Below are 56528 nucleotides of genomic sequence, written 5' to 3'. Positions count from 1 at the left end.
ACATTGATGGGTGCGAAGAGGAAGTTCATGGACTCTTACGCACACATCTTTACTTGTACATACAAGCATATGCAAGGTTGTTGCCAACTCGACGTGTCTTTAAACAGAGAGGCCTGTAAGGCGCTGAAACACTTGAGTTGCGCGGCCAGCCCTCCGCGAGCCCATCGCGCGAATCAACCTTGGCGAGGAACTTGCGCACGGTATTGAGGCACAAAGTAACAATCTGCCAGAAGCTGGTGCGCGCACGAGTAACATCCCACGGCATTGACCCGCGCGCGTGCACCTGTGGTCACAACCCGTTACTGTCGACCCTGGAAGATCCGGCCCGCGGCGAAAACACGCACTCAAGGCTTTTGAGATTTTCGTGCCAAACCACGGTTTTTCGTACCCAGCCCAGAAATTTGAGAGAAAATGCAAACCCAGCACACGGTCCGTTGTCATTTGCCCCATGCGTAAACTTCTTGGCTTCACCCTCATCATGGCCCTGGTCGCCGCCGTTTCCGCCTATCTGGTCTGGACCCAGGAGCGCCCCGTGGGCCATTACCTGTCCGACCTGCGGATCAACCTGGCCGTCGACCAGGGCGTGCCCGCCGACCGCGGCAACCTGTTGGGCATCCAGCCGGAACTGTTTCCCGCCGACTACCAGAGCCTGGAACGCCTGCACCTCAAGCTGGCGGCCTATCTGCAAAACGCCCGTGACCAGGGCCTGATCAACGACAAGACCATCGTGGTACTGCCGGAACATATCGGCACCTGGCTGATGGTCAGCGGCGAAAAGAACGAGCTGTACCAGGCCACCAACCTCAAGGAAGCGATGAACTGGTTGTCGGCGAGCAACCCGCTGCTGTTCCTGCGGGCCTTGATCAGCGCCAAGGGTGACGACCGCATCGACGACGCCTACCTGCGCATGAAGGCCCCGGCCATGGCCCGCGACTATCAAGTGCTGTTCGGTGGCCTGGCCAAGGAATTCGGCGTGACCCTGGTGGCCGGCTCCATTGCCCTGCCCAACCCGAGCGTCAGCCAGGGCCAGCTGCAGATCGGCCATGGCGCGCTGTACAACACCAGTGTGGTCTTCGACCGCGATGGCTTGCCGCTGGGCCAGCCGCAACGCCAGCTGTATCCGATTTTTGACGAGCGCGGCTTTATTGAGCCGGGCGATGAAAACAGCGTCAGCGTGGTCGATACCCCGGCCGGGCGCCTGGGCATCCTGATCGGCAGCGACAGCTGGTACCCGGACAACTACCGCAAGCTCAACGAGCAAGGCGCCCAGTTGGTGGCGGTGCCGGCCTTCGTGATTGGCCGCGAGACCTGGGACAAGCCGTGGCGCGGCTTCAAAAGCGTGTCGACGCCAGCCGAGATCAGCCTCAAGCCCGAAGAGCTCAGCGAAGGCGAAGCCTGGCACCGCCTGACCCTGATCAGCCAGCAACCCATCAGCCAGGCCACCGCCGGCATGAGCGTGTTCCTGCGCGGGCAGTTCTTTGACATGGGCAGCGCCGGGCAAAGCTTCCTCAGCAGCAACGGCCAGGTGTTCGCCGACGGCAATGCCCGTGGCGCGCGCCTGCTGAACGTGTGGCTGTAACTCAATGAAGCCGGTGCGGCTTGGGGATTTGTCGGTGGGCTTCGTCCACACCTTGGCCGATGCGATCCACAGCCATGGCCTGGACCCGCAACCGTTGCTGCTGCAATACGGCCTTGACCCGGCACGCCTGGCCGAGGCGGGTGCACGCTTGTCGATCCCGCGCTATATGCGCCTGGGCTTTGCGGCCATCCAGTTGACCGGCGACGCCAGCCTGGGCCTGCGCATGGGCCAGCTCAGCCGCCTGAGCCAGGCCGGGCTCGCCGGGGTCACCGCCGCCCAGGCGCCCACCGTGCGCGAAGCCGCCCGTACCCTGACGCGCTTCGAAGCCTTGTACGGCTCCAACTATCGCGGCCAGTCGAGCTTTCACGAGGATGCGGACGGTGCGTGGCTGCGCTTCTACTCCATCAGCCCGTACAACGCCTATAACCGCTTTGTGGTGGACTCGATCATCGCCGGCTGGCTGCATCAGTTGTCGAGTCTGAGTGCGCAACCGGTGCAGGCGCAGCGGATCGAAATCGAGTTCCAGACCCCCGACTACAGCGAGCGCTACAGCGTGCTTGGGGACTGCCCGATCCAGTTTGGCGCCGAGCACAATCAGTTGCGCCTTAGCCAGCAAACCCTGGCCCTGCGCAACCCGGAACACTGCCCGAGTACCTGGCAATTACTGGTGCAGTTGTGCGAACGGGAACTGGAGCAGTTGACGCGCACCCGCAGCCTGCGCGAGCGCATTACCCGCTTGCTCGGGCCGATGCTCAATGGTGGCCGGGAACCCGACCTGGAAGAAGTGGCGTCACGCTTGAAACTGCCGACCTGGACCCTGCGGCGCAAGCTGGCGGAAGAAGGGACTCAGTTCCGGGCGATTCTCAACGACACTCGCCGCGACCTGGCCATGACCTACATTCGCGATACCGAACTGGCGTTCGGTGAAATTGCCTATTTGCTCGGTTTTGCTTCAGCGGAAGCCTTTCAACGGGCGTTCAAGCGCTGGAACAGCCAGACCCCAGGGGAATTTCGCCGCAGTCAGCGGCATTCCGCCTGACGTCTGTCTTACAGCTCGGTGGCATCATCGGCCGGATCCAGCGGATCCAGTTCAAAGGCGTGGTACTCGAGCAATTCTTCCTGGTAATCGTCCATGGTTGACTCCTTGTTTTATGAAAAGGGGTTGCTTAGTGACCTGCACAACCAGCCTAAAGTGCCGTCATGACGAAAAAATGTCCGTGGCATGACGTTCCTGCACTTCAGGATTAAACGTAGCAGGATTGCCTTGATTTAGCCGGATGAATTTTAGATGCAACTGCAATCATTGCAATTGCAATCGTAAGCCGAATTCCTTTAGGGTATGGGCACCCGTTGCCAAGCGACCCTGCTCATGACTGCCAGCACCGAACGCTCTGCCCTGATCTGCATCGACGCCCTGAATGCAACGCAGCAGCCCCGCTGCTCGCCCCTGTATAGCGTAATGACCATGGCCAACACCCTGGAGTCCAGCCGGCAGGCGTGGGTGATTCGCGGCCAGTCGCGCTCACGCCGAGTGGTGAGCTGGCCCACCTGGTTCGCGCGCAATACCGGGGAAAAACCCATGCTGTACCTGCACACGGCCGCGTCATCGGCGCAGTTGCGCGCGCTGTCCGGCGAGACCCGTCAGCGGGGCATCCTGTGCAACGACAATGCAACCCAGCCCTCCCCTTCACTGCCCTTATGGCTGGCCAGCAATCCTCACTGCACACCTTATGACCCGGCCTCCGGCGAGGAAGCCCGGGCGATTGTGCTGGCGGGTTTGCAGGCGCTGTATGTCGACGGCGAGCCGGGGTTCTACTACCTGGCACTGCACGATCAACACGAAGGGCCAGGGCTGAGCCCGCAGGATAGTGACCATGCGCTCAGGGGCATGTACCGGGTCCGGCGCTCATACACCAGTGAATTGAGGGTGCGGTTGCTGGGTGCGGGTCGAGCATTTGAAGAAGTCGTGCACGCCGCGCAGTTGCTCGAGACGGATTGGAACGTCGAGGCGCAACTGTGGAGTTGCCCCAGCTATACACGGCTGGCCCGCGAAGCGGATGCAGCGCAACGCTGGAACCGCCTGCACCCGTTGGAACCGAAGCGCAGTTGTCATCTAAGGGATTGCCTGGCTGGGGATGGCGCGCCGGTGGTCGCAGTCACCGGGTATCCGCAGCCTATCGTTGACCAGTTGGCAGGGCATGTGGATGCGCGTTTTGTAGCATTGGGTGCGGGCTCCGTGGAAACGTCAGCACCCAGTCGATATTGGGTAGCGGTGCTGGCATTGAAGGCGTTGGCGGATGACGGCTGGATCGAAGCAGAACAGGTGGAGACCGCCCTGAATCGATATCACCTGAAATGACGATCTGCAATCCATCGCAGATCAAATGTGGGAGCGGGCTTGCTCGCGAAGACGGTGTGCCTGTTGATATTACTGTTGCTGACACACCGCTTTCGCAAGCAAGCCCGCTCCCACACGGAATCCGCGTCGCCTGGAATATTTGCTTCAGGTCTTACGCCGCCCGCGGGTCTGCACGCCCGCCTCCATCGCCAGCCCCGCGGTACGTTCCAATGCCTCGGCAAAAACCCGGCGTTGCTCGCTGTCGAGCTGCGACAAAAACAATTCATCCACGCTGCTTTCGTAGATTTTCCACATCTTTTTACGCAATACCCGGCCCGCGTCGGTGATCGAGACAAAGGCAGCACGCCCGTCACCGTCGGAGCGCGAACGCACCACCAGGCCGTCCTTTTCCAGGCGGTCGACCAGGCGCGTCAGGTTGTAGCGTTCGATGGCCAGCACATCGGCCAATTCGTGCATGCGCCGGGTGCCATCGGGGCCACTTTCCAGGCCCCACAAAGCGTCGTACCAGGCATACGGCGGCAGACCGGCATCGGCCAGGCGCCGTTCGATTTCACGGATGACCGTCCTGTGGGCCCGAACAAAACGGAACCAGACATCAGGCTCTTTCGACGACATGCAACACCATCCGGGGAATTTCAAGAAGGTTGCAATAGTAGCTCATCCCGCGCTAGATTCAGCCATGTAGTTGCAATTGCAACTACATTCGCAAAGCTCCCACAAGGAGCCCACACGCTGAAACCCGTCCACCCTGGAGCCTGACATGACCCCGAACACTGCAGTACGCCTCGACGACGATCCACAGGAAACCCGCGAATGGCTGGAGTCCATCGAATCGGTGCTGTCCACCGAAGGCCGCCCGCGCGCGCATTACCTGATTGATCAGTTGCTGGATTTCGACGTGGCGCGGCATGGCGACTTCTACGGGCGGGTGACCACGCCGTACGTCAACACCATCCCGGTAGACCGCCAGCTGCCCTACCCCGGCAACTTGGCCACCGAGCGCCGGCTGAATGCGTTTATTCGCTGGAACGCCATGGCCATGGTGCTGCGCGCGGGCAAACATTCCGGCGTGGGCGGGCATATCGCAACCTATGCGTCGGCTGCGGTGCTGTATGACGTAGGCTTCGACCATTTCTTCCGTGGCCGAACTGAAAGCTTCGATGGCGACCTGGTGTACATCCAGGGCCATTCCGCGCCGGGCATTTACGGGCGGGCGTACCTCGAAGGCCGGATCAGCGAAGCGCAGCTGGACAACTTCCGCCGGGAAGCCGGTGGCGACGGTTTGTCATCCTATCCGCACCCTCGCCTGATGCCGGACTTCTGGCAGTTTCCTACGGTTTCCATGGGCCTCGGACCGATTACCGCCGCGTATCAGGCGCGCTTCATGCGCTACCTGGAGTTCCGCGACCTCAAGCAGCACCAGGGCCGCAAGGTGTGGGCGTTCCTCGGTGATGGCGAGATGGATCAGCCGGAATCCCTGGCAGCCATTTCCCTGGCCGGGCGCGAGAAGCTCGACAACCTGATCTTCGTGGTCAACTGCAACCTGCAACGCCTGGATGGGCCGGTGCGCGGCAATGCCAAGGTGATCCAGGAATTCGAAAGCCTGTACCGCGCCGCCGGCTGGAACGTGATCAAGGTAATCTGGGGCGGCGGTTGGGATGCGCTGCTGGAAAAGGATAAAAGCGGCTTGCTGCGCCAGCGCATGATGGAGTGCGTGGACGGCGACTATCAAAACTACAAATCACAAAACGGCGCCTACGTGCGGGAACACTTCTTCGGCAAATACCCGGAGTTGCTGGCGCTGGTGGCAGACATGTCCGACGACGACATCTGGAAACTCTCACGGGGCGGCCATGACCCGGACAAGGTCTACAACGCCTATGCCGCCGCCGTGCGTCACAGCGGCCAGCCGACGGTGATCCTGGCGAAAACCGTCAAGGGCTTCGGCATGGGCGAGGCCGGCGAAGGCCAGAACATCAACCACCAGCTGAAAAAGATGGGCGCTGAAGCCGTCAAAGCCTTCCGCGATCGCTTCGGGCTGGAAGTGGCCGACGACCAACTGGCTGAAATCCCGTATCTCAAACCGGCCGCTGACAGCGAAGAGGCCCGCTATTTCGCCGCCCGCCGCCAGTCACTGGGTGGCTACGTGCCGGCTCGCCATAGCGCGGTCGAGTCGCTGAAGATCCCGGAACTGGATGCCTTCGCCACCCAGCTCAAGGACACCGGCGAGCGCGCGATCTCCACCACCATGGCCTTTGTGCGCATCCTCGGCACCCTGCTCAAGGATCCGAACCTGGGCAAACTGATCGTGCCCATCGTGCCAGACGAGTCCCGCACCTTTGGCATGGAAAGCCTGTTCCGCCAGATCGGCATTCACTCCGCTGTCGGCCAGCTCTACACCCCACAGGATGCGGGCCAGCTGTCCTACTACAAAGAGAGCAAGGACGGACAGATCATGCAGGAAGGCCTGAATGAATCCGGCGCCATTTCCTCGTGGATCGCAGCGAGTACGTCCTACGCCAACCACGGCTTGATGACCGTGCCGTTCTACATTTTCTATTCGATGTTCGGCTTCCAGCGGGTTGGCGACCTGGCCTGGGCCGCGGGCGATGCACGGGCGCGGGGCTTCCTGCTGGGGGCGACGGCCGGGCGCACCACGCTGATGGGCGAAGGCCTGCAGCATGACGATGGCCACAGCCATGTGCTGTCGTCGGTGATCCCGTGCTGCATTTCCTACGATCCGACGTTTGCCTTCGAGCTGGCGGTGATCATTCGCGAAGGCATGCGCCGGATGTACGTCGAGCAAGAGGACATCTACTACTACATCACCCTGCTCAACGAAAACTACCCGCACCCGGCGATGCCCGAAGGCGTCGAGGACGGGATTCTCAAGGGCATGTATCGGTTGAAGGCGGCTGAAGACACCAAGCAACCACGGGTACAGCTGATGGGCAGCGGTTCGATCCTGCGGGAAGTCATCGCCGCCGCGGACCTGCTGCGCGATGATTTTGCCGTGGCCAGCGATGTGTGGAGTGTCACCAGCCTGACCGAGCTGCGCCGGGAAGGTCATGCCGTGGAGCGTTGGAACCTGCTGCATCCTGAAAGCGAACCGCGTACCAGCTATGTCGAGCAGTGCCTTGAGGGCCAGCCTGGGCCCGTGGTGGTCGCCACCGACTACATGAAAATCTTTGCCGATCAGATTCGCCCGTTTGTACCGGGCCGGCGCTTAGTGGCGCTGGGCACCGATGGCTTCGGGCAATCGGATACCCGCGAAACCTTGCGCCAGTTCTTCGAGGTGGACCGGTATTTCATTGCCCTGGCGGCCTTGAAGGCGCTGGCGGATGACGGCCTGATCAGCCGCGCCAGGGTGGCGGAGGCGATCAGCCGTTACGGGATCAACGTCGACAAGGCCAACCCCGTAGCGGTGTAGTTACTGCGCAGGCGTCGGCAGAGGCGGAATCGCTTCGGTCGGCGCCGGCAGCGCAGGAGTGGTGGCCTCTGGCGCAGGTGCCGGGGCTTCCTTTGGTGCAATCGGCGCAGGTTCCGCCGGTGGTACCACCGGCTCCGATGCCGCTGGCACTACCGCCGGCGTCACTGGGGCTGCCGGTGTGGCCGGCGCTTCTTTTGGCACTTCTTTCGGCGCTTCAACCTTATCGGCCTTATCGGCCGCCGGAGCTGCCTTAGGTTCCGGGATGCCCAGGTCAGCCTTGGGCTTCTCTGGAATATGCGCTGCCTTTTTCACTTCCTGGGGCAGGAAAACGTCCACCAGGGCGAAATAACGCTCATAAAATTTCGGCGCAGACACCGTCTCGCTGGCCACCTTGACCATGGAGTCGTCGGTGGAGCCAATCGGCATCGACACCGAACCCAACACACCCACACCGAGGCTGGCGGAGTTGTTGACCTTCTTCAAGGCGTAGCGATCCTGCAAGGCGTTGGCGAACATCGTCGAGTGATGATTGCCGCTGCCATCGTCGGCACACACCACGTTGAAGCTGATCTGCAGGTGAGTTTCGCCGGTCTGCTGGAAGCTCTTGTTACCCGCCACCAGCTTTGGATCGCTGCTGGTGATGATGTAACCCTGGCTCAACAGCGCACGCCGCGCCGCTTCGCAGGCCGCCGTGTCACTGACCGGGTAATCACGGGAAAACGTGCCGGAGTCGTCGAAGTTCTCATGTTCATAAATAGCGGTCTTGGGTGACGAGCAGCCCGCAGCGCCCGCCAGCACCAGCGCCAACCCGAGGCTACGCAAGTGAAATGATGTCGACATCGAAAATCCTGAGGAAAACAGTCAGGGCGGTATTGTGCAACAGAACGTGGCCTCGGCGCGCGAATTCCTGTCGGTAAAACGTCACAGCCTTACGGGACGGTGTCCGCAGGAAAAAGCCGCTCGCCCATATGGTCGATAAACACGCGCAATTTCGCCGAGGCATGGCGACTTGATGGCCAGAGCATCCAGAAGCTGCCGCTGTGCTCCAGGTAATAGTCCAGCACCCGTTGCAGCCGGCCCTGCTCCACCGATTCGCGGACCATGAAGTCTGGCAGGCAGGCAATCCCCAGGCCTTCATGGGCCACGTGCATCAGTGATTCGATGGTGGTGGAGACCAGCGGCGCACGCAGGGTCGGCTCCGGCAGGCCCGACTCCGGGCGCAGTGGCCAGGTTTCCAGCTTGCCGGTGGCGCAGAATTTGTGGCGCAGGCAGGCGTGGTCGCTCAAATCCCGGGGCTGGCGCGGCGTACCGTGCAGGCGCAGGTACTCCGGGGACGCCACCAGCACCAGGCGGTAATACCCGAGGTGGCGCGCCATCAAGCGTGAGTCCTCGGGTTTGCCGGTGCGGATCACCGCGTCGAAACCCTCCTCGATCACATCCACCATGCGGTCGGAGAAGTCCACGTCCAACTCGATCTCGGGATAGGCGCGCATGAAATCCGTCAGTACCGGCATCAACAAGCCGCGCACTTGCGGCAGGCTGACGCGCAACTTGCCTCTGGGGGTGGCGGATGCCTGGCTCAGTTCCTGTTCTGCGGCTTCGACTTCCGCCAGGATGCGCCGGGAGCGTTCGAGAAACAGCGCGCCCTCGCTGGTCAACGTGATACTGCGGGTGCTGCGATGGAACAGCCGCACCCCCAGGCGCTCTTCGATGCGCGCGATGCTTTTGCCAATCGCCGAGGACGACACCCCCAGCATGCGCCCGGCCTCGGTAAAGCTGCGGGTTTCGGCCACCTGCACAAACACTGAAATACTGCCCAGGCTGTCCATCGTCTCGCTCCCGAGGATTGCGGACATTGGCGTCCGATAAGTTCGGAACCTTAGCCTGTTTTTCTCCACCGTGCAGCACCCTACTCTGGCTCCCTGCCCTTTCGTCTGAAAACCGGAGCCAAAAAACATGAGCGACAGCGCCCTATCTTCCACGACCCCCACGGTGAGCCGTGAACGACTGCCTCTGGGCGGCCTGTTGGCATTAGCTACCGCCGGCTTCATCACCATCCTCACCGAAGCCATGCCGGCAGGCTTGCTCCCGCAAATGGGCGCCGGCCTCGGGGTGTCCGAAGCGTTGGTGGGCCAGTTGGTGACCCTGTACGCCCTGGGCTCGCTGTTGGCCGCGATTCCCCTGACCATCGCCACCCGGGGCTGGCGCCGGCGGCCATTGCTGATGATTGCCATCGGCGGGTTTGCCTTGGTCAACAGTGTGACGGCGTTTTCCAGCGATTACCTGCTGACCCTGGTGGCCAGGTTCTTCGCCGGGGTGTTCGCGGGATTGCTCTGGGCGCTGCTGGCCGGTTATGCCAGCCGCATGGTTGCGCCTCACCTGCAAGGCAGGGCCATTGCCGTGGCCATGCTCGGCGCGCCATTGGCGCTGTCACTGGGTGTACCGGCCGGGACATTCCTGGGCACCACGGTTGGCTGGCGCCTGAGCTTCGCGATCATGTCCGGCCTGACGGTTGTGCTGCTGGCCTGGGTGCGCTGGCAGGTCCCGGACTTTGCCGGGCAACAGGCGGAAAAACGCCTGGGGCTGCGCCAGGTGCTGGCACTGCCAGGGATTCGTCCGGTGCTGTTTGTGACTTTCACCTACGTGCTGGCTCATAACATTCTCTACACCTATATCGCGCCGTTCCTGGTACCTGCCGGGATTGCAGCGGACATCGACCAGGTGCTGCTGGTGTTTGGTCTGGCGGCGCTGCTGGGTATCTGGATCGTCGGCGCGCTGATTGATCAGCGGCTGCGCGCCTTATTGGTAATCAGCTGCGCAATGTTCGCGCTGTCGGCCCTGGCGCTGGCGTTCTGGATCACCTCGGCGACGGTGATCTACACCACGGTGGCCTTATGGGGGCTGGCGTTTGGCGGTTTGCCGGCATTGCTGCAAACGGCGCTGGCCAAGTCGGCCGGGGATTCAGCCGATGCCGCACAGTCGATGCTGGTGACGGTGTGGAACCTGGGCATCGCCGGTGGCGGACTACTCGGCGGCATGTTGTTGCAAGGGTGGGGAGTGACATCGTTTCCATGGGCGGTCGCCGCGTTGGTCGTACTGGCACTGATCGCGACGCTGCGTTTAACCGATGTTTAAACGAAACGTGACGTGATGTTTCTTAACTCTTATGATCGCACCGGGTGCGCTGCTGCATACGGCACAGCGCAGGTTAAAGGATAAGCATTGGTCGGGCCGCCAATGGAGACTTGTCGTGCCTGATAAACACCCTGCTATTCCGCGCCCCCAGGTTCTGGTCGAAGGCGCCCTGTCCGCATTGGAGCGGTTTTCAAGGATCGAAGCAGTCAGCGGTATCGTGTTGCTGCTGGCAGCGATCGTCGCGCTGGTCTGGGCCAACAGCCCCGTCGCAGATTCCTACGAACACTTCTGGAACACCCCACTCACTATCGGACTGGGAGACTTCACGGTCTCGCGCTCGTTGCACTTCCTGGTGAACGATGGGCTGATGACCATCTTCTTCCTGGTGGTGGGCGCCGAGATTCGCCAGGAGATCAGGGACGGCGCACTCGCCAACCTGAAACTGGCCACCCTGCCCCTCGGCGCTGCGCTGGGTGGCGTGCTGATGCCGGCACTGATTTACACCCTGCTCAACCATGGCACCGTAGCGGCCAGTGGCTGGGCAGTGCCCACTGCCACCGACATTGCATTTGCCGTGGGTGTGCTGGCGCTGTTGGGTAAATCCATCCCCGCCGGCGTGCGCATCCTGCTGCTGGCGCTGGCGATCATTGATGACATCGTCGCCATCCTGATCATCGCGATTTTCTATACCGCCAGCCTGGACTACATGGGCCTGGTGATCGCGGCCTGCGGGCTGGCGCTGGTGCTGATTTTTCAGCGGATGGGCATTGGCAAGGCGGTGGTGTACCTGTTGCCGGGGGCGATTGTCTGGTTTGGGCTGCTCAAGACCGGCGTGCATCCTACGCTTGCCGGCGTGGTGCTGGGCCTGATGACGCCTGTCACTCCAAGACCCACTCGGGAACGCCCCCTGGACACCATCGGGCGCACGTTCAACGAGCTGATGGAGCGGCTTTCACAATCGGCTGAAAGCGCGCACCAGGTCGCCAAACCACTGAAGCAGTTGCGACAGGCCCAGCGGGAAATGCTGCCGCCGGTGCAGCGCATCCAGGCGGGACTGCACCCGTGGGTGGCCTTTGGCGTCATGCCACTGTTTGCCCTGGCCAACGCCGGAGTGAGCCTGCAAGGGTTCAACCTGGACGATCCACTGCCCCACGGCGTGTTCATGGGGGTCATCCTGGCCCTGGTGCTCGGCAAGCCGCTCGGTGTGATGCTGGCGAGCGTGGTGCTGGTCAAACTGAACATCTGCCAATTGCCGGAGGGCGTGACCTGGAACGGCGTCGCCCTGGTGGGCCTGCTGGCGGGGATTGGTTTTACCATGTCGATTTTCATCTCGTCGCTGGCCTTCTCCGATCCGACGCTGCTGTCGGCTGCCAAGCTGAGTGTGCTGAGCGCTTCGACCCTGGCGGCTGTGATTGGCCTGAGTTGGGGCAAGCTCAAGTTTGCGCGTTGAATCAAGACTGGTTGAGTCAGCTGATTAGTGGATAAAAAAAGACCCCGGCCTCTTCAGGCCGGGGTCTTTTTATTCAGGCTGTTACGAGATCAGAACTTCTTGATCTCAGCCTTGGTTTCCAACTGCTTGCGATAGGCGGCGAAGTCTTGCTGGCCGACACGGGACGCGAGGAAGCGGCGGTACTGAGCCTTCTCGTCATCGGTCGGTGCAGCGGCTTCATTGACCGCGTTCAAGCGTACGATCACCAGGCTACCGTCTGGCAGGGTCACGCTGGTGAAGGTCGGCTTGTCCTTGGCCGCAGGCTTTGGCATGCGGAACAGGGCTTGCAGCACGGCTGGCTCGACGCCTTCCTGGCCACGGGTGGCCGCTTCGGTGACTTTCCAGGCCTGGCCATCCACCGGCTGGTTCAGCGGTGTCTTGCCATCACGCAGGTTGGCAATCAGCTCGTCCGCGTGAGTCTTCGCCGCAGCGCTCGCGCGCTCCTTGGTCAACTGGGCACGGATGGCAGTGGCAACGCTTTCCAGCGGCAGCTGGGTAGGCTTCAGGTGCTCTTTGGCACGCAGCACCACGATGGTTTCCGGATCCAGCTCGATGGCGGTGCTGTTGGCACCTTCATCCAGTACTTCAGGGCTGAATGCAGCGGTCACAACGGCACGGTTGGCAGCAATGCCTTCGCCACCTTCACGGCCAAACGGCGCGGAGGTGTGCACGGTCAGCTTCAGGTCCGACGCCGGCTGGGCCAGGTCGGAAGCTTCGAATGCAGCGTCTTCCAGTTGCTTGGTCGCGTCGACGAAACGCTGTTCAACCTGCTGGGTCTTGAGCTCGCGGGTCAGCTTGTCTTTCAGGCTGGCGAACGATGGCACTTCTGGTGCTTCAACACCCAACAGCTTGATCAGGTGCCAGCCGAAGCTGGAACGCACCGGTGCCGAGACCTGGTCCTTGTTCAGCGCATACAGCGCTGTTTCGAAGGCAGGGTCGTAGACGCCAGGGCCAGCGAAACCGAGGTCACCGCCGTTGTTCGCAGAACCCGGATCCTGGGAGAACTCCTTGGCCAGGGCTTCGAACTTCTCGCCCTTGGCCAGGCGCGCCTGGATTTCTTCGATCTTGGCCTTGGCCTGCTCGTCAGTGGTCTTGTCGTTGACTTCAATCAGGATGTGCGCCGCGCGACGCTGTTCAGCGAGGTTGGCGGTTTCTTTCTGATAGAGGGCTTGCAGCTCATCGTCCTTGACCGCGACCTGGTCGAAGAAGGAAGCCTTCTTCAGCTCCAGATAGTCGATGACCACCTGGTCCGGGGTCATGAACTCCTTGGCGTGCTGGTCGTAGTAAGCCTTGACCTCGTCGTCAGTGATCTTCACTGCTGCAGGGTCGGCCTTGACGCTGACGGTGGCGAAATCGCGGGTCTGTTTTTCCAGACGGGCGAACGCGAGCACTTCGGCATCAGTCACAAAACCGCTGCCGGCAATACCAGCACGAACCTGGCCGATCAGCATTTCCTGGCTCAGCATCTGACGGAATTGCATACGGCTGTAGCCCAGCTGACGGATCACCTGGTCGAAACGCTCAGCGTTGAACTGGCCATCCACCTGGAATTCCGGCGTCTGCAGGATCACTTGATCCAGCGCAGCTTCGGAGAAAGCGAATTTCGAATCGGCCGCGCCTTGCAGCAGCAGCTTGCGATCGATCAGGCCCTTGAGGGCGGCGTCGCGCAGCAGCTTTTCGTCCAGCAAGGAAGCATCGAAGTCCTTGCCCAGCTGTTGCATCAGCTGGCGACGTTGCATGTCGACGGCCTGGCCCAGTTCGCTTTGGGTGATTTCTTCACCGTTGACCTTGGCCACGTCCTGCTTGTTGTTGGTCGAAGCTTGAAAAATAGCCTCGATACCGGTGAACGCCATCAATGCGACGATGATCCCGATAATGGTCTTGGCAATCCAGCCTTGTGAATTGTCCCTGATATTCTGCAGCATGCGTCCCCCAGAAACGGTTGAACTTCAAAATTAGGCAACCGTGGAGCGTGGGTAGAGTCCGGATAGAAGAAAGGCGCATCCGAGGATGCGCCTTCTCGTAACTGGCGGAGCGGACGGGGGTTTGAACCCACACCCCCGGCGTGGCGACCCGATGGATACTCGGGTCAGCTGCCGCTCCGCTGCCAGGTCAGACCTGCGTCCGACCCGGATGGGTAAGGCTTGAGCGAAGCTTAGTTAACGGCTTCTTTCAGGGCTTTACCGGCTTTGAAACCTGGTTTTTTGGCAGCGGCGATTTGCAGAGCCTTGCCAGTCTGTGGGTTACGGCCAGTGCGAGCTGGACGATCGGTCACAGAGAAAGTACCGAAACCAACCAGTACCACAGAGTCGCCGGCCTTGAGAGCGCCAGTGACGGATTCGATTACTGCGTCCAGCGCACGGCCAGCAGCGGCTTTCGGGATATCAGCAGATGCAGCGATAGCATCAATCAGTTCCGACTTGTTCACTCTAAGTCCCCTTATATCTATTGAGTATGATTCTAAGTTTTTTGGTGAAAGCAAAAACCAGTGCTGAATGGCCTACAGACACTTAAGAGCCGCTTTATAACAAGGGCTCTAAAAAGCTGTCAAGGAAGCCCCCAGGCTTAAACGTATTAATGCGTGCTAATTCTTTCCTTAGAGTCAGTCTCGCGTTTTTCATCCTTTGCAACTATCTCAGGAGCCACATCCGGCAAGGGCTCCGGCGCGTATTGCAGCGCAATTTGCAGGACCTCGTCAATCCATTTAACCGGTTTAATCTGCAGATCCTGCTTGATGTTGTCAGGAATCTCCTTCAAGTCGCGAACATTCTCTTCAGGAATGATCACAGTCTTGATACCACCGCGGTGTGCAGCCAGCAATTTCTCTTTGAGGCCACCAATGGCCAGTACCTGGCCACGCAGGGTGATTTCCCCGGTCATGGCGACATCGGCGCGCACCGGAATGCCGGTCAGGGCTGATACCAGTGCCGTGCACATGCCTACGCCTGCGCTAGGACCGTCTTTCGGCGTTGCCCCTTCCGGCATGTGGATGTGGGTGTCGTGCTTCTCGTGGAAGTCCAGGGGGATCCCCAGGCTCTTGGCGCGGCTGCGCACCACGGTCTGCGCGGCGGTGATGGATTCAACCATCACGTCACCCAGGGAACCGGTCTTGATCAGTTGCCCTTTGCCCGGGATTACGGCGGCCTCGATGGTCAGCAATTCGCCGCCCACCTGGGTCCACGCCAGGCCAGTGACCTGGCCTACCTGGTCCTGCTGCTCAGCCAGGCCGTAGCGGAATTTGCGCACGCCCAGGAAGTGTTCCAGCAGGTCAGCGGTGACCTTCACCGAGAAGCGTTTTTCCAGCGCATGTTCCTTCACGGCCTTGCGGCAGATCTTCGCCAGTTGACGCTCAAGGCCCCGTACACCGGCCTCGCGGGTGTAGAAACGAATGATGTCGCGGATCGCGTCGGCATCAAATTCGATCTCGCCTTTTTTCAGGCCGTTGGCCGCAATCTGCTTGGGCGAGAGGTATTTGACGGCGATGTTGATCTTCTCGTCTTCGGTGTAACCCGGCAGACGAATCACCTCCATCCGGTCCAGCAAGGCTGGCGGAATATTCATCGAGTTGGAGGTGCACAGGAACATTACGTCGGACAGGTCGTAGTCGACTTCCAGGTAATGGTCGTTGAAATTGTGGTTCTGCTCGGGGTCGAGCACTTCCAGCAAAGCAGACGCCGGGTCGCCACGCATGTCGCTGCCCATCTTGTCGATTTCATCGAGCAGGAACAGCGGGTTGCGCACACCCACCTTTGTCATCTTTTGAATCAATCTTCCTGGCATCGAACCGATATAAGTCCGGCGATGACCACGGATTTCCGCTTCATCACGCACACCGCCCAGGGCCATGCGCACGAATTTGCGGTTGGTGGCGTGGGCAATCGACTCCGCCAGCGAGGTTTTACCCACACCAGGAGGACCGACCAGGCACAACACCGGACCACGAATCTTCTTCACGCGCTTTTGCACGGCGAGGTATTCGAGGATGCGCTCCTTGACTTCTTCGAGGCCGTAGTGATCGGCATCGAGAATATCTTCGGCGCGGGCCAGGTCCAGGCGCACCTTGGTCTGGGCCTTCCACGGCACCTGCACCAGCCAGTCGATATACGAACGAACCACGGTGGCTTCGGCCGACATCGGCGACATTTGCTTGAGCTTGTTCAGCTCGGCAGTGGCCTTGGTCAACGCGTCTTTCGGCAGGCCGGCGGCATCGATGCGCTTTTTCAGCTCCTCGATTTCGTTGTGGCCTTCCTCGCTGTCGCCCAGCTCTTTCTGAATGGCCTTCATCTGCTCATTCAGGTAGTACTCGCGCTGGCTGCGCTCCATTTGCTTTTTGACACGGCCGCGAATGCGCTTCTCAACCTGCAGCAGGTCGATTTCGGCATCCAGCAGCGCCAGGACGTGTTCGACCCGGGCCGACAAATCGATGATCTCGAGAATGTCCTGCTTCTGCTCGATTTTCAGCGCCATGTGCGCGGCCATGGTGTCGACCAGGCGGCTTGGCTCATCAATGCTGTTGAGGGAAGAGAGGACTTCTGCGGGGACTTTCTTGCCCAGTTGCACGTATTGCTCGAACTGGGACAGCAGGCTGCGAACGAACACTTCGGATTCGCGCTCAGGGGCGTCGACTTCGTCGATCAGCGCCACTTCGGCACGCAGGTGGCCGTCCACTTCCATGAAGCGCTCGACCGCACCGCGCTGCTCGCCTTCCACCAGCACCTTGACGGTGCCATCAGGCAGCTTGAGCAGTTGCAGGACAGTTGCAACGGTACCAACGCGATACAGGGCATCTTCGCCCGGATCATCGTCAGCAGGATTTCTCTGGGCCAGCAGCAGAATCTGCTTGTCGCCCGTCATCGCGGCCTCGAGGGCTTCGATAGACTTCTCGCGCCCCACGAACAGCGGGATAACCATGTGCGGATAGACGACGACATCACGCAACGGCAGGAGAGGCAATTCGATGGTTGTCTTCATGATTTCGCCTCTATGACAGATGAAAGTAAGCTTGAAACCAAGATGGGGGCTGCCTGCAAAAAAAACAAGCGTAATGGCATCAGTTAAACGCAGTAAAAACAAAGGGGCCCCTTAAGGCCCCTTTATTTTGTACAGCTCGGCAGTGCAACGCTTACGCGTCTGGCGCAGCCTTGGCAGCCGGCTCACTGTTTTCGTAGATATACAGTGGCTTGGACTTGCCTTCTATAACGCTTTCGTCGATCACCACTTTACTCACCTCGGACTGCGAGGGGATTTCGTACATGGTGTCGAGCAGTACGCCTTCGAGGATCGAGCGCAAACCACGGGCGCCGGTCTTGCGCTCCAGTGCCCGCTTGGCCACCGATTTGAGCGCGTCAGCACGGAACTCGAGGTCCACACCTTCCATCTCGAACAGCTTGGCGTATTGCTTGGTCAGGGCGTTTTTCGGCTCGGTGAGGATCTGCATCAACGCAGCCTCATCCAGCTCGTCCAGCGTCGCCAGGACCGGCAGACGGCCAACGAATTCCGGGATCAGACCGAACTTGACCAAATCGTCAGGCTCGACTTCACGCAGGGATTCACCAACTTTCTTGCCTTCTTCCTTGCTGCGTACTTCTGCACTGAAGCCAATGCCGCCACGGGTGGAACGGTTTTGAATAACCTTTTCCAGGCCGGAGAACGCACCGCCACAGATGAACAGGATGTTGCGCGTATCAACCTGAAGGAATTCCTGCTGCGGGTGCTTGCGGCCGCCTTGTGGCGGTACGGAAGCAACCGTGCCTTCGATCAGTTTCAACAGCGCTTGCTGCACGCCTTCACCGGAAACGTCCCGGGTGATCGACGGGTTGTCGGATTTGCGCGAAATCTTGTCGATTTCATCGATGTAGACAATGCCCATCTGGGCCTTCTCCACGTCGTAGTCGCATTTCTGCAGCAGCTTCTGAATGATGTTCTCGACGTCTTCACCTACGTAACCGGCCTCGGTAAGAGTGGTTGCGTCGGCGATGGTGAAGGGAACGTTCAGCAGGCGAGCCAGGGTCTCTGCAAGCAGGGTTTTACCCGAGCCTGTAGGGCCGATCAGCAAGATGTTGCTTTTGCCGAGCTCGACGTCGTCACTTTTCTTGTCACGCTGGTTCAGACGCTTGTAGTGGTTGTACACCGCTACGGCCAGAACCTTCTTTGCACGCTCTTGACCAATCACATACTGATCAAGGATGCCGCTGATTTCTTTAGGCGAAGGCAATTTATGCGCGCTGCTTTCGGCCTGGGCTTCCTGCACCTCCTCACGGATGATGTCATTGCACAGGTCGACGCACTCGTCGCAGATAAAGACCGAGGGGCCGGCAATCAACTTGCGTACTTCATGCTGGCTTTTGCCACAGAAGGAGCAATAGAGCAGCTTGCCGTTGTCCTCGCCGTTGCGGGTGTCAGTCATTCGTTCGATCCAAATCCGATAGGCTTGCAACACAAGATGAAGGCTATTGAGGGCTTTTTCAAGTCCACTGGTGGTCGGAACTGCCGACCAGCCCTATTTTGAGCTGCTTATATTAAGCGGGGCGCTTTTCGATCACTGCGTCGATCAACCCGTATTCACGAGCCGCTTCGGCGCTCATGAAATTGTCACGGTTGGTGTCGCGCTCGATCTCTTCCAGGGTATGCCCGCTATGTTTGGCCATCAGCGTGTTGAGACGCTCACGAATGAAGAGGATTTCCTTGGCATGGATTTCGATGTCCGATGCCTGGCCCTGGAAACCGCCCAGTGGCTGGTGAATCATCACGCGTGAGTTCGGCAGGCAGTAACGCTTGCCCTCAGCACCAGCGGTCAGCAGGAAAGCACCCATGCTGCACGCCTGACCGATACAGGTGGTCGATACGTTCGGCTTGATGAACTGCATGGTGTCGTAGATCGACATGCCCGCTGTCACCGAACCGCCCGGGGAGTTGATGTAGAGATGGATGTCCTTGTCCGGATTTTCCGCTTCAAGGAACAGCAGCTGCGCACAAATCAGGTTGGCCATGTAGTCCTCTACCGGACCAACCAGAAAGATCACTCGCTCCTTGAGCAGGCGCGAGTAGATGTCATAGGCGCGTTCGCCACGAGCAGATTGCTCGACAACCATCGGGACCAGGCCGCCAGCGGCCTGGATATCAGAGTTCTGCTGAATATACGAATTACGGAACATGCTCTGCAGTTACTCCCAAATAGTCATGTCTTGAATACGCATAAGCCAGCGCGAGGCTGGCTTATGGGTGTATTTTCAAACGAGTTGAGCGATCAGTCGGCTTGTGCTGCTTCAGCCGGCTTGACTGCTTCTTCGTAAGAGACCGCTTTATCGGTCACCTTAGCCTTCTGCAGAACAGTATCCACAACTTGCTCTTCCAGCACAACCGAACGCACTTCGTTCAGCTGCTGGTCGTTCTTGTAGTACCAGGACACAACAGCCTCAGGCTCCTGGTAGGCCGAAGCCATTTCCTGGATCATTTCGCGAACGCGGGTTTCGTCAGGCTTGAGGTCGAATTGCTTGACCACTTCAGCCACGATCAGACCCAGTACAACGCGGCGCTTGGCCTGTTCTTCGAACAGTTCGGCCGGCAGTTGGTCAGGCTTGATGTTGCCGCCGAACTGCTGAACAGCCTGCACGCGCAGACGATCAACTTCGTTGGACAGCAGGGCCTTCGGCACTTCGATCGGGTTGGCAGCCAGCAGACCGTCCATCACCTGGTTCTTGACCTTGGATTTGATCGCCTGGCGCAGTTCACGCTCCATGTTCTTGCGAACTTCGGTGCGGAAACCTTCGATGCCGGTTTCCTTGATGCCGAACTGGTTGAAGAACTCTTCGTTCAGTTCTGGCAGCTTGGGCTCGGAAACGGTGTTGACGGTCACGGTGAACTCGGCGGTTTTGCCAGCCAGGTCCAGGTTCTGATAGTCAGCCGGGAAAGTCAGGTTCAGAACGCGCTCTTCGCCGGCTTTGGCGCCAACCAGGCCGTCTTCGAAACCAGGAATCATGCGGTTGGAACCCAGCACCAACTGAGTACCCTTGGCGGAGCCGCCAGCGAATGCTTCGCCGTCAACCTTGCCTACGAAATCGATGTTCAGCTGGTCTTCGTTCTGGGCAGCACGATCGGCCACTTCAAAACGGGTGTTCTGCTTGCGCAGGATTTCCAGCATGTTGTCCAGGTCGGAGTCAGCAACATCAGCGCTCAGGCGTTCGATGGCGATCGAATCGAAACCGGCAACTTCGAACTCAGGGAACACTTCGAAGATTGCAACGTATTCCAGATCCTTGCCTGCTTCCAGGGACTTGGGCTCGATGGAAGGCGAGCCAGCCGGGTTCAGCTTCTGCTCGACAACGGCTTCGTAGAAGGAAGCCTGGATCACGTCACCTACAGCTTCCTGACGTGCATCAGCACCGAAGCGGCGCTTGATTTCGCTCATTGGCACTTTGCCTGGACGGAAACCAGCGATCTTGGCCTTTTGGGCAGTCTGCTGCAGACGCTTGTTGACCTGGGTCTCGATGCGCTCGGCCGGCACGGTGATGCTCATGCGGCGCTCAAGAGCAGAAGTATTTTCAACAGAAACTTGCATGGATATTCCTCGTTGCACAGACGTTAGCTGGCCGTTTCCGACCCCAGAATCAAGGGCATGCATTCTAGTGGGTCAAACTCAAGAAGTCACCCTACTGAAAACGGGTAAAAAAACAGCAGGCAATTTATAGGTGCGAATGCACGAGTGCAGCTCGCCCCGGTGGCAAATACATCCCATCATGCCAGGGCTCTGCGCCAACCCTTCTATATATAGAAGCGGTTGCCAATCATCTCCCTGACAACCGACCCTGCGGACAAGGCCGGCAAGCAGTGCGGCATCATCGCGAAACATAAATACGACGAAACGCCCTGCCCTGCAGCCCAACACCTGCGACTGCGTTGAAACTCAAACCGCTGAAACAAAAAAGGCGCCAGACTATTAATCTGGCGCCTTTCGAAATATGGGGTGGACGAAGGGGATCGAACCCTCGACAACGGGAGTCACAATCCCGTGCTCTACCAACTGAGCTACGCCCACCATATTGCGTGACCAAAAAGCCCGTCAAAAAGGCTATTTGTTGAGCTTCGCGCCGACCCGCAGGCCTTCACGAAACTTTATTTGGTGCGGATGAAGAGACTCGAACTCTTACACCTTGCGGCGCTGGAACCTAAATCCAGTGTGTCTACCAATTCCACCACATCCGCGCTTGAAGCTTTTAAAGCAAAGGCGCCAGACTATTAATCTGGCGCCTTTTTAAATATGGGGTGGACGAAGGGGATCGAACCCTCGACAACGGGAGTCACAATCCCGTGCTCTACCAACTGAGCTACGCCCACCATATTGCGCTACTTGTGCCAAAGCTGCCTAATGGCGCACCCGGCAGGACTCGAACCTGCGACCATCCGCTTAGAAGGCGGATGCTCTATCCAGCTGAGCTACGGGCGCCTTATTAATCTGTACTCTTGGAGGATTACAAACTAACCAGTGCTAGGCTGTGCCCGACAAGTGCGACGAATAGTATAGATGGACCCGAAACCCGTCAAATCCTTTTTATAAAAAATTCATTTTATTTAAGGGGTTAGGGGAATTTGCAGACCAAGCGCCTTTGCCCTCACGCCATGGCATGCGAGAATGCGCGCACTTTTCTTCCCCCTCTCGATGGTTAATCACGCGTAATGACTGCACAACTTATCGACGGCAAATCAATCGCCGCCAGCCTGCGCCAGCAGATCGCCAAACGAGTCGCCGAGCGCAGCCAACAAGGCCTGCGCACGCCGGGCCTCGCGGTGATCCTGGTCGGCAGCGATCCTGCCTCTCAGGTTTATGTCTCGCACAAGCGTAAAGACTGTGAAGAGGTCGGCTTTATTTCCAAAGCCTACGACTTGGCTGAAGACACCACCCAACAGGCCCTCACCGACCTGATCGACAGCCTCAACGACGATCCGGCCATCGACGGCATCCTGCTGCAACTGCCATTGCCCGAGCATCTGGACGCGTCGAAATTGCTCGAACGCATCCGCCCGGACAAGGACGTCGACGGTTTCCACCCTTATAACGTCGGCCGCCTGGCCCAGCGTATCCCGCTGCTGCGCCCGTGCACCCCGAAGGGCATCATGACCCTGCTGGAAAGCACCGGCGTCGATCTGTATGGCCTGGATGCCGTCGTCGTCGGCGCCTCGAACATCGTCGGTCGCCCGATGGCCATGGAACTGCTGCTGGCCGGCTGCACCGTGACCGTGACTCATCGCTTCACCAAGGACCTGGCCGGCCACGTTGGCCGCGCCGACCTGGTGGTCGTCGCCGCCGGCAAGCCGGGCCTGGTCAAGGGTGAGTGGATCAAGGAGGGCGCCATCGTCATCGACGTGGGCATCAACCGCCAGGACGATGGCAAGCTCGTGGGCGACGTGGTGTACGAAACCGCCCTGCCCCGTGCCGGCTGGATCACCCCGGTACCCGGTGGTGTCGGCCCGATGACCCGTGCCTGCCTGCTGGAAAACACCCTGTACGCCGCCGAAACCCTGCACGTCTAATAACCAGCCGTTCTGAAAGAGCCCTGCCTTATCGCAGGGCTTTTTATTGGCCGAAAAAAAGTAGTTTTTTCTTTGTTTTTAAGGGGTTTCATCTGTTTTCAGAAGAACATTCGACAGTTTCTGATCCATACTCCTAAAATGTAACGGCATTTATCAGAAAGTCCGTGCAGAACGGTATATCCCTACTTTTTTTAGCGAGTTCATCCGCGTGAAAATTCATCTTTCCATTGTCAGCCTATTTTTTGCATTGACAGGCACCTTCGCGAGCGCAAGCGAAACCACCACCGCTCCCCGCGACATGTCCACCCTGCACATCGCCTCCGGCAGTGCGATGGTGGTAGACCTGCAGACCAACAAAGTCATCTATGCCAGCAACCCGGATGTCATCGTGCCGATCGCCTCGGTGAGCAAACTGATGACCGGCCTGATCGTGCTGGAAGCCAAGCAGAACATGGATGAATACATCGACATCAACATCAAGGACACGCCAGAGATGAAAGGCGTGTTCTCCCGGGTCAAGATCGGCAGCGAGATGCCGCGCAAGGAGATGTTGCTGATTGCCCTGATGTCCTCGGAAAACCGCGCCGCCGCCAGCCTGGCCCACCACTACCCGGGCGGCTACCCGGCCTTCATCGCAGCGATGAACGCCAAGGCCAAGGCACTGGGCATGACCAGTACCCATTATGTGGAACCTACCGGCCTGTCGATCCATAACGTGTCCACCGCCCGCGACCTGAGCAAGCTGCTGGCCGCCGCACGCAAGTACCCGATGCTCAGCCAGTTGAGCACCACCAAGGAAAAGACCGTCTCGTTCCGCAAACCCAACTACACCCTGGGTTTCTCCAACACTGACCACCTGATCAACCGCGCCAACTGGGACATCAAGCTGACCAAGACCGGCTTTACCAACCAGGCCGGCCATTGCCTGGTACTGGTGACCAGCATGGGTAATCGCCCGGTGTCGCTGGTGATCCTCGATGCCTTCGGCAAATTCACCCACTTTGCCGATGCCGGGCGCATCCGCAGCTGGGTCGAAACCGGCAAGAGCGGCTCGGTGCCAGACGTCGCATTGCGCTACAAGGCTGACAAAAACCTGAAGAACCGCCCACGGGCGAATGTTCAGGTCACCGAATCCCGCTGATCCGTAAATAGCGACATAAAAAACGGCGCCCTTGAGCGCCGTTTTTTTATTTCGCCTGACTGGCCAGTGCCTTGACTGCTTGGGCCGCCGCCTGTTCCTGGCCCGCCTGCGCGGTGGCGCTGGCAGCCTGCTGCCAGCGCTGGGCGTCGACCTTGACCGGCAACTGGGTGGGCCGCTGAATCAGTACCGCCCACTTGCCGCCGTCTTTCCACGCCGACTCAAACGCGCTGAAATCCATCGGCATGCGCCGCGCCAAGCCTGAACGCAGCAGCACCATGCTCTTCTGCTTGTTGTAACCCACCACCACGACATACCGCGGACCGGCCCAGAAGGTCGAGCCCTGGGTGATACGCGCCATCACCGGGTACCCGGCCGCGACCTGTGCCAGCAGCGCCGGCAGCTGATCTTCCAGCGGGTACACCAACATCCCGTATTCACGGGCCAGCACCTGCATGTTGCGTTCAAGGTCCGCTTCAGCGCCCGGCAAATGCAGTGGCTTATCCAATAGCCCCGGTGTAATCACAATGCCTTGTTGAGACAGCATGCTGGCAAGAGCGGCTGGGCCACCGAGGTAAGTCTCACCGCGAAACGCCGGCACGCCCTTGAGCTCGACACTCTCCGGCAGCCCCGGGATGCTCGTGGGTTTTGGATGCGAGGAACAGGCCGCCAGCCCCATGAAACAGGCGGCGACCCACCAGGAGGTTTTAATGTTCGAGGGAAACCGCAACTTCTTCACTCACTTGATCAACGGTCGACGTGGGCCCTGATCATAGGACGCTCCGGGGCGCGGGTATAGCCTTGCAGCGCAGTAAAAGGCCGGCGATAGAGCAAACAAGTTGGACGCACACGACCATTGGTCAATAGCAGGCAACCTGCGGATAGCTAGACTGTCCATTGAGAAGACAGTGTGTGCCCGGCACCGGGCGAAAGGAGGCACTTATGAGCCTGACAACAACGATTCTGCTTTTGATCTGTGGCTGGCTGGCCGTCGCCGCCGCCATGCTGTGGGGCGTGATGCGCGTGACCCGCCGGCACCATCACCCACACGTAAAACCCGCAGCACCCGGCAAGCTGCACAAACCCGCCGGGCACCACGCCTGACGCCTTAGCCAGGCATGCAACTGAAGTCTTCGGTCTGCGCCAATTCCTTGCCGTGGCTATCCTTCAACTCGGCACGCACCGTCGTACCCAGGCTGGATTCCACCAGGGTGTAATGCTCGCCGGCCTTGAAGTTGCCGTAGGTCACATGCCCGCGACAATCCTGCTGGTTATCATCCCCCGCCTCTTCTTCAAACAAGGTGACGTCCAGGCGATGCGCGCCGGGTTTCACTTCGAAGTAGCGGCCATCATTAATGTTTTTACCGTCTACCCGCTCGGCCATCAGGTCGTTGGGTGCCTCCTCTTGCAAGCCGATCCAGGCTTCGCTCGGGTCCGCCTTCGGCATCGGGCCGGCACACGCCGACAACAACAGGACCGCACTCAAGGCCGGGATCAACAACAAGGGTTTAAGCGACATGGCAGAACTCCAAATGGATAAAGAGTGAACAGGCGAAACAGCTCCCGTTCGATCGGTATCCAGCTTGTTACTGTCACCATTGTTGAACAAATGAATACATATGAAAGGATCTTCAGCCGTTAACTAAATCTTCCTTCACCTGGCTGAAAGGTGCGTGTTAGGTGGGTCCGTCAAGACTGCGAGCGTTTGCAATCCAACTCCTTTGGAGGTTACGGCATGCTCGGGCTGGTAAAGACCGCACTGCTCAAGCCCTACACGTTTATCGTGCTGGCAATTTTCATCTGCATCATCGGGCCCATGGCGGCCTTGCGTACCCCCACTGACGTATTTCCCGATATTGGCATCCCCGTCGTTGCGGTGGTTTGGCAGTACAACGGCCTGTCTCCGGACGCCATGGCCGGTCGCGTGATCTACACCTACGAACGCTCCCTGAGTACCACCGTCAACGACATCGAGCACATTGAATCGCAGTCGTTACCCGGCATGGGCATCGTGAAGATTTTCTTCCAGCCTGGCGTGGATATCCGCACCGCCAACGCCCAGGTAACAGCGGTGTCACAAACCGTGCTCAAGCAGATGCCACCGGGCATTACGCCGCCGCTGATCCTCAACTACAGCGCCTCTACGGTGCCGATTCTGCAGATGGCGTTCTCCAGCCCCAGCTTGTCGGAAGCGAAGATCCGCGACCTGGTGCAGAACAACATCCGCTTGCCCCTGAGCGCCCTGCCCGGCCTGGCCATGCCCACGCCAATGGGCGGCAAGCAACGCCAGATCACCCTCGACCTCGACCCACAGGCGCTGGCCGCCAAAGGTCTCTCGGCGCAGGACGTAGGCAACGCCCTGGCCCTGCAGAACCAGATTATCCCGGTGGGTACCGCCAAACTCGGCCCCAACGAATACACGATTTTGCTCAACAACAGCCCGAAGGCGATTGATGAGCTCAACGACTTGCCGATCAAGACAGTCGACGGTGCGATCATCACCATCGGCCAGGTGGCCCACGTGCGTGACGGCTCGCCGCCGCAGACCAACATCGTGCGCGTCGACGGCCACCGTGCGGTGCTGATGCCGGCCCTGAAAAACGGCAGCATCTCCACCCTGTCGATCATCGACGGCATCCGCCAGATGCTGCCGCGCATCAATGAAACCCTGCCGCCGTCGCTGAAGACCTCGCTGCTCGGCGACGCCTCGGTGTTCGTCAAACAGTCGGTGGGCAGCGTGGCCCAGGAAGGCATCATCGCCGCCTTGCTGACCAGTGCGATGATCCTGCTGTTCCTCGGCAGCTGGCGCTCGACCATCATCATCGCCGCGTCGATTCCCCTCGCGGTACTGTCGGCCATCGCCCTGCTGGCGGCCACCGGGCAAACCCTCAACGTCATGACCCTCGGCGGGCTGGCGTTGGCCGTGGGGATCCTGGTGGACGACGCCACAGTGACCATCGAGAACATCAACTGGCACCTGGAACAAGGCAAGGCGGTGAAGGACGCGATCCTCGACGGCGCCAAGCAAATCGTCGGCCCGGCGTTCGTGTCCCTGCTGTGTATCTGCATCGTGTTTGTGCCGATGTTCATGCTGCAAGGCATCGCCGGCTACCTGTTCCGCCCGATGGCATTGGCGGTGATTTTCGCCATGGCCAGCTCGTTCATTCTGTCGCGGACCCTGGTGCCGACCCTGGCGATGTTCCTGCTCAAGCCGCACGTGCCGGAGCAAGGTGAAGGTCATCACCCGGAAGATGAATTCATCAACCATCACGAGGGCGACCAGCACAAACCGCAGCGCAACGCGGTGCTGCAATCGGTGCTGAATTTCCAGCAGGGTTTTGAGCGTCACTTCTCCAACGTGCGGGACGTTTACCACGGCCTGCTGACCCTGGCCCTCGGCGCCCGCAAGCGCTTCATCATCGGCTTCCTGGCGTGCATCCTCGCCTCGTTCCTGCTGCTGCCAAGCCTGGGCCAGGACTTCTTCCCGGCCACCGACGCCGGGGCCATGGCCCTGCACGTGCGCTTGCCGCTGGGCACACGCATCGAAGAGAGCGCGGCGGCCTTTGACCGGATCGAAGCGCGGATTCGCGAGATCGTTCCGGCCGACGAACTGGACACCATCGTCGACAACATCGGCATCCCGCTGAGCGGCATCGACATGGCCTACAGCAGCAGTGGCACCATCGGCCCACAGGACGGCGATATCCAGGTCACCCTGAAAAAGGACCATGCGCCCACCGCCGACTACGTGAAAAAACTGCGTGAAGCGTTGCCCGAAAGCTTCCCCGGCAGCCAGTTCGCATTCCTCCCGGCAGACATCAGCAGCCAGATCCTCAACTTCGGTTCGCCGGCCCCGCTGGACGTGAAAATCTCCGGGCGCAGCGATGAAGAAAACCGCGCCTACGCCATCGAACTGGAACGTCGCCTGAAACACATACCGGGCATTGCCGACCTGCGCATCCAGCAGTCCACCGGCTACCCGTCACTGCAAGTCAACGTGGACCGCATGCGTGCCAACGGCCTGGGCATCACCGAGCGTGACGTAACCAACAGCATGGTTGCGTCCCTGGCCGGCAGCTCGCAAACCGCACCAACGTTCTGGCTCAACCCGGCCAACGGCGTGTCTTATTCGATCGTGGCAGCCACCCCGCAATACCGCCTCGACAGCCTGCCGTCCCTGGAAGCGTTGCCGGTAACCGGTGCCGATGGTCAGTCGCAGATCCTCGGCGGCGTGGCGACCATCTCGCGGGTACAAAGCCCGGCGGTGGTGACCCACTACAACATCGAGCCGACCCTGGACCTGTACGCCAACGTGCAAGGCCGCGACCTCGGCGGCGTTGCCAGCGATGTACAAAAGGTGCTGAACGACATGGCCCCGATGCGCCCCAAAGGCGCGACCATCAGCCTGCACGGGCAGATCGATGCGCTGCATGAAGCGTTCAACGGCTTGAGCTTCGGCCTGCTCGGTGCGGTGGTGCTGATCTACCTGCTGATCGTGGTCAACTTCCAGTCCTGGACCGACCCGTTCGTGATCATCACCGCGCTGCCGGCAGCGCTCGCGGGAATCGTCTGGATGCTGTTCCTCAGCGGCACGTCATTGTCGGTGCCCGCACTCACGGGGGCCATCCTCTGTATGGGCGTGGCCACCGCCAACTCGATCCTGGTGGTGAGCTTCTGCCGAGAGCGCCTGGCCGAACATGGCGATGCACTCAAGGCCGCACTGGAAGCCGGCTACACCCGTTTCCGCCCGGTCTGCATGACCGCCCTGGCGATGATCATCGGCATGTTGCCGCTGGCCTTGTCCGAAGAACAAAACGCGCCGCTGGGACGTGCCGTGATCGGCGGCCTGATCCTCGCCACCACTGCCACTTTGCTGTTTGTACCCGTGGTCTTCAGCCTGGTCCACGGTCGTCACCCTACTCGCGCTGCTGCTGGAGAAACTTCACATGTCGTCTGATCACAAACCCTCGCGCAAGCGTCTGATGCTCATGGGTGTCGGCGGCCTGACACTGGCTGCCCTGTTGGTCGCCAACGGCCTGCACGCCCGTACGATGCATGAAAAATCCGTCACCGCCTGGACCGAAACCGCCGCCGTGCCGCAGGTGCTGGTGTTCCAGCCCAAACAGAACGCGGCCGGCGACACCCTGCGCCTGCCCGCTCATCTGGAAGCCTGGAGCAAGGCACCGATTCATGCGCGGGTCAGCGGTTACCTGAAAGACTGGAAAGTCGACATCGGCAGCCAGGTCAAGGCCGGGCAGATTCTCGCCGAGATCGACAGCCCCGACCTCGACCAGCAAGTGGCGCAAACCCACGCGCGCATGGTGCAGGAACAGGCCAACGCACGACTGGCAGAAACCACTGCCACCCGCTGGAAAAACCTGCTGGACAGCCATTCGGTATCGCGCCAGGAGGCCGATGAAAAAACCTCGAATGCCCTGGCCGCCAAGGCCAACGCCCAGGCCGCCGAGGCTGACTATGCGCGGCTCTCGGCGCTGGAAGACTACAAGACCATTCGCGCGCCATTCGCCGGTGTGATCACCGCGCGCAACACCGACATCGGCCAGTTGATCAAGGCTGACAGCGACAGCGATCCGGAACTGTTCGACATCGCCGACACCCACCAACTGCGCCTCTACGTGCCGGTGCCGCAGAACTACGCCGCGGTGATTCATCCCGGGCTGGCCGCCCAACTGACGGTACCCGAGCACCCCGGCGAACACTTCAGCGCGAAGCTGATGGGCGACTCCACCGCCATCGACCGCCGCTCCGGCACCCTGCTCGCACAGTTCGTGGCCGACAACCCGGACGGCAAGTTGCTGCCCGGCGACTACGCCGAAGCCACCCTGGCGATTCCGGCGGATACCCATGGCGTGAGCATCCCGGCCAGCGCCCTGATCTTCCGCGCCGAAGGCACCCAGGTCGCGGTACTGGACGCCAAGAACCACGTGCACCTGCAAGACATCCACATCGGCCTCGACCTCGGCGAGCGCCTGGTGATTGACCAGGGCCTGAAACCCGCCGATCGCGTAGTCGACAACCCACCCGACGCACTGCGCGAAGGCGACGCCGTGCAAATGGCCGATGCCGGAGGTGCCCATGCGCCCAAGGCTTAAACCCCTCGCGGCCCTGGTATTGGTGGCACTGCACGGTTGCTCGCTGGCGCCCACCTACAAGGCGCCGACCATCGACCTGCCGGCCAAGTACCGCGAACAGACCAGCGACGGCCCGTGGCACAGCGCGCAACCGTCCGACCAACTGGCGCCGAAGTGGTGGCAGCTTTACCAGGACCCGCGCCTGAACGACCTGCAGGAACAACTGCTCAAGGCCAACCCGGACCTGGCGGCGGCGCTGGCGCATTTCGATGCGTCCCAGGCGTATGCCAGCCAGTTGCATGCCGGGCTGTTCCCGCAAATAACCGCCAGCGCGCAACCGTTGCGCCAGCGGCAATCGGACAATCGGCCACTGCGGGGTGATACCCAGCCTTCGGTGTACAACAGCAACACGGCGGGGTTTGCGCTGAGCTTCGATCTGGATCTGTGGGGCAAAATCCGCAACCAGGTGGCGGCTGGCGATGCACAGGCCCAAGCCTCCGGGGATGATTTGGCGGTGGCACGCCTGAGCCTGCAGCATCAGTTGGCGACGCTGTACGTGCAGCTCAACGGACTGGATGCCCAGAGCCGGATTCTCAGCAGTTCGCTGGATGATTTTGGCCAGGCGCTGAAACTGACCCGCAGCCGGTACGAGGGGCAGATCGCCTCGGAGCTCGACCTGACCCGGGCGCAGAATCAGCTGGCTGAAGCACAGGCGCAGCTTGACGATGTGCGCGGTCAACGCAATCTCACCGAGCATGCGATTGGTGAATTGGTGGGCGTATCCGCCAGTGAATTCCAGCTGCCGCCGAGCCAGCAATTGATCGCCTTGCCGGGAATTCCACAGCAGTTGCCGAGCCAGTTGCTGCAACGTCGGCCGGATATTGCGGCGGCGGAACGGCGGGTGTTTGCGGCCAACGCGAATATCGGCGTGGCCAAGGCGGCGTGGTACCCGGATTTCAGTTTGACCGGCTTGATTGGCGGGCAGACCCAAGGTGTGGGCAACTTGTTCTCCGCCGCCAATCGGTATTGGGCGCTGGGGCCGCTGGTGAATCTGCCGATCTTTGATGGCGGCCGGTTAAGCGCCAATGAGCGCCAGGCCAAGGCGGAGTTTGAAGAGGCTTCGGCGCACTATCGCAGCCAGGTGTTAAGAGCCGTGCGTGAGGTGGAAGACAACCTTGGGCAACTGCGCGACTTGCAGCAGGAGGCGATGGACGAACAAGCCGCCGCGAATGCCGCCGAGCACACACAGGCACTGGCGATGAACAGTTACCAGGCGGGGGCTGTGAGTTACCTGGATGTGGTGACGGCGCAGACGGCGGCGTTGCAGGCGCAGCGCACGTTGCAGGCGGTGCAGACGCGGCAGTTGCAGGCGAGTGTGGGGTTGGTGACGGCGCTGGGCGGCGGCTGGTTGCCTGGGGCGTGAGGTTGCTTCCTACAACCGGGATCACATACGGGAGTTTTGTTGATCCGGACGTCAGGGCGCCAAGTAGGCTCCCACAGCCTCGAGTGCTCGAAGCTTCAAATAATCCGCCTTGATGACCGCGTTGTCGGCATGCACCAAATAAATGGTACCCGGTTGGCTGAATACGTCTTTGGTCATGCCAATCGGCTGCCCGCTGCCAACGTAGAACACCGAATAAAAATAGGACTCGAGCTTCAGAAGCTCGCTTAAAAACAGCTCTTTGGTGAAACAACCCGGCGAACGATTGATTAGGCAGACGTTATAGCTGTGCAGCAACAATTCATAACCTACCTGGGCGTCAAGCAAGCGCTCAAATTGTTCCGGCTCAACGATGGACATAACCGTGGCGCGAATCTGCCCCAGTCCTGTCGTCTGTTCGGATACTTCAGGACGAAGAATTCCGTCGGTGCGCGCTGCGATCTCCACAAGTCTGGGACCTTTTTCGGTCAGCATAACCTCCGCGTGGCTAGGGCCATTTTCAATGCCCAGGCTTCTGACGACCTTGCGGGTGTAGTCGACCAGCAGCTCACACTCAGGCTCGGCAGGGCTGACCAGTTCATCAATGTCGTAAATGACGCTACCGCTGTCCAGCCGCTCCTTTCGGTATCTCACCACTTCAGTGACCATCTGCCTCGCGCCCAGGGAGACCATATTCACAACATATTCCACACCAACCAAATATTCCTGGATCAGGACCTGAGCGTTCCTAATATTGAGTCGATTGGTCGTTCCCAAAACCTTTCCGAAGGCGACCTCACAATCTTGCAAATCATCGCAAATATAAACCCCATCCGCGCCTGCACTATCCAGAGGTTTCAGCACCACGGGAAACCTGCCATGCCCCAGGATCCAGGCCTTGGCCGCACTCCATGACTCAACGATAGCCTGTTGCGCGGCTGGCAGCCCAGCGTCGGCGACACAACGGATCATTTCAAACTTGTTCCTGCGCGCCTGAGTTCGGTTGAATTGGTTGCGATAAGGAAGATTGAGCTGCTCGTTGAGCCAATCAGACAACAACACACCGGTTTCAGCCCCAGCGATGATGTACTGGGGATCGAACGTCGCAACGCGTTCGACCGTCGCTTCCAACTGCTTATTGACGATCAGACATTCATAAATCGAGGCATCGAAACCCATGTAGTAATAATCATCGAGCGTCGCGGACGACGCCACATGGATCAACGTACAGCCTCGCTCACGCAACGCTTTCGCGACAAACTTACCGGATGAAAAACCATCGACTATCACGACTCTGCTCATCTCAATCCCCGCCTTTCGAGATACAGACTTGCGATTGCTCGTCCAGAGAGTAAAAAAATAATGACGCCAACCGCCGTGACACTGGCTGCCGAAAACTCCACTCGTGTGTCGAGATATTGAAGCAGCAGGACAAACACCGGCAGTGTCAGCAGTAACAGCGAGACATGGATAGCACTGAGATAATGAATGGTTTTTTGAATCAGATAAATCGGCAGCAAATGGCCAATCACCACTAACGTCAGCATCGGCCAGAACAGCTCAGGGCCCAAGGCAAAACCGACACCCGTCGCGGGAATCAAGACGACACAGGCAATGATCATCACCACATTTCGGACCGCCAGAATTTCATAAACAACCCACTGTCGAGCGAATAGCTTTTTCGAGACGATCGTATACATCACGGTGCCCAACGCGCACACCAGAACGCTGACGATGCCAAGCATTCGCTGCCCGGTAGTGGTGGAAGACACACCACTGTCACCCATGAATGACTTGAACAACATGATTCCCACGGAAATCAGTACCAGCCAGGAAATCAATGTATCCGCCAACGCGGTTTTAACTCTGTTTTTATCAAGAGCAGAGAGGATGAGCGTTAGCGCCGGCCCGCATGCCACTGAGGCCACGCCGACAACGGCAGGTTCCAGATAACGGAGTGCGTAGAATAGGCCGCCCCAGTTCAATAGAACTGCAACATTGACTAAAAAAACTAACAATATGTTTTCGCACAGTTTTAAGATAAGTTTTTTGTTACTTCGCAAGAGCGTAAAACTTAGAAAAAACGCTCCTGAAAAACTGAAGCAGTAAAAAATGACTACCAAGGGATTTATCATTTGGGTAACAAAAGCCACATACACGTCAAATGCAGCACTGATAAAGCAAAAAATCAGCCCAAGCACCATTCCGCGCCGCATCAAGCTACTCATTTAAATCACCAGATGGTGTGCAACCTTGACGGGCTTCGAATTGCTTCATCGTCTTGATGCCATCTAAAATCCGCATCAGTCAATCACCTCAACACCTCCAGCCCTCACATTGATTTTTATTATAGTTTTTACCAAAATCCCAGTTTTCTCAAACACTTCCCCGATTCCTCCGCCGCCTACTTTTTCTACTGCACAGATAACACCTAAAACTTCCCCGCCACTTGCTCTAACGGCGTCAACCAATGAAACAATCGTCCCCCCGGTACTCAACGTATCATCAACGATGACAACTCGATCATCGCGACCTATTCCGTTGAGATATAGTTTCCCGTCAAAGTATTCTGAACTAATACCCACAACCTGCTCATTTAGACAATCCAGGCTATAGGGATACCAGCGCGCCATCGCAAGAGGAATGCCAGTCAATAACGAAACCGCTGTGGCGAGAGGTGCCCCTTTATCCTCCTCAGTAACAATTTTAGTAGCAGTCAGATCCATAAGCCTAATTGACCTCTGAGCGACTTCCATCAAAACTTGTGGCCGCAGCGCGGGAATCTGATCCGCAAATTCATTAACCGTAGTCAATGCTTTTCCAGAATTCACAACATCGGCGTTCCTATAAACATCTTCAAGTAACATTTTTTCAATCCTCCCTGTATTCTGGATAAATACCATCCCAGCGACTTCTATATTTCCACGCACTATCAAAAAATAGAGTCACGATATTTTGATTGTTACACTCCCGAATAATCTCGTCACAGACCAATAAATTTGCGCCGCAAGTTGGTCCAATCTGGATACCCGAATCAACGATAAATTGCTTCATGCGCTGCCAAGACCGGGCGCCACCCACTAACCTCACCTCATCTACAAGTTCAGGTATCGTATTAATGGATAATACTCCAGCCCCCAGCCCCATAAGATTATGAGGACGATGCTTAAAAGCCGTATTTTTCTTCATCGCGTAGAGAGGTGCCGAACTTTTGACCTCTATACCTATAGCTTTAATTTCTTTGTATTCTCGTTTCAACACTTCTGCAATACCGGAAAACGTTCCCCCTGTACCGATGGAGCATATGAAAAAGTCAGGTATGACATTCATCTTTTTTAGTGCATTGACGATTTCTTCGCCACAGCCGTGCCATGCCTCTTTATTTAGTAGCGTATTGGACTGATCCAGAAAGTAGGTATTTCCTTCTAGTGTTTCTGAGGAAAACTTTTTGGCCATCGTAGCCGCTCCAGTTAAAAACTCTTCCTTTGGAGTTTCGGTTATTTGTGCCCCATAAGATAAAATTTGTGCTTTGCGTTCCTGCGTCATGCCCTCTGGCATAAAAACTCTTATTGAATAACCTTTTTCTCTGCCTATCCATGCGAGCGCGGCACCTCCGTTCCCTGTGGAACTATCCACCAGTATCATGCCAGGTTGAATAACCCCCGATGCCTCTAGCTTGGTAATGATACTCAAGTAGGTTTTATCCTTATGACTGCCCGACGGGTTCATAAACTCGCACTTTGAAAACACCCGATTTCCGCTGTCGCTTTTAACCTCCACAAGTGGCGTATCTCCTATATCACCTAGCTTCATTATTCCTCCTTTAACCCAAGCATTTATTCCGATGCATTTGACCCTATCAAAACATTGCAAAAGTAAATAGCTAGCAAAACGGTTAGGTGCTTGCAAAAAAAACTAACACCTTCAGGTAGCACCGATAACGGAAAAATGAAAAAGGGAACTTTCACACAAGCTGCTCGGATGTGACCTTCATACTATTTAACCCATTATCTGCAGTTACTAGTATCCACTGGGCTCTGGGGCCCTTGGTAAACCGGCCGATCTTCAACGGCGGGCGCCTGAGTGCCAAGCCAAGGCCGAGTTTGAAGAGGCCTCGGCCCACTACCTCAGCCAGGTTTTACGCGCCGTGCGCAAGGTTAAAGATAACTAGGGGCAACTGCCGGATTTGCAGCAGAAAGCGCTGGATGAACAGTTATCTGGCGGGGGCTCTGAGTTATCTGGATGTGGTGACGGCGCAGACGGCGGCGTTGCAGGCGCAGCGCACGTTGCAGGCGGTGCAGACGCGGCAGTTGCAGGCGAGTGTGGGTTTGGTGACGGCGCTGGGCGGAGGCTGGAAGCCCGACGCCTGATACCTGTCTCAAGAACGACAGTGATCAACTGTGGGAGCGGGCTTGCTCGCGAAGGCGGTGGGTCAGCACCGGATATGCTGGCTGACACACCGCCTTCGCGAGCAAGCCCGCTCCCACATTTTATCGCAGTGACTGGACGTACTCAGGCAGCCAACTTACCGCTGGCGATTGCCACCGAAGCTGCCACCATTGCCCTCAGCAACACCGCACACCCCGCCGCCAAATCATCCGGCGCCGCGTTCTCGATTTCGTTATGGCTGATGCCACCCTCACACGGCACAAAGATCATCCCCGCGGGCCCCAGTTCCGCGACGAAAATCGCGTCATGCCCTGCCCCGCTCACGATATCCATGTTCGACAACCCCAACCCATTGGCCGCATCACGCACGGCATCCACGCAGCCTTTGTCGAAGTACAGCGGCGGGAAGTCAGCGGTGGGTGTCATCTCGAACGTGAGGCCGTGCTTGGCGCAGGTCTCGTCGATCACCTTGCGCACCTGGGCAATCATCGAATCCAGCCGCGCCGGTTCCAGATGGCGGAAGTCCAGGGTCATGCGCACTTCGCCAGGAATGACGTTGCGTGAGCCCGGATACGCTTGCAGGCAACCGACGGTGCCGCAGGCGTGAGGCTGATGACCCAACGCCGCCGCGTTAACTGCAGCCACCACGGCCGCGGCACCGACCAGGGCATCCTTGCGCAGGTGCATCGGGGTCGGCCCCGCATGCGCCTCGACACCCCGCAGTTTCAGGTCGAACCATTTCTGGCCAAGGGCGCCCAGCACCACACCGATGGTTTTCTTTTCATCCTCAAGAATCGGACCTTGCTCGATATGTGCTTCGAAATATGCGCCCACCTTGTGCCCGCTCACCGGGCGTGATCCGGCATACCCAATGGCATTCAGCGCATCGCCCACGGTCACGCCGTCGGCATCCGTCTTCGCCAGCGTGTCGGCCAGGGTGAATTTCTCGGCAAACACCCCGGAGCCCATCATGCATGGAGGAAAGCGCGAGCCTTCTTCGTTGGTCCACACCACCACTTCCAGCGGCGCTTCGGTTTCCACCTTCAGGTCATTGAGGGTGCGCAACACCTCAACGCCCGCCAGCACACCAAAACAGCCATCAAACTTGCCGCCGGTGGGCTGGGTGTCGATATGGCTGCCGGTCATCACCGGCGGCAACTGGGGATTGCGCCCGGGCCGGCGGGCGAAGATATTGCCGACGCCATCGATGGTCACGGTACAGCCCGCTTCCTCGCACCACTTCACAAACAGGTCGCGGGCCTGGCGATCGAGGTCGGTCAGGGCCAGGCGGCAGACGCCGCCCTTGGGGGTGGCGCCGAGCTTGGCGAGTTCCATCAGGGACAGCCACAGACGATCGCGGTTGATGTGCTGATGGGTGGATTGCAGAACGTCTATGGCAGCGTTCATGGGGATCTCCTCAGGCAGTAGTTCTTATGAATTTGACCAGACTCTCACTGGAGGACTGCGATCAAAAATGTGGGAGCGGGCTTGCTCGCGAAGGCGGTGATTCAGCTAACACATCTGGCGACTGGCACACCGTATTCGCGAGCAAGCCCGCTCCCACATTTGATTGCATTCCACATCGATTAAAGCGGTGTTTTCACCGCGACCACACGAGCCCCGCGCTTCATGCAGAGGGCGTAATACAACAGGCCACCGAGCGCCGAGCCGGTGAACCAGCCATAGCTGTAGAACCAGCTGAACGCGTCGCTGCCCAGGGACAGCAACGTCAACACCACCGGCACGCCAAACGCCAGGAAGCCATGCCAGTTCCACGCCGGGTACACGTCATCGCGATACAAACCGGCGAGGTCCAGTTGCTGTTTCTTGATGATGAAATAGTCCACCACCATGATCCCGGCGATCGGCCCCAAGAGGCTTGAGTAACCCAGCAACCAGTTGGAATAGACGGTTTCCAGGCTCACGTCGGAAATGATCAGCCCGAGCTTTTTCAGCAGTTCGTGGGCCATCAGCGCCAGGCCCACCAGGCCGGTGAGCACCACCGCTGTGGTGCGGTTGATCAGCTTGGGGGCGATGTTCTGGAAGTCGTTGGTGGGCGAGACGATGTTCGCCGCGGTGTTGGTGGACAAGGTGGCGATGATGATCAGCGCCATCGCCACGGCCACCCACACCGGGCTCTGGATATGGCCGATCAGGGTCACCGGATCGGAGACGCTGACGCCCACCAGTTTTACCGAGGCGGCGGTCATGATCACGCCGAGGGCGGCGAACAGGAACATGGTCAGCGGCAGGCCGAAAATCTGCCCGAGGATCTGGTCTTTCTGGCTCTTGGCGTAGCGGCTGAAGTCGGGGATGTTCAACGACAAGGTGGCCCAGAAACCCACCATCGCCGTCAGGCCCGCCATGAAGTAGCCGGTGAGACTCGCGCCTTCGGGACGTTTGGGCGGGATGGCCATCAACTCGGTCAGCGACACATTCGGCAGCGCCCACACCAGCAGCCCGATACCCACCGCCACCAGCAGCGGTGCCGACAGGGTTTCCAGCCATTTGATCGACTCGGCGCCACGCAATACCACCCACAGGTTCAGGGTCCAGAAGATCATGAAGCCGATCACTTCACCGGTGCCGCCAAGGGATTTCCAACCCTCGAAAATCGACCCCAGGAACAGGTGGATCGCCAGGCCGCCAAACATCGTCTGGATACCGAACCAGCCACACGCCACCAACGCGCGGATCAGGCACGGCACGTTGGAGCCGAGCACGCCGAAGGACGAGCGCAGCAACACCGGAAACGGGATGCCGTACTTGGTACCGGGGAAGGCGTTGAGGGTCAGCGGGATCAGCACCACGATATTGGCCAGCAGGATCGCCATCAGCGCCTCGCCCACCGACAACCCGAAGTACGCGGTGAGCACGCCGCCCAGGGTGTAGGTCGGCACACACACTGACATGCCGATCCACAGCGCGGTGATATGCCACTTGTTCCAGGTGCGTTCGCGCACCTTGGTCGGTGCCATGTCGTGGTTGTAGCGGGGGCTGTCGAGGACGTCGGGGCCGGCGTCGAGTTCGTACAGGCCGTTGCGCTCAATGACTTGCGATCTGTTCTGTTGCATGGCCGCTCCACGGTTTTTTCGAATTATTTTTGCTCACCCCGTGACGTGCACGGGATGGCCGGAGTACCTCGTTGACAACATGACATCCGGGACCCGGCCAACCGCCACCGCACTCAATAACCGTGCCGTAAACCGTCAACCTGCCCGCACCGCTTATATAACTTGCTGATGTTTATCAGCTTTATTGTCTCGACCGAAGAGCCCCTCGTTACTTTCAGCGTTACTCAGGCCAACTAACGCAGAAGTTGTCCGAACCCTCAGGACTCAATCTGGTGCAACACAATTATTTTTATTTACCGGCCCCGTCAAGAGGCATGTCTCAAGCGTCTGATTTGCAATAGGAAATGTTGCTCATATTGGGAACCTGTCAAGTGCGTCAAAATGGTGAGAGGCCGCTACATTTTGGTGATTTTGATTTTTTATCGTTAAAATTCAATAATTTATTACAGACATAAGCTTATAAAAAATATTCTTGCTCATTCGAAAAACTCGGGCTAGTTTCTATTCCTGTCACCGCTGACAGGAATTAACTTTCCAGCGGCGCGATGCATGACAACACTTAGAACTGGCACAAGCCGGTCAAGCCTGTGAGGAACTCGACATGTCGCTGTTGATCCGTGGCGCTACCGTTATTACCCATGATGAAAGTTACCGAGCCGATGTTTTATGCGCAGACGGTCTAATCCGCGCCATTGGCACTGATCTGGATATTCCCGCCGGCACCGAGATACTCGACGGCAGCGGTCAATACCTGATGCCCGGCGGCATCGACCCCCATACCCATATGCAGTTGCCCTTCATGGGCACCGTGGCCAGTGAAGATTTTTTCAGTGGCACGGCCGCCGGGTTGGCGGGCGGCACCACGTCGATCATCGACTTCGTGATTCCCAACCCGCAGCAATCCCTGCTGGAAGCCTTCCATCAGTGGCGCGGCTGGGCCGAGAAGTCGGCGTCCGACTACGGCTTTCACGTCGCCATTACGTGGTGGAGCGAGCAGGTCCGCGAGGAAATGGCCGAGCTGGTGAGCCAACACGGCATCAACAGCTTCAAGCATTTCATGGCGTACAAGAACGCAATCATGGCCGCCGACGACACCTTGGTGGCGAGCTTCGAACGCTGCCTGGAACTGGGTGCGGTACCGACGGTGCATGCCGAAAACGGCGAGCTGGTGTATCACCTGCAACGCAAGCTGATGGCCCAGGGCATTACCGGGCCTGAAGCGCATCCGTTGTCGCGGCCTTCGCAGGTGGAAGGTGAAGCCGCCAGCCGGGCGATCCGGATTGCCGAAACCATCGGCACGCCGCTGTACCTGGTGCACGTGTCCACCAAGGAAGCGCTGGATGAAATCACCTACGCCCGCAGCAAGGGCCAGCCGGTGTACGGCGAAGTATTGGCCGGGCATCTGCTGCTGGACGACAGCGTGTATCAACACCCCGACTGGCAGACCGCCGCCGGCTATGTGATGAGCCCGCCCTTCCGCCCGCGCGGGCATCAGGAGGCACTGTGGCATGGCCTGCAATCGGGCAACCTGCACACCACCGCCACCGACCATTGCTGCTTCTGCGCCGAGCAAAAAGCCGCCGGGCGGGATGACTTCAGCAAAATTCCCAATGGCACTGCCGGTATCGAAGACCGCATGGCGCTGTTGTGGGATGAGGGCGTGAACACTGGGCGCTTGTCGATGCAGGAATTCGTTGCGCTGACGTCTACCAACACCGCGAAGATCTTCAACCTGTATCCACGCAAAGGAGCGATCCGCGTGGGGGCCGATGCTGACCTGGTGCTGTGGGACCCGCAAGGCACACGGACCATTTCCGCGAAGACTCACCACCAGAAAGTCGACTTCAACATCTTCGAAGGCAAGACCGTGCGCGGCGTGCCGAGCCATACCATCAGCCAGGGCAAGCTGGTCTGGGCGGATGGGGATTTGCGCGCCGAACGGGGTGCGGGTCGGTATATCGAACGGCCGCCGTATCCGCCGGTGTTTGAGCAGTTGAGCAGGCGGGCGGAGCGTTCCAGGCCGGTTGCTGTGAAACGCTGAGGCCGCCATTCGCGAGCAAGCCCGCTCCCACATTCGCCCCCATTCCAACAGGATAAATGCAGTCGAATGTGGGAGCGGGCTTGCTCGCGAAGAGGCCGGTACAGGCAAAAAAAAAAAACCACTGCCCACCAGAGGCAGCACCTCAAAAACCGTGAGGCCAATACCGTGATCCAGACCCTGAACCATCTTCCCCACCCCCATGAAGATGCGGCGGCCCTCGCCGCGCATTTCACCGACCTGGCGCCGCCGCTCAATGCCCGGCAAGCCCAACTGGAAGCCTCGCGCTGCCTCTACTGCTACGACGCGCCGTGCGTTAACGCGTGCCCCAGCGAGATCGATATCCCGTCGTTCATCCGCAATATCCACACGGAGAACGTCCAGGGCGCCGCGCAGAAGATTCTCTCGGCGAATATCCTCGGCGGCAGTTGCGCCCGGGTCTGCCCGACGGAAATCCTCTGCCAGCAAGCCTGCGTGCGCAACAATGCCGAGGAATGCGCCCCGGTGCTGATCGGCCTGTTGCAGCGCTACGCGGTGGACAACGCGCACTTCAGCGAACACCCGTTCCAGCGCGCCGCGCCCACTGGCAAACGCATCGCGGTGGTCGGCGCCGGGCCTGCGGGGTTGTCCTGCGCCCATCGCAGCGCCTTGCACGGCCATGACGTGGTGATTTTCGAAGCCCGGGAAAAAGCCGGCGGCCTGAATGAATACGGGATCGCCAAGTACAAGCTGGTGGATGACTTCGCGCAAAAGGAACTGGATTTCCTCCTGCAAATTGGCGGCATCGAGATCCGTCACGGCCAGCGCCTGGGCGACAACCTGACCTTGAGCGAACTGCACCAGCAGTTCGATGCAGTGTTCCTCGGCCTTGGCCTGGCTGCCAGCAAACAGCTCGGCCTGCCACACGAAGACGCCCCCGGCCTGCTCGCCGCCACCGACTACATCCGTGAACTGCGCCAGGCCGACGACCTCAGTCAACTGCCCCTGGCCGACCGTTGCATCGTGCTCGGCGCCGGCAACACGGCCATCGACATGGCGGTGCAAATGGCCCGCCTCGGTGCCCGTGACGTCAACCTGGTGTATCGCCGTGGCCTGGCTGAAATGGGCGCCACCGGCCATGAGCAGGACATCGCCAAGGCCAACCAGGTACGCCTGCTGACCTGGGCCCAGCCCGAAGAAGTGTTGCTCGACGACCAGGACCATGTGCGCGGCATGCGTTTCGCCCGCACCCGCATGGTCGATGGCCGCCTGCAAGCCACCGGCGAGACCTTCGAACTGGCCGCCGACGCGATCTTCAAGGCCATCGGCCAAGGCTTCGACGACGAGGCACTGCACGACCCGCTGGCCCACCAACTGCAACGCCAGGGCGATCGGATCTTCGTCAACGAACAGCTGCGCACCAGCATCCCCGGTGTGTACGCCGGCGGCGATTGCGTCAGCCTCGGCCAGGACCTCACCGTCCAGGCCGTGCAACATGGCAAGCTGGCCGCTGAAGCCATGCACGCCCAACTCATGCTGAATGTGGAGGCTGCGTAATGGCCGATCTCTCGATTGTATTCGCCGGCATCAAAGCCCCCAATCCGTTCTGGCTGGCCTCCGCGCCGCCTACCGACAAGGCCTACAACGTGGTCCGCGCCTTTGAAGCAGGCTGGGGCGGCGTGGTCTGGAAAACCCTCGGCGAAGACCCGGCCGCGGTCAACGTCTCATCGCGCTACTCGGCGCACTTTGGTGCCAACCGTGAAGTGCTCGGCATCAATAACATCGAGCTGATTACCGACCGCTCCCTGGAGATCAACCTGCGGGAAATCACCCAGGTGAAAAAGGACTGGCCGGACCGCGCGCTGATCGTGTCATTGATGGTGCCGTGTGTTGAGGAGTCGTGGAAGCACATCCTGCCACTGGTGGAAGCCACCGGCTGTGACGGCATCGAGCTGAACTTCGGCTGCCCCCACGGCATGCCGGAACGCGGCATGGGCGCGGCGGTGGGCCAGGTGCCGGAGTATGTGGAACAGGTGACGCGCTGGTGCAAGACCTATTGCTCGCTGCCGGTGATCGTCAAGCTCACGCCGAACATCACCGACATACGCGTGGCGGCGCGGGCAGCGTATCGCGGGGGCGCGGATGCGGTGTCGCTGATCAACACCATCAACTCCATCACCAGTGTCGACCTGGAGCGCATGGTCGCCCTGCCGATGGTCGGCACCCAAAGCACCCACGGGGGTTACTGCGGCTCGGCGGTGAAACCCATCGCACTGAACATGGTGGCGGAGATTGCCCGGGACCCACAGACACAAGGCTTGCCGATCTGCGGGATTGGCGGGATTGGCAACTGGCGCGATGCAGCGGAATTCGTCGCGCTGGGCTGCGGCGCGGTGCAGGTGTGCACGGCGGCGATGCTGCATGGGTTTCGGATTGTCGAAGAAATGAAGGACGGGCTGTCGCGGTGGATGGACAGCCAGGGTTACAGCAGCCTGCAGGAATTTTCCGGGCGGGCGGTGGGCAATACGACGGATTGGAAGTACCTGGATATCAATTACCAGGTGATCGCCAAAATTGACCAGGCGGCATGTATTGGCTGTGGGCGTTGCCATATTGCCTGTGAAGACACGTCGCACCAGGCGATTGCCAGCTTGAAGCAGGCGGATGGGACACATAAATACGAAGTGATCGATGATGAGTGCGTGGGGTGCAACCTGTGCCAGATCACCTGCCCGGTGGCGGACTGTATCGAGATGGTGCCGGTGGATACCGGGAAGCCGTTTTTGAACTGGACGCAGGATCCGAGGAACCCCTACCGCGAGGCGGTGTAGCCTGAATGATCGTTCCCACGCTCCGCGTGGGAATGCATCCGTTGAAGCTCCGCGTCACGACCTTAAGAGCGGACGCAGAGCGTCCAGGGCGGCATTCCCACGCGGAGCGTGGGAACGATCTAGGGCTCCAACCCGATCCCCCGCAGGATCACACTCGTCACCGTCTGCACCGCCCGCTCAAACTGCATGTCCGACAACGGCTGATGGTCATTCAGGATCTTCACCTGATGGTCAAAGTCGGCATAGTGCTGGGTCGACGCCCAGATCATATACAGCAGGCTCGACGGCTCCACCGGCAAAATCCGCTTGTCCTCCACCCACTGGCGAATCTTCGCTTCCTTCATCTTGGCCCAGTCATACAGGCTCACATCCAGCGCCTCCCCCAGGGTTGGCGCGCCGTGGATGATTTCATTCGCCCAGACTTTCGAACCATAAGGCCGGCTGCGGGAATGTTGCATCTTGGCGCGGATGTAGCTGCTGAGCACCACCCGCGGGTCGTCGAACATCTCGAAGCACAAGGCGTCCTGCTTCCACACCTCCAGCAGGTCGAACAACACCGCGCTGTACAGCTCGCTCTTGGTACTGAAGTAGTAATGCAGGTTGGAGCGCGGCAGTTGCACTTCTTCAGCGATGTCGGCCATGGCGGTGCTGCCATAGCCCTTCTCGGCGAAGACCTTTTCAGCCGCCAGCAGAATCTTTTCGACGTTGACCCGACGAATACCGATCTTGTGATTGCCCATAAGGGCTCCCTGACAACAACATGGCTTCAAGACTACCATCCGCTCTAGATCGCGGCGACACGCCACTGTGAAACTTCGTACAAGAACCTTCCCCGCCGATAGCGGATTGGTTAGCATCGCCATCCCCTCGAAGGATCATCCCCCATGACTATTCGACAGCGAAGCGCGTGCGACGACCCGGTGCTGGGTGCACTGTGGGAACGCTCGGTGCGCGCCACCCATGACTTTCTCAGCGAAGACGACATCCAGCGCCTGCTGCCCCTGGTACGCGACTGCTACCTGCCGATGCCCGCACTTGAAGTGTGGGTGTACGAAGATACCCAAGGCATTGGCGGCTTCGTCGGCACCGGCGGCAATAATGTCGAGATGCTGTTTATCGACCCGAACCGACGCGGCCAGGGCATCGGTCGCCAGTTGCTGGACTTCGTACGCGCCCGCCACGACACCCTGCGGGTCGACGTGAACGAGCAGAATCCACAGGCCGTGGGTTTCTACCTGCACTATGGTTTTATCCAGACCGGCCGCTCGCCCGTCGATGGCGAAGGCAAGCCCTTCCCCTTGTTGCACATGGCACTACCGAACGACTGACTCTCACCTGAAGGTATTGAACAATGTTGATCAAGAAGACCCTCACCACCGTTGCCCTGCTCGCTTCCCTGCTGGGCGCCTCGGCCGCGTTTGCCCACGCCCACCTGAAAAGCTCGGAGCCTGCCGCCGACAGCAGCGTCGCCGCGCCCAAGGACCTGCGCCTGACGTTCAGCGAAGGCGTTGAAGCGACCTTCACCAAGGTATCCCTGAGCAAGGACGGCACCGAAGTCGCGATCAAGGGCCTGGAAACCCCGGACGCCGACAAGAAAGTATTGGTGGTGACACCGGCCGCACCCTTGGCCGCCGGCACCTACAAAGTGGTGTGGAACGCGGTCTCGGTGGATACCCACAAGAGCAACGGTGAATACAGCTTCAAGGTCGGCCAGTAATCCATGGCCACCCTGCTGGTGCTGTGCCGTTTCCTGCATTTCATCGTCGTGCTGTTGATGTTCGGGGCCTGTGTGTTCAGGCCCTGGCTGCTGGGCGCGGGACCGCAACCGGTGCTGGACCGCCAACTGTCGCGCATCACCCAAGGGTTGGCGTGGCTGGCATTGGTGTCGGGGGTGGCGTGGCTGCTGTTGATCAGCGCGAGCATGGCCGGTGTCGGGCTGGGCGCGCTGGAATGGTCGACCGTGCAGTTGGTGCTGGGCAAAACCTTCTTCGGCCAGGTCTGGACCTGGCACTTGCTACTGAACGTGCTGCTGGTTCTGGGCCTGATGACGCCGTGGAAAGCGTTGCGCCTGCCGCTCTGTGCATTGCTGCTGGCGACACTGGCACCGGTGGGCCATGGCGCCATGCTCAATGGCATGGCCGGACAGTTGCTGATCCTCAATCAGGTGGTGCACCTGGTGTGTGTCGGTGCCTGGCTGGGCGGCCTGCTCCTGCTGGTGTTGATCCTCAGGCAATCGCCCCGCTATCCGTTGGAACCGATCCTCAAGCGCTTCAGTGGCATCGGTTATGGCCTGGTGACAGGGCTGCTGGTGACCGGATTGATCAACGTGCGGGTGCTCACCGGGCAGTTCTGGCCGACGCCCTTGTTCACAGGGTTCGCCCTGATCCTGTTGATCAAGGTGCTGCTGGTGTTCGGCATGCTCGCCCTGGCGCTGCTGAACCGCCTGCGGATTCACAACTGTGAGCAGCGGCTGCCTGCCTTGAAGGCCAGCGTAATGATTGAATGGTTACTAGGTGTTTCAGCGGTAGCCGCCGTTTCGCTGCTTGGCACCTTGCCGCCCATGGTTGCAGCGGGATAACTCCTTCCCCCCTGACTCCCTTCACGCAGGGAGTCATCGTATAACTTTCGATTGACATCCCCCTGAAACCTCGCAAATATCGCCCTCAATGTTGTACGACAACGTATAACAAAAAATAAAAACAACAAAAAGACAAGGGAGCGTCACTGTGAGCCAACACGTCCGCCAGTTCTCCGGCACCACCCGTTTTGCCGCCATCGGTTTGAGCAGCCTGGCCTTTACCCTCCCCGCCACCGCCTCGGCAGAAGGCTTCATCGATGACGCCACCGCCACGCTCAACCTGCGCAACGCCTACTTCAACCGCAACTTCACCAACCCCGCCTACCCCCAGGGCAAGGCCGAGGAGTGGACGCAAAACTTCATTCTCGATGCCAGGTCCGGCTTCACCCAAGGCACCGTCGGTTTCGGCCTGGACGTGCTGGGCCTGTACTCGCAGAAACTCGACGGCGGCAAAGGTACCGCCGGCACCCAACTGCTGCCGACCCGCAGCGATGGCCGCCCTGCCGATAACTTCGGGCGCCTGGGCGTGGCGCTGAAAACCAAGCTGTCGAACACCGAATTGAAAGTCGGCGAATGGATGCCGGTACTGCCGATCCTGCGCTCGGATGACGGCCGCTCACTGCCGCAAACGTTCCGCGGCGGCCAGGTAACGTCCAGGGAAATCGCCGGCCTGACCTTGTATGGCGGCCAGTTCCGCGGCAACAGCCCGCGCAACGACGCGAGCATGGATGACATGTTTCTCAACGGCAAAGCCGCATTCACCTCGGACCGCTTCAACTTCGGCGGCGGCGAATACACCTTCAACGACAAGCGCACCCAGGTTGGCGTGTGGTACGCCGAACTCAGTGACATCTACCAGCAACAGTATTTCAACCTCACCCACAGCCAGCCCGTGGGCGACTGGACCCTGGGCGCCAACCTCGGGTTCTTCACCGGCAAGGAAGACGGCAAGGCCCTGGCCGGCGACCTCGACAACAAAACCGCGTTCGCCCTGCTCTCGGCCAAATACAAAGGCAACAGCTTCTATATCGGCCTGCAGAAACTCACCGGCGACAGCGCCTGGATGCGGGTCAACGGCACCAGCGGCGGCACCCTGGCCAACGACAGCTACAACGCCAGCTACGACAACGCCAAGGAAAAATCCTGGCAGGTGCGGCACGACTTCAACTTCGTGGTACTGGGCATTCCCGGGTTGACCATGATGAACCGCTACATCAGTGGCGATAACGTGCACACCGGGGCGATCACCAATGGCAAGGAGTGGGGCCGTGAGTCGGAACTGGCCTACACGGTACAAAGCGGTCCACTGCGGGACCTGAATGTGCGCTGGCGCAACGCAACGATGCGCCGGGATTTCAGTACCAACGAGTTTGATGAAAACCGGATATTCATCAGTTACCCGCTGTCGTTGTTATAGCGGTTTACAAACAACCGGAAAGGCTTTTGTGGCGGGGGAGCTTGCTGTGGCGAGGGAGCTTGCTCCCGCTGGGCTGCGCAGCGGCCCCAAAATCTTGGGAGCGCTTCGCACTCCAGCGGGAGCAAGCTCCCTCGCCACAGGACAGCGATGAGCCTCTATCAACTTCGACCAATAGTGCGTTGACAAGTGTAGGAAACCCTAAGGATACTTCGGATCAGTCATACGACAACCTACAACAATAACGGGATCACCATGACCACCACAACCGCCCCTACCCCGTTCAACCGCTTGCTGCTCACCGGTGCCGCCGGTGGCCTGGGCAAAGTCTTGCGCGAACGCCTGCGTCCTTACGCCAAGGTACTGCGCCTGTCGGATATCGCCGACATGGCCCCGGCCGCTGACGACAGCGAAGAAGTATTGCCTTGCGATCTTTCCGACAAACAAGCCGTGCACCAACTGGTGGAAGGCGTCGATGCGATCCTGCATTTCGGCGGCGTATCGGTGGAACGCTCGTTCGAGGAAGTGCTGGGCGCGAACATCTGCGGGATCTTCCACATCTATGAAGCGGCGCGCCGCCATGGGGTCAAGCGCGTCATCTTCGCCAGCTCCAACCACGTGATCGGCTTCTACAAGCAGGACGAAGCCCTCGACGCCCACTCCCCGCGCCGCCCCGACAGTTACTACGGGCTGTCCAAATCCTACGGCGAGGACATGGCCAGTTTCTACTTCGATCGCTATGGCATCGAGACCGTCAGCATCCGCATCGGCTCCTCGTTCCCCGAACCCCAGAACCGCCGGATGATGCACACCTGGCTGAGCTTCGACGACCTCACCCAACTGCTCGAACGCTCGCTGTACACACCGAATGTCGGGCATACCGTGGTCTACGGCATGTCGGATAACCTCGATGTGTGGTGGGACAACCGCTTCGCCGCGCACCTGGGCTTCACCCCGCGGGACTCTTCCGAAGTATTCCGCAAACAGGTGGAAGCCCAGCCGATGCCCGCTGCCGACGACCCGGCGCGGGTGTACCAGGGTGGCGCGTTTTGCGCCGCCGGCCCGTTCGGTGACTGACCACAGACCAACCCAAGGGAATGAGTGGCCATGCAAGCAGAACTGATTGTCGACGCCCGCAACGCCGTGGGTGAATGCCCGGTGTGGGTACCCGGGGAAAACGCCCTGTACTGGGTGGATATTCCCACAGGCGAACTGCAACGCTGGAACGCCACCAGCGGCCAGGCGCAGGCCTGGAAAGCTCCGCAGATGCTCGCCTGCATCGCCCGCACCTCGGCGGGCGATTGGGTTGCGGGCATGCAAACCGGGTTTTTCCGGCTGACGCCCCACAACGATGGCAGGCTCGACACTGCGCCCCTGGCCAGCGTCGAGCACGCCCGCCCGGACATGCGCCTGAACGATGGCCGCTGTGATCGCCAGGGCCGGTTCTGGGCCGGCAGCATGGTGCTGAACATGGCCGAGAATGCGGCCGACGGTGCACTGTACCGCTACGAAACAGGCGGGGCGGTTCACACTGCACTCAACGGTTTCATCACCCCCAACGGCCTGGCCTTCAGCCCGGACGGGCGCACGATGTACCTCTCGGATTCGCACCCGTTGGTCCAGCAGGTCTGGGCCTTCGACTACGACATCGACAGCGGCACGCCGTCCAATCGGCGGCTGTTTGTGGATATGCACCAGTTCCTCGGCCGCCCCGACGGAGCCGCCGTGGATGCCGAAGGTTGCTACTGGATCTGCGCCAACGATGCCGGGCTGGTCCACCGCTTTACCCCCGACGGCCGTCTCGACCGCTCACTGGCCGTGCCGGTGAAAAAACCCACCATGTGCGCCTTCGGTGGCAGCCGCCTGGACACCCTGTTCGTCACCTCGATCCGCGACGACCACAGTGCCCAGTCGCTGGCCGGCGGCGTGTTTGCCCTCAACCCCGGGGTCACCGGATTGCCGGAGCCCACCTTCATCCTCTAGCTGCATCGCTGTGCCTTGAATAAAACAATAACAAGACTGGAGAGACACCCCATGGACTTCAAACGCACTTTGCTCCTCGCCGCACTCCCCTTCACCTTCGTCTTCGCCGGTGCCGCCCACGCGCTGGAAATCAAATTCGCCGACATCCACCCCGCCGGCTACCCCACCGTCGTCGCCGAAGAACAGCTGGGTAAAACCCTGGTGGCCGAAAGCAACGGCGGCCTGACCTTCAAGATGTTCCCCGGCGGCGTGCTGGGCTCGGAAAAGGAAGTGGTGGAACAGGCCCAGGTCGGCGCGATCCAGATGGCCCGGGTCAGCCTCGGCATCGTCGGCCCGGTGGTGCCGGACGTGAACGTGTTCAACATGCCGTTCGTGTTCCGCGACCAGGTGCATATGCGCAAGGTCATCGACGGCGAGATCGGCGATGAAATCCTCGCCAAGATCACCGACTCCGAATTCAACCTGGTGGCGCTCGCCTGGATGGACGGCGGCACGCGCAACCTCTACACCAAGAAACCGGTGCGCAAGATCGAAGACCTCAAGGGCATGAAGATCCGCGTGCAGGGCAACCCGATCTTCATCGAAACCATCAACGCCATGGGCGGCAACGGCATTGCCATGGACACCGGCGAGATCTTCAGCGCCCTGCAGACCGGCGTGATTGACGGCGCGGAAAACAACCCGCCCACCCTGCTGGAACACAACCACTACCAGAACGCCAAGTTCTACAGCCTGACCGGCCACCTGATTCTGCCCGAGCCCATCGTGATGTCGAAAATCACCTGGAACAAGCTCACCCCCGAGCAACAGGTGCTGGTGAAGAACACCGCCAAAGCCGCGCAGATCCAGGAGCGCGAGCTGTGGGACGCCAAGTCTGCCAGCAGTGAAGCCAAGCTCAAGGCTGCTGGCGTCGAGTTCATCGACATCGACAAAAAACCGTTCTATGAGGCCACCGCTTCGATTCGCGACAAGTACGGCGCGCCCTACGCCGACCTGATCAAGCGCATCGAAGCCGTCGAGTAACCCTTTTTCCTCTCATAGATAAGGCCCGGCGCGGTCGGCATCGACGCGCCCGGTTACGGTGAACGCCATGAAGAATTTACTGCTGCGCATCAACGACCGCATTTACATGAGCTGCATCTGGATCGCCGGCCTCGCCGTTCTCGGCGTCGCGCTGATCATTCCCTGGGGCATCTTCGCCCGCTACGTGCTCGGCACCGGCTCCAGCTGGCCGGAGCCCACCGCCATCCTGCTGATGCTGGTGTTCACCTTTGTCGGCGCCGCCGCCAGCTACCGCGCCGGGGCGCACATGTCGGTGGCCATGGTCACCGACCGCCTGCCGCCCGGCCAACGCCGAATCGTCGGCATCGTCTCGCAATTGCTGATGGCAACCATCTGCCTGTTCATGACGATTTGGGGCAGCAAATTGTGCCTGTCGACCTGGAACCAGTTCATGAGCGCCATGCCGACCTTGCGGGTGGGCATCACCTATATGCCGATCCCGATCGGTGGCTTGCTGACCCTGGTTTTTGTGCTGGAAAAACTCCTGCTGGGTGACCAGAGCAACCGTCGGGTCGTGCGCTTCGACCTGGTTGAAGAAAGTGAAGGGGCTGCCTGAATGGACGCATTGATTCTGTTGGGCAGCTTTATCGCCCTGATCCTGATTGGCATGCCGGTGGCCTACGCCCTGGGGCTTTCTGCGCTGATCGGCGCGTGGTGGATCGACATTCCGTTCCAGGCCCTGATGATTCAGGTGGCCGGCGGGGTGAACAAGTTTTCGCTGATGGCGATTCCGTTCTTCGTGCTGGCCGGGGCGATCATGGCCGAGGGCGGCATGTCGCGCCGGCTGGTGGCGTTTGCCGGGGTGCTGGTGGGGTTTGTGCGCGGAGGCCTGTCCCTGGTGAACATCATGGCCTCGACGTTTTTTGGCGCGATCTCCGGCTCGTCGGTGGCCGATACGGCGTCTGTCGGTTCGGTGCTGATTCCGGAAATGGAACGCCAGGGCTATCCCCGTGAATTCGCCACCGCCGTCACCGTGAGCGGCTCGGTACAAGCCTTGCTGACGCCTCCGAGCCACAACTCGGTGCTCTACTCCCTGGCGGCGGGCGGCACCGTGTCCATCGCCTCGCTGTTCATGGCCGGCGTGGTCCCGGGCCTGCTGATGAGCGCCTGCCTGATGGTGCTGTGCCTGATCTTCGCGAAAAAGCGCAACTACCCCAAAGGCGAAGTGATCCCCCTGAAACAGGCACTGAAAATCTGCGCCGACGCATTGTGGGGCCTGATGGCCATGGTGATCATTCTTGGCGGGATTCTGTCGGGCATCTTCACCGCCACCGAGTCGGCGGCGATTGCGGTGTTGTGGGCGTTCTTCGTGACCATGTTCATCTACCGCGACTACAAATGGAGCGAGCTGCCCAAGCTGATGCACCGCACGGTGCGCACGATCTCCATCGTGATGATCCTGATCGCGTTCGCCGCCAGCTTCGGCTACATCATGACCCTGATGCAGATCCCGGCGAAGATCACCACGATGTTCCTGACCCTGTCGGACAACCGCTACGTGATCCTGATGTGCATCAACGCCATGCTGCTGTTGCTGGGTACGGTGATGGACATGGCGCCGCTGATTTTGATCCTCACGCCGATTTTGCTGCCGGTGATCCTGGGGATTGGCGTCGACCCGGTGCACTTCGGCATGATCATGCTGGTGAACCTGGGGATCGGCCTGATCACCCCGCCGGTGGGTGCGGTGTTGTTTGTGGGGGCGGCGGTGGGCAAAGTCAGCATCGAGAAGACCGTGAAGGCGTTGCTGCCGTTTTATGGCGTGCTGTTTTTGGTGCTGATGGCCGTGACCTACATTCCGGCGTTGTCGTTGTGGTTGCCGGGGTTGGTGTTATAAGCCCCACACTGCGTGTAGCGAGGGAGCTATTGTGGAGAGGGAGCTGCTGTGGCAAGGGAGCTTTCTGTGGCGAGGGAGCTTGCTCCCGCTGGAGTGCGAAGCGCTCCCGCTTTTTTGGGGCCGCTCCGCAGCCCATCGGGAGCAAGCTCCCTCGCCACACAAGCATTCATCATTCAATAGGTCTGCTGACACTCATGATGCTTGAACTCGAAGACAACCTGACCCACCTGACGCTGGCGCCAGCGTTGGGCGGGAGTATCGTCAACTGGACAGTACGCAGCAGCGGCCAGCCCTTGCTACGCCACACCGATCAACAGTCGCTGGCCAGCGGCCTGCCGGGGAAGCTTGCGTGCTTCCCGCTGGCGCCCTGGTCGAACCGGGTTGCCGAAGGTGGCTTTGATAACCCATCAGGGTGGTTGGGACTTGAGCCCAACAGCCCGCTGGACCCGCTGCCAATTCATGGCAGTGCCTGGCAACAGGTGTGGCAGGTGGTCAGCCAGACGTCAGACGAAGTGGTGTTGCAACTGGACAGCAGCACACCCTTTGCGTATCGCGCCGAGCAGCGGGTTCAGTTGAAGGGCGGCAAGTTGAGCATCACCTTGCGCGTCACGCACCTGGCGGAAACGGCGACGTGGCATGGGCTGGGATTGCATCCGTATCTACCCCGCAGGCCGGGCACGCAATTGCAGGCAAAGGCTTCGCAGGTATGGATGAGTGATGCGGCGAAATTGCCGACAGGCCTGGCTGCCGTGCCCGCCGAGTGGGATTTTCAACACCCAGAATCGTTGCCCGAGACACTGGTGGACAACGGTTTTTGCCAGTGGGACGGGCGCTGCGTCATCCAGCAGCCAGACCTGGGTTACACCCTGGAATGCCAGGCCACCGGCAGCGACTATTACCTGCTGTATTGCCCGCCGGGGCTGGATTTTTTCTGCTTCGAGCCGGTGAGTCATCCGGTGAATGCCCATCACCTGCCGGGTAGGCCGGGATTGAAGCTGTTGGAACAAGGCCAGTCGGCAGAACTCAGTTTCAGCCTGCAATACAAAACCCTCTAACAACACAAAACCCATGTGGGAGCGGGCTTGCTCGCGAATGCGGTGGATCAGTCAACACATCTGCGACTGACACTCCGCATTCGCGAGCAAGCCCGCTCCCACATTTTTGATCTCCATTGTGTCTTAGGGAGGGGTGTTTTTCAGGCGCCCCGCCGTGTCGATACTCACCACCACCGATAACCCCGGTCGCAGCCGTTCACTCTGCTCCTGCCCCGGATCCACGGTAATCCGCACCGGCACCCGCTGGGCGATCTTGACGAAGTTGCCGGTAGCATTGTCCGCCTGCAACAGGCTGAACTCCGACCCGGTCGCCGGGGAAATGCGCTGCACCGTGCCGTGAAACTCGCGGTGGTCCAGGGCATCCACGGTAAAGGTCACCGGCTGGCCAACCTGCACGTTGTCCATCTGGGTTTCTTTCATGTTGGCGATCACCCACAGCTGGTTCGGCACCAGCGCCATCAACTGCGCGCCGCTGTTGACGTAGGCCCCGAGGCGCACGCCAATCTGGCCCAGTTGCCCGTCACGCGGGGCGATGATCCGGGTGTTCGACAGGTCGATACGCGCCAGCTCCACCGCCGCATCGGCACTGGCCACCGCCGCCTCCAGCGAACCGCGATTGACGATCACTGTCTGCAAATCCTGCCGGGCGATTTCCAGGTTGGCCTGGGCCTGGGCCACGGCCGCGATGGTTTGCGCATTGGCGGCGCGGGTCACGTCCAGCTCGCGTTTGGACACCGACCCATCGCTGATCAACTCCTCATTGCGGCGCAAATCCGCGGTGCTTTTGCGGGCCTGGGCCTGGCTGTCCATCAAGGCCGCCTGACGCAGCTTGATGGTCGCCTCGGCGCTGTTGCGTTGCTGCACCACATTGGCCAAGGACGCCTGCTGCACCGCCAATTGCGCCTGGGCCTGATCAAGGCGCTGCTTGTAGATACGGTCATCGAGGCGCACCAGCAAATCCCCGGCCTTGACGTACTGGAAGTCCGTCACCGGCACTTCATACACGTAGCCGCTGAGCTGCGGCCCGATGATCGTCACCTGGCCGCGCACCAGGGCGTTTTCGGTGGTTTCCACGGCGCTGCTGAAGGGCGGCAACTGCCAGGCGTAGAGCACGATCAGCACGCCGATAATCGCAATCGCGGCAAAGCCCATGGAAGAGATGATGCGCACCCGCAAGGAGCGCGGTTCGGTGGCCGGCATGCTCGGCGGCGCGGTGCCTTCCGGCGTGGAAGCGATGGCGTTGGTGGTGGTCGTCGTCGGTTCGGTCATGAAGAAAGTGCGCCGCTGGGTTGAACGGGAGGCGCTGCACTGGCGGCAGCTTTAGTGGTACTCATCAGCCAGAGGCTGCGGATAAAGATCCAGATCATGGTGAGTATGGCGATGATCGCGATCAGCATGAACACATCGTTGTAGGCCATCACATTCGCCTCGCGGGTGGCGGCCGTGGCCAGGCTGCGAATGCCCATGAGGTTGCGCAGCTCGGGGTCGGCGATCACCCCGCCATAGGCCGAGCCGCCGCTGGCCACCCGTGCGGCCACACGCGGGTCGAGCAGGGTCAGGTGTTCGACGATCATGCTGGAATGGAATTTCTCCCGCACGATCTGGAACGTACCGAGCAATGCCGCACCAATCAGGCCGCCGAGGTTCTGGCAGATCCCGAACAGCACCGAGAAACTCACCAGGTTCCTGGGGTTGGTCAGTACGTTCTTCGTGCCCAGGACCATGGTCGGCCCGAGGAAGAACGTGCCGCCAAAGCCTAGCAGGAACTGGCTGATGTACATGTTTTGCGGGCGCGTGAGGTTGCTGGAGAAACTGTCCATCACCGAGCCCACTGCCATGAAGGCCAGGGAGATGATCAGCGGCATCAGCAAATGCGCGGGGTTGATGGTCAGCGCGCTCACGGCCAGGCCGGCAATCGCCCCCGCCAGCATCACCCAATACAGCGTGCGCATCTGCTCGTTGCTCATGTTCAGCATCTGCATGAAGCCCACGGCGCCGGTGGACTGCTCCGAGAGCACCATGCGAATCAGCACCACCGCCAACGCCAGGCGAATCATCGCCCCGCTGCCCAGCCAACGGGTCATCAGCAACGGGTTGGAGCGGTTATGCTCGATGGCAAGGCCGGCCATGATCAGCACCAGCGAGCAGGCCGAGGCGATACCGATCCACGGCGCTTCCAGCCACCAGTCGATACGGCCCAGGGACAGCACCGCGCAGAGCAAGGCAACGCCGGTGGCGAGGATGGCGAAGGTCAGGAAGTCGAGTTTTTCGAAGGTCTTGAAGCGGTCGCCCGGGGGCAACTTGAGCAGGAATACGCAGCCCAGGCAGGTCAGGGCCATGCCCAGTTCGAACAGGTACAGGCCGCGCCATTCGGCGATTTGCAGCAGGTCTTCGGAGAACAGTCGGGCCAGGGGCAACGCCAATTGCGCGGTGCCCAGGCCGAGCACCAGGGCTTTCATCCGCCACTTTGCGGGAAAGGCCTGGATCATGTAGTAAAGGCCCAGGGAACTGAGGGCGGCGCCGACCATGCCGTGGGCCGCGCGTACGGCGATGGCCGAGCTGAGGTCGTTGACGAACAGGTGGCCGAAGGTGACCAGGGCGTAGAGCACCAGGAACACTTCGGTGAACGCACGCAGGCCGAATTGCTGGCGGAATTTCACCAGCAGCAGGTTCATGGAGACGTTGGTCATGACGTAGGCGGCGGGGAGCCAGGCCATCTCGGCCGTCGTCGCGCCCAGGGCGCCCTGGAGGTACACAAGGTTGGCGATCACCAGCGAGTTGCCGAGGCCACCGGTGATTGCCACCAGTACGCCAACGAGGGCGTAGGCCCAGCGCTTGCGGGTGGAATGCAGCGGCGTCGACGGCGAGCCCGGCAGGCTCGGGCGCTCGTGGGGCTGCCAGGTGTGGGGGGTGTATTTGTCCATTCGGTGGCCTTGATGACCGGCGTTTGGGGCCGGTGGAACGGTTACTCAGGGAGTAGTAAACCTGAGTGGAGTTCAACTTGCCATCTTGGGAGGGATTTGGGCGGTTGGGGTGCATATCCGTTGCTGCGGTAACGGTTGCTTATGGTTCCGCTCTTACATCGGCTCACTTCTTAACAGCGCAAAAGTAAGCAAAAC

Annotated in this window: 45 protein-coding genes, 4 tRNA genes and 1 pseudogene; 26 read left to right on the top strand and 24 right to left on the bottom strand. The window is 59.8% G+C overall.

Annotated elements, in window-relative coordinates; all coding sequences use genetic code 11:
* The first annotated feature begins 448 nt into the window (after positions 1 to 448).
* The 3 genes from HX807_RS16550 to HX807_RS16540 all read left to right on the top strand — a co-directional run bounded on the left by HX807_RS16550 (position 449) and on the right by HX807_RS16540 (position 3938).
* Positions 449 to 1579: a carbon-nitrogen hydrolase family protein gene (locus HX807_RS16550; protein WP_003207875.1), complete on the top strand. Its 1131-nt coding sequence runs from the start codon at positions 449 to 451 to the stop codon at positions 1577 to 1579.
* A 4-nt stretch (positions 1580 to 1583) separates the two neighbouring features.
* Positions 1584 to 2618, top strand: a complete 1035-nt coding sequence (locus HX807_RS16545; protein WP_177050487.1) for an AraC family transcriptional regulator — start codon at positions 1584 to 1586, stop codon at positions 2616 to 2618.
* Between the two features lie 300 nt (positions 2619 to 2918).
* Positions 2919 to 3938: a pyruvate dehydrogenase gene (locus tag HX807_RS16540; RefSeq protein ID WP_177050485.1), complete on the top strand. Its 1020-nt coding sequence runs from the start codon at positions 2919 to 2921 to the stop codon at positions 3936 to 3938.
* 144 nt (positions 3939 to 4082) lie between these two features.
* On the opposite strand, the gene HX807_RS16535 is transcribed toward HX807_RS16540, so the two are convergent.
* The gene (locus HX807_RS16535; RefSeq protein ID WP_003207868.1) at positions 4083 to 4553 is read right to left on the bottom strand and encodes a MarR family winged helix-turn-helix transcriptional regulator; all 471 of its coding nucleotides are present in this window, start codon (positions 4551 to 4553) and stop codon (positions 4083 to 4085) included.
* A 145-nt stretch (positions 4554 to 4698) separates the two neighbouring features.
* Between HX807_RS16535 and aceE the strand changes: the two genes are divergently transcribed.
* A complete protein-coding gene (aceE, locus tag HX807_RS16530) occupies positions 4699 to 7368 on the top strand; it encodes a pyruvate dehydrogenase (acetyl-transferring), homodimeric type (protein ID WP_177050484.1) in 2670 nt (889 codons plus the stop codon).
* Here aceE and HX807_RS16525 read toward each other — a convergent pair whose 3' ends face one another.
* Complete coding sequence (locus tag HX807_RS16525; protein WP_003207865.1) at positions 7369 to 8208, bottom strand: DUF2242 domain-containing protein; 840 nt, start codon at positions 8206 to 8208, stop codon at positions 7369 to 7371.
* 89 nt (positions 8209 to 8297) lie between these two features.
* The gene (locus HX807_RS16520; protein WP_177050482.1) at positions 8298 to 9197 is read right to left on the bottom strand and encodes a LysR family transcriptional regulator; all 900 of its coding nucleotides are present in this window, start codon (positions 9195 to 9197) and stop codon (positions 8298 to 8300) included.
* A 127-nt stretch (positions 9198 to 9324) separates the two neighbouring features.
* On the opposite strand from HX807_RS16520, the gene HX807_RS16515 reads away from it, so the two are divergent.
* Positions 9325 to 10503 carry an MFS transporter gene (locus tag HX807_RS16515; RefSeq protein ID WP_008431952.1) on the top strand — a complete coding sequence of 393 codons (1179 nt, stop codon included), beginning with the start codon at positions 9325 to 9327 and terminating at the stop codon, positions 10501 to 10503.
* 115 nt (positions 10504 to 10618) lie between these two features.
* A complete protein-coding gene (gene nhaA, locus HX807_RS16510) occupies positions 10619 to 11953 on the top strand; it encodes a Na+/H+ antiporter NhaA (protein WP_102605978.1) in 1335 nt (444 codons plus the stop codon).
* A gap of 89 nt (positions 11954 to 12042) precedes the next feature.
* Here nhaA and HX807_RS16505 read toward each other — a convergent pair whose 3' ends face one another.
* The 10 genes from HX807_RS16505 to HX807_RS16460 all read right to left on the bottom strand — a co-directional run bounded on the left by HX807_RS16505 (position 12043) and on the right by HX807_RS16460 (position 21434).
* Complete coding sequence (locus HX807_RS16505; protein WP_003207860.1) at positions 12043 to 13917, bottom strand: SurA N-terminal domain-containing protein; 1875 nt, start codon at positions 13915 to 13917, stop codon at positions 12043 to 12045.
* Positions 13918 to 14147: 230 nt separating this feature from the next.
* On the bottom strand, positions 14148 to 14420 hold the full coding sequence (locus tag HX807_RS16500) for an HU family DNA-binding protein (protein ID WP_003174819.1): 273 nt from the start codon (positions 14418 to 14420) through the stop codon (positions 14148 to 14150).
* A 146-nt stretch (positions 14421 to 14566) separates the two neighbouring features.
* On the bottom strand, positions 14567 to 16963 hold the full coding sequence (gene lon, locus HX807_RS16495; protein WP_003207858.1) for an endopeptidase La: 2397 nt from the start codon (positions 16961 to 16963) through the stop codon (positions 14567 to 14569).
* Between the two features lie 151 nt (positions 16964 to 17114).
* A complete protein-coding gene (gene clpX, locus HX807_RS16490) occupies positions 17115 to 18398 on the bottom strand; it encodes an ATP-dependent Clp protease ATP-binding subunit ClpX (protein WP_003207856.1) in 1284 nt (427 codons plus the stop codon).
* Positions 18399 to 18510: 112 nt separating this feature from the next.
* On the bottom strand, positions 18511 to 19146 hold the full coding sequence (gene clpP, locus HX807_RS16485) for an ATP-dependent Clp endopeptidase proteolytic subunit ClpP (RefSeq protein WP_003174822.1): 636 nt from the start codon (positions 19144 to 19146) through the stop codon (positions 18511 to 18513).
* A gap of 92 nt (positions 19147 to 19238) precedes the next feature.
* Positions 19239 to 20549 (bottom strand): trigger factor, encoded by a 1311-nt coding sequence (gene tig, locus HX807_RS16480; protein ID WP_003207855.1) that lies wholly within the window; start codon positions 20547 to 20549, stop codon positions 19239 to 19241.
* Between the two features lie 401 nt (positions 20550 to 20950).
* Positions 20951 to 21026: transfer RNA gene (locus HX807_RS16475), tRNA-His, on the bottom strand.
* Positions 21027 to 21108: 82 nt separating this feature from the next.
* Positions 21109 to 21193: transfer RNA gene (locus HX807_RS16470), tRNA-Leu, on the bottom strand.
* Positions 21194 to 21249: 56 nt separating this feature from the next.
* A tRNA-His gene (locus HX807_RS16465) sits at positions 21250 to 21325 on the bottom strand.
* A 32-nt stretch (positions 21326 to 21357) separates the two neighbouring features.
* Positions 21358 to 21434: transfer RNA gene (locus HX807_RS16460), tRNA-Arg, on the bottom strand.
* Between the two features lie 230 nt (positions 21435 to 21664).
* Between HX807_RS16460 and folD the strand changes: the two genes are divergently transcribed.
* Together folD and pbpG are read left to right on the top strand one after the other, a co-directional pair.
* Positions 21665 to 22519, top strand: a complete 855-nt coding sequence (folD, locus tag HX807_RS16455) for a bifunctional methylenetetrahydrofolate dehydrogenase/methenyltetrahydrofolate cyclohydrolase FolD (protein ID WP_003207853.1) — start codon at positions 21665 to 21667, stop codon at positions 22517 to 22519.
* Between the two features lie 208 nt (positions 22520 to 22727).
* Positions 22728 to 23660 (top strand): D-alanyl-D-alanine endopeptidase, encoded by a 933-nt coding sequence (pbpG, locus tag HX807_RS16450; RefSeq protein WP_003207851.1) that lies wholly within the window; start codon positions 22728 to 22730, stop codon positions 23658 to 23660.
* A gap of 46 nt (positions 23661 to 23706) precedes the next feature.
* Here the strand turns inward: pbpG and HX807_RS16445 are convergent, their stop codons facing one another.
* Positions 23707 to 24336, bottom strand: a complete 630-nt coding sequence (locus HX807_RS16445) for a peptidase C39 family protein (RefSeq protein ID WP_050550299.1) — start codon at positions 24334 to 24336, stop codon at positions 23707 to 23709.
* A 263-nt stretch (positions 24337 to 24599) separates the two neighbouring features.
* Here HX807_RS16445 and HX807_RS16440 point away from each other — a divergent pair, with 263 nt between their 5' ends.
* Positions 24600 to 24761 (top strand): hypothetical protein, encoded by a 162-nt coding sequence (locus HX807_RS16440; RefSeq protein ID WP_003207847.1) that lies wholly within the window; start codon positions 24600 to 24602, stop codon positions 24759 to 24761.
* 4 nt (positions 24762 to 24765) lie between these two features.
* On the opposite strand, the gene HX807_RS16435 is transcribed toward HX807_RS16440, so the two are convergent.
* A complete protein-coding gene (locus HX807_RS16435) occupies positions 24766 to 25176 on the bottom strand; it encodes a hypothetical protein (protein ID WP_003207845.1) in 411 nt (136 codons plus the stop codon).
* A 216-nt stretch (positions 25177 to 25392) separates the two neighbouring features.
* Here HX807_RS16435 and HX807_RS16430 point away from each other — a divergent pair, with 216 nt between their 5' ends.
* The 3 genes from HX807_RS16430 to HX807_RS16420 are packed head-to-tail and all read left to right on the top strand — an operon-like array spanning position 25393 to position 31172.
* Entirely contained in the window at positions 25393 to 28614 is a 3222-nt protein-coding gene (locus HX807_RS16430; protein WP_087693205.1) for an efflux RND transporter permease subunit, read from the top strand.
* Positions 28604 to 29770: an efflux RND transporter periplasmic adaptor subunit gene (locus tag HX807_RS16425; protein WP_010166819.1), complete on the top strand. Its 1167-nt coding sequence runs from the start codon at positions 28604 to 28606 to the stop codon at positions 29768 to 29770. The genes HX807_RS16430 and HX807_RS16425 overlap by 11 nt, the downstream gene beginning before the upstream one ends.
* Complete coding sequence (locus tag HX807_RS16420; RefSeq protein WP_134327013.1) at positions 29754 to 31172, top strand: efflux transporter outer membrane subunit; 1419 nt, start codon at positions 29754 to 29756, stop codon at positions 31170 to 31172. Before HX807_RS16425 ends, HX807_RS16420 begins: the two co-directional genes overlap by 17 nt.
* Before the next feature lie 51 nt (positions 31173 to 31223).
* On the opposite strand, the gene HX807_RS16415 is transcribed toward HX807_RS16420, so the two are convergent.
* The 4 genes from HX807_RS16415 to HX807_RS16400 all read right to left on the bottom strand — a co-directional run bounded on the left by HX807_RS16415 (position 31224) and on the right by HX807_RS16400 (position 34982).
* Positions 31224 to 32471, bottom strand: a complete 1248-nt coding sequence (locus HX807_RS16415) for an ATP-grasp domain-containing protein (RefSeq protein ID WP_177050481.1) — start codon at positions 32469 to 32471, stop codon at positions 31224 to 31226.
* On the bottom strand, positions 32468 to 33397 hold the full coding sequence (locus HX807_RS16410) for a DMT family transporter (protein ID WP_087693201.1): 930 nt from the start codon (positions 33395 to 33397) through the stop codon (positions 32468 to 32470). Before HX807_RS16410 ends, HX807_RS16415 begins: the two co-directional genes overlap by 4 nt.
* 75 nt (positions 33398 to 33472) lie before the next feature.
* On the bottom strand, positions 33473 to 34036 hold the full coding sequence (locus HX807_RS16405; protein WP_177050479.1) for a phosphoribosyltransferase family protein: 564 nt from the start codon (positions 34034 to 34036) through the stop codon (positions 33473 to 33475).
* Positions 34037 to 34040: 4 nt separating this feature from the next.
* Positions 34041 to 34982, bottom strand: a complete 942-nt coding sequence (locus tag HX807_RS16400; protein WP_177050477.1) for a cysteine synthase family protein — start codon at positions 34980 to 34982, stop codon at positions 34041 to 34043.
* 215 nt (positions 34983 to 35197) lie between these two features.
* Here HX807_RS16400 and HX807_RS16395 point away from each other — a divergent pair.
* Positions 35198 to 35539 (top strand): annotated as a pseudogene (locus HX807_RS16395) (RND transporter); the annotation flags it as partial.
* A gap of 142 nt (positions 35540 to 35681) precedes the next feature.
* Here HX807_RS16395 and HX807_RS16390 read toward each other — a convergent pair.
* The gene (locus HX807_RS16390; protein ID WP_087693198.1) at positions 35682 to 36965 is read right to left on the bottom strand and encodes a Zn-dependent hydrolase; all 1284 of its coding nucleotides are present in this window, start codon (positions 36963 to 36965) and stop codon (positions 35682 to 35684) included.
* Positions 36966 to 37144: 179 nt separating this feature from the next.
* Positions 37145 to 38632, bottom strand: coding sequence for an NCS1 family nucleobase:cation symporter-1 (locus HX807_RS16385; protein WP_003207834.1), 1488 nt, complete (start codon positions 38630 to 38632; stop codon positions 37145 to 37147).
* Between the two features lie 601 nt (positions 38633 to 39233).
* Here HX807_RS16385 and hydA point away from each other — a divergent pair.
* The 3 genes from hydA (at position 39234) to preA (ending at position 43480) form a co-directional block, all read left to right on the top strand.
* Positions 39234 to 40673 (top strand): dihydropyrimidinase, encoded by a 1440-nt coding sequence (gene hydA, locus HX807_RS16380; protein WP_177050475.1) that lies wholly within the window; start codon positions 39234 to 39236, stop codon positions 40671 to 40673.
* A 165-nt stretch (positions 40674 to 40838) separates the two neighbouring features.
* The gene (locus tag HX807_RS16375) at positions 40839 to 42206 is read left to right on the top strand and encodes an NAD(P)-dependent oxidoreductase (protein WP_177050473.1); all 1368 of its coding nucleotides are present in this window, start codon (positions 40839 to 40841) and stop codon (positions 42204 to 42206) included.
* Complete coding sequence (gene preA / locus HX807_RS16370; protein ID WP_003207829.1) at positions 42206 to 43480, top strand: NAD-dependent dihydropyrimidine dehydrogenase subunit PreA; 1275 nt, start codon at positions 42206 to 42208, stop codon at positions 43478 to 43480. The genes HX807_RS16375 and preA overlap by 1 nt, the downstream gene beginning before the upstream one ends.
* A 119-nt stretch (positions 43481 to 43599) precedes the next feature.
* Here preA and HX807_RS16365 read toward each other — a convergent pair whose 3' ends face one another.
* Complete coding sequence (locus HX807_RS16365) at positions 43600 to 44220, bottom strand: TetR/AcrR family transcriptional regulator (protein WP_003207828.1); 621 nt, start codon at positions 44218 to 44220, stop codon at positions 43600 to 43602.
* Positions 44221 to 44364: 144 nt separating this feature from the next.
* On the opposite strand from HX807_RS16365, the gene HX807_RS16360 reads away from it, so the two are divergent.
* From HX807_RS16360 to HX807_RS16315, 10 genes are all read left to right on the top strand, one after another.
* On the top strand, positions 44365 to 44808 hold the full coding sequence (locus HX807_RS16360) for a GNAT family N-acetyltransferase (RefSeq protein WP_003207827.1): 444 nt from the start codon (positions 44365 to 44367) through the stop codon (positions 44806 to 44808).
* Positions 44809 to 44831: 23 nt separating this feature from the next.
* Positions 44832 to 45197, top strand: coding sequence for a copper homeostasis periplasmic binding protein CopC (copC, locus tag HX807_RS16355; RefSeq protein ID WP_003207825.1), 366 nt, complete (start codon positions 44832 to 44834; stop codon positions 45195 to 45197).
* A gap of 3 nt (positions 45198 to 45200) precedes the next feature.
* Positions 45201 to 46058 carry a copper homeostasis membrane protein CopD gene (gene copD / locus HX807_RS16350; protein ID WP_003207822.1) on the top strand — a complete coding sequence of 286 codons (858 nt, stop codon included), beginning with the start codon at positions 45201 to 45203 and terminating at the stop codon, positions 46056 to 46058.
* 148 nt (positions 46059 to 46206) lie between these two features.
* The gene (locus HX807_RS16345) at positions 46207 to 47475 is read left to right on the top strand and encodes an OprD family porin (protein ID WP_008431917.1); all 1269 of its coding nucleotides are present in this window, start codon (positions 46207 to 46209) and stop codon (positions 47473 to 47475) included.
* A 252-nt stretch (positions 47476 to 47727) separates the two neighbouring features.
* Complete coding sequence (locus tag HX807_RS16340; protein ID WP_003207819.1) at positions 47728 to 48549, top strand: NAD(P)-dependent oxidoreductase; 822 nt, start codon at positions 47728 to 47730, stop codon at positions 48547 to 48549.
* A 30-nt stretch (positions 48550 to 48579) separates the two neighbouring features.
* Positions 48580 to 49455 carry an SMP-30/gluconolactonase/LRE family protein gene (locus tag HX807_RS16335; RefSeq protein WP_134327015.1) on the top strand — a complete coding sequence of 292 codons (876 nt, stop codon included), beginning with the start codon at positions 48580 to 48582 and terminating at the stop codon, positions 49453 to 49455.
* Between the two features lie 51 nt (positions 49456 to 49506).
* Positions 49507 to 50478 (top strand): TRAP transporter substrate-binding protein, encoded by a 972-nt coding sequence (locus HX807_RS16330; protein ID WP_003207815.1) that lies wholly within the window; start codon positions 49507 to 49509, stop codon positions 50476 to 50478.
* A gap of 67 nt (positions 50479 to 50545) precedes the next feature.
* The gene (locus HX807_RS16325; RefSeq protein WP_003207813.1) at positions 50546 to 51073 is read left to right on the top strand and encodes a TRAP transporter small permease; all 528 of its coding nucleotides are present in this window, start codon (positions 50546 to 50548) and stop codon (positions 51071 to 51073) included.
* Entirely contained in the window at positions 51074 to 52354 is a 1281-nt protein-coding gene (locus HX807_RS16320) for a TRAP transporter large permease (protein ID WP_003207810.1), read from the top strand.
* A gap of 194 nt (positions 52355 to 52548) precedes the next feature.
* Complete coding sequence (locus HX807_RS16315) at positions 52549 to 53409, top strand: aldose 1-epimerase (protein ID WP_134327686.1); 861 nt, start codon at positions 52549 to 52551, stop codon at positions 53407 to 53409.
* Positions 53410 to 53532: 123 nt separating this feature from the next.
* Here HX807_RS16315 and HX807_RS16310 read toward each other — a convergent pair whose 3' ends face one another.
* Positions 53533 to 54678: an HlyD family secretion protein gene (locus HX807_RS16310; protein WP_177050471.1), complete on the bottom strand. Its 1146-nt coding sequence runs from the start codon at positions 54676 to 54678 to the stop codon at positions 53533 to 53535.
* Positions 54675 to 56333, bottom strand: coding sequence for an MFS transporter (locus HX807_RS16305; protein ID WP_003207803.1), 1659 nt, complete (start codon positions 56331 to 56333; stop codon positions 54675 to 54677). Before HX807_RS16305 ends, HX807_RS16310 begins: the two co-directional genes overlap by 4 nt.
* Between the last annotated feature and the right edge of the window lie 195 nt (positions 56334 to 56528).

It is taken from the genome of Pseudomonas sp. D8002 (assembly GCF_013385695.1).
Taxonomy (GTDB): Bacteria; Pseudomonadota; Gammaproteobacteria; order Pseudomonadales; family Pseudomonadaceae; genus Aquipseudomonas.
The sequence above is the reverse complement of the archived record's forward strand: the minus strand, read 5'-3'. Positions and strand labels throughout refer to the sequence as shown.

What these genes read in the sequence shown, in the direction of transcription:
- HX807_RS16550 (WP_003207875.1), top strand. Translation starts at nt 449, where the DNA reads ATGCGTAAACTTCTTGGCTTCACCCTCATCATGGCCCTGGTCGCCGCC.
- HX807_RS16545 (WP_177050487.1), top strand. Translation starts at nt 1,584, where the DNA reads ATGAAGCCGGTGCGGCTTGGGGATTTGTCGGTGGGCTTCGTCCACACC.
- HX807_RS16540 (WP_177050485.1), top strand. Translation starts at nt 2,919, where the DNA reads ATGGGCACCCGTTGCCAAGCGACCCTGCTCATGACTGCCAGCACCGAA.
- HX807_RS16535 (WP_003207868.1), bottom strand. Translation starts at nt 4,553, where the DNA reads ATGTCGTCGAAAGAGCCTGATGTCTGGTTCCGTTTTGTTCGGGCCCAC.
- aceE (WP_177050484.1), top strand. Translation starts at nt 4,699, where the DNA reads ATGACCCCGAACACTGCAGTACGCCTCGACGACGATCCACAGGAAACC.
- HX807_RS16525 (WP_003207865.1), bottom strand. Translation starts at nt 8,208, where the DNA reads ATGTCGACATCATTTCACTTGCGTAGCCTCGGGTTGGCGCTGGTGCTG.
- HX807_RS16520 (WP_177050482.1), bottom strand. Translation starts at nt 9,197, where the DNA reads ATGGACAGCCTGGGCAGTATTTCAGTGTTTGTGCAGGTGGCCGAAACC.
- HX807_RS16515 (WP_008431952.1), top strand. Translation starts at nt 9,325, where the DNA reads ATGAGCGACAGCGCCCTATCTTCCACGACCCCCACGGTGAGCCGTGAA.
- HX807_RS16505 (WP_003207860.1), bottom strand. Translation starts at nt 13,917, where the DNA reads ATGCTGCAGAATATCAGGGACAATTCACAAGGCTGGATTGCCAAGACC.
- lon (WP_003207858.1), bottom strand. Translation starts at nt 16,963, where the DNA reads ATGAAGACAACCATCGAATTGCCTCTCCTGCCGTTGCGTGATGTCGTC.
- clpX (WP_003207856.1), bottom strand. Translation starts at nt 18,398, where the DNA reads ATGACTGACACCCGCAACGGCGAGGACAACGGCAAGCTGCTCTATTGC.
- clpP (WP_003174822.1), bottom strand. Translation starts at nt 19,146, where the DNA reads ATGTTCCGTAATTCGTATATTCAGCAGAACTCTGATATCCAGGCCGCT.
- tig (WP_003207855.1), bottom strand. Translation starts at nt 20,549, where the DNA reads ATGCAAGTTTCTGTTGAAAATACTTCTGCTCTTGAGCGCCGCATGAGC.
- folD (WP_003207853.1), top strand. Translation starts at nt 21,665, where the DNA reads ATGACTGCACAACTTATCGACGGCAAATCAATCGCCGCCAGCCTGCGC.
- HX807_RS16445 (WP_050550299.1), bottom strand. Translation starts at nt 24,336, where the DNA reads ATGGGGCTGGCGGCCTGTTCCTCGCATCCAAAACCCACGAGCATCCCG.
- HX807_RS16440 (WP_003207847.1), top strand. Translation starts at nt 24,600, where the DNA reads ATGAGCCTGACAACAACGATTCTGCTTTTGATCTGTGGCTGGCTGGCC.
- HX807_RS16435 (WP_003207845.1), bottom strand. Translation starts at nt 25,176, where the DNA reads ATGTCGCTTAAACCCTTGTTGTTGATCCCGGCCTTGAGTGCGGTCCTG.
- HX807_RS16430 (WP_087693205.1), top strand. Translation starts at nt 25,393, where the DNA reads ATGCTCGGGCTGGTAAAGACCGCACTGCTCAAGCCCTACACGTTTATC.
- HX807_RS16425 (WP_010166819.1), top strand. Translation starts at nt 28,604, where the DNA reads ATGTCGTCTGATCACAAACCCTCGCGCAAGCGTCTGATGCTCATGGGT.
- HX807_RS16420 (WP_134327013.1), top strand. Translation starts at nt 29,754, where the DNA reads ATGCGCCCAAGGCTTAAACCCCTCGCGGCCCTGGTATTGGTGGCACTG.
- HX807_RS16415 (WP_177050481.1), bottom strand. Translation starts at nt 32,471, where the DNA reads ATGAGCAGAGTCGTGATAGTCGATGGTTTTTCATCCGGTAAGTTTGTC.
- HX807_RS16410 (WP_087693201.1), bottom strand. Translation starts at nt 33,397, where the DNA reads ATGAGTAGCTTGATGCGGCGCGGAATGGTGCTTGGGCTGATTTTTTGC.
- HX807_RS16405 (WP_177050479.1), bottom strand. Translation starts at nt 34,036, where the DNA reads ATGTTACTTGAAGATGTTTATAGGAACGCCGATGTTGTGAATTCTGGA.
- HX807_RS16400 (WP_177050477.1), bottom strand. Translation starts at nt 34,982, where the DNA reads ATGAAGCTAGGTGATATAGGAGATACGCCACTTGTGGAGGTTAAAAGC.
- HX807_RS16390 (WP_087693198.1), bottom strand. Translation starts at nt 36,965, where the DNA reads ATGAACGCTGCCATAGACGTTCTGCAATCCACCCATCAGCACATCAAC.
- HX807_RS16385 (WP_003207834.1), bottom strand. Translation starts at nt 38,632, where the DNA reads ATGCAACAGAACAGATCGCAAGTCATTGAGCGCAACGGCCTGTACGAA.
- hydA (WP_177050475.1), top strand. Translation starts at nt 39,234, where the DNA reads ATGTCGCTGTTGATCCGTGGCGCTACCGTTATTACCCATGATGAAAGT.
- preA (WP_003207829.1), top strand. Translation starts at nt 42,206, where the DNA reads ATGGCCGATCTCTCGATTGTATTCGCCGGCATCAAAGCCCCCAATCCG.
- HX807_RS16365 (WP_003207828.1), bottom strand. Translation starts at nt 44,220, where the DNA reads ATGGGCAATCACAAGATCGGTATTCGTCGGGTCAACGTCGAAAAGATT.
- HX807_RS16360 (WP_003207827.1), top strand. Translation starts at nt 44,365, where the DNA reads ATGACTATTCGACAGCGAAGCGCGTGCGACGACCCGGTGCTGGGTGCA.
- copC (WP_003207825.1), top strand. Translation starts at nt 44,832, where the DNA reads ATGTTGATCAAGAAGACCCTCACCACCGTTGCCCTGCTCGCTTCCCTG.
- copD (WP_003207822.1), top strand. Translation starts at nt 45,201, where the DNA reads ATGGCCACCCTGCTGGTGCTGTGCCGTTTCCTGCATTTCATCGTCGTG.
- HX807_RS16340 (WP_003207819.1), top strand. Translation starts at nt 47,728, where the DNA reads ATGACCACCACAACCGCCCCTACCCCGTTCAACCGCTTGCTGCTCACC.
- HX807_RS16335 (WP_134327015.1), top strand. Translation starts at nt 48,580, where the DNA reads ATGCAAGCAGAACTGATTGTCGACGCCCGCAACGCCGTGGGTGAATGC.
- HX807_RS16330 (WP_003207815.1), top strand. Translation starts at nt 49,507, where the DNA reads ATGGACTTCAAACGCACTTTGCTCCTCGCCGCACTCCCCTTCACCTTC.
- HX807_RS16325 (WP_003207813.1), top strand. Translation starts at nt 50,546, where the DNA reads ATGAAGAATTTACTGCTGCGCATCAACGACCGCATTTACATGAGCTGC.
- HX807_RS16320 (WP_003207810.1), top strand. Translation starts at nt 51,074, where the DNA reads ATGGACGCATTGATTCTGTTGGGCAGCTTTATCGCCCTGATCCTGATT.
- HX807_RS16315 (WP_134327686.1), top strand. Translation starts at nt 52,549, where the DNA reads ATGATGCTTGAACTCGAAGACAACCTGACCCACCTGACGCTGGCGCCA.
- HX807_RS16310 (WP_177050471.1), bottom strand. Translation starts at nt 54,678, where the DNA reads ATGACCGAACCGACGACGACCACCACCAACGCCATCGCTTCCACGCCG.
- HX807_RS16305 (WP_003207803.1), bottom strand. Translation starts at nt 56,333, where the DNA reads ATGGACAAATACACCCCCCACACCTGGCAGCCCCACGAGCGCCCGAGC.